Source organism: Mycoplasma enhydrae (genome assembly GCF_025779955.1).
GTDB classification, from domain to species: Bacteria; Bacillota_I; Bacilli_A; order Mycoplasmatales; family Metamycoplasmataceae; genus Metamycoplasma; species Metamycoplasma enhydrae.
Window position 1 is genome coordinate 57,672 of the sequence record NZ_JAOXHI010000002.1, and the last position, 53,044, is coordinate 110,715.

A 53,044-nucleotide genomic window follows, 5' to 3' on the forward strand; every position below is an offset into this window, starting at 1 on the left:
GTGTGCAAATAGTGTTTTGTGGTTTATTAAGCAAAATATAAAATTTCGAAGTTTTATTACTGATTACTTTATTATCAATTCTAATTTCATCATCTAAGCTAACTCTTTGGCCTATAGAAGCTAGAGCACCATTAACTAACACTCTCGATTCTATAATAAGTTTTTCAGCCTCTCTTCTTGAACAATAACCATAATCTGAAATTATTTTTTGAACTTTTAGTTTTTCTTCCATAATTCTAAATTCCTAATAACTAAATTTTATAGATAATTTAGCGTTTTTTAGTTTTATTTTATACAAAAAAAATGCTACTGAACTAAAACTTTTAAAAAACTAATATTTATATATAAATATTGTCCTCAAATTAGTACCATTAAAATTCATTTCTCTTATTTTTTATATTAAATAAGAATTGGGAGGAAAAATGAATGAACAAAAAATAATGATTTTAAAAAACATGTGCTTGCAAAGAAAAAAAGATTTTATTGCCAAATACTGTTTAATTGATAGACTTAAGAACTGTAAATTTTTATTTAAGGAAAACAATAAACATAAATCAAAATTAGATTACTTTATTGATTCTCTTGATGAGGATTATAGAAAAATTTTTTATGAAAACTTTATTCACAAAGAACCTAACCCATATTGATATCTAGATAATTGATCTAAAAATTCATATTACAAGAAACTAAATTATTTAGTTAACCTATTTATTGATTATGTACATTTCACTTAATCAAAATTACAATGAAAACAAGAAATCTGAAGTTATTAAAAATTGAGGAGAAGAGTTTATAATAACTTCAAAAAGAAAAAATTATTTAGACAATTGACTCACCGTTAATGAAGTAACCAATTTAAAAATTCGCCGCATTATTAAGGATGATAATTTTATTATCACATTCGAACACATTAATAATCTTAGTGAAATTCAAAGAATTAAAATTGATGCTTTTTTAAATAATGCTAGCATTGAACTAAAACCAGCTTTTAATGAAAAAACTGGAAAAATAGAACTCACTTATAATAATGCTAACGCTAGCAAAAAAATGGATTTTGAAGATATAAATAATATGAATTTTGAAATACATTACTTGGTTAATGGTCGATGATATCAAACAAAAAGATTTACTTATTGAATTAAAGCCAATAAAAAGCCTAATGAAATTGTAACCAATGAAAAAGCTGTCGTTAGATTTTTAAATGAAATCGAAATAAATACATTGCCAGATCGCATTAATAGTCATGTTGTATATCATGACATCAACACTAAATATGTAAACATTGAATTTAGTCCTAAAAAATTGATTCAGGGTAAACATAATGATGAAATTTTTGATATCAAAATTTATAAAACAAATACCAGTGATAATTCAATAGAAGAACTAAATAATTCAGATATATATGATTTCAAAGTTGCACCATTAGTTTTGATTGATAATGAAAAAGCTAAATATGAAACAAAACTACACGTTAAGGATTTTGGCAAAATGACAGTAATGATTGATTCATATTCTCGTTATGATAAATACACAAATTCAGTCATTATTCAAAACAATAGCTCAAAAGCAAGGCAAGGGATATTAATACCACTTAATTTAAAGGGTGATTTTGGCTATACATTAAGCTTTGATATTGGTAAAAATCTTAAAAACTTTAAATTAGTATATATTCAAAACATCATAAAGCCATTTTTTGGTCTTAATGAAGGACTAATAAAAATGAACACTAAATCCATTAAGGGATGATTGACAGATGAAAAATGACACACAATTAAATATAAAAATTTCTCAAACATTATAAAATCGGCCAATAGTTTAGAAGAAATAGAAAGAATGGGTAATAAATAATGAAGGAAAGAACTAAAAAAATACTCATATGATCAAGTGTTGGTGTAATTTTATCAGCTTCAATTGCAGCTACTTCAGCTTTTGCAATTATGCAACAAAAAGCCAATAAAAAAACACTTGATAAGAAATCAAATGAATCTAAAGATATCAATAAATCTCAAAATGAAAAAAATGAATTAGAAGAAAATGACAAAGATACTAATAATAACGAAGAAGAAAATAATGAATTAAACGCTAAAGATGTAGATTGAAAAAAAATATTTCCACAAATACAAAGTAGTGATTATTATGATAAACTAAATTACCGCAATGGACAAGCATGAATCGATGAAGATATGATTGTTTATATAATTAAAGATGTTCTTAACAGAATGCTTGTTAGTGACGGTGTTGTAAAATATGCTTATAAACAATTAGATGACCAAAATTTATTAATTACATTCAAATGAAATAATCAAAAAGAAAAAAGTGTAGTGACTTATAAGATTAATACAAATAAGTTATAATATATTCTATGAATTCAAAAGATATATTATTTAAAGAAATTAAAAAATACACCAAAAATAATTTTGATTTAAACACAAATATCAAGGAACTAGGAATTGATAGTTTAGACTTGGTAATTTTAATTTCTGATCTAGAAACAAAGCTAAAAATAGAAATTAGCGATGAAGAATTAATTAAACTAAAAACTCTAGATGATATCGTTAAGATAATTGACCAAAAACAAAATAATGAAAAAAAATAAGGTAAAATACTTAACGTATCATTGTACGGGTATAGTTCAATGGTAGAACAACGGGCTTCAACCCCGTGTGTTGTGAGTTCGAGTCTTGCTACCCGTGCCATATCATTTTGATCATAAAGAACAGTATTTCTGTTCTTTATTTTTATTGCAATAATTAAGCAAAATAAAAAACTTAGGCTAGCTAAGTTTGGTATTTGTAAAATAAATGGTGCCGTCAACTGGAATTGAACCAGCGACCCCTTCCTTACCATGGAAGTGCTCTGCCCCTGAGCTATGACGGCATGTTTAATATTATATTAAAAATTACATTATTTTTTATATTTTTTTGGGAATTAAAATATACTTATATACATGGAAAAAACAATGCGAGAATCACTAATTTCGATATCAAAACAATATCAGGAATTAGAAAAGAAATTAAATGACCCAGAAATATATAATGATATAAAACAATATACAAAAATTTCTAAAGAAAAATCTTCGCTTGAAGATATTTACAGTGCTTTTAAGCAGTATTTAGAAATCGAAGAATTACATTTACTTTCGAAAGATATATTAGCAAATGAAAAAGATCATGAATTAATTGAATTAGCTAAAAATGACCTTGATAATCAAATTCAAAAAATGAATGATTGGGAAGAAAAAATCAAAGAACTATTATTACCAGTTGATGAAAACGACAAACGTGATGTTATTGTAGAAATTAGAGGGGCAGCTGGTGGCGATGAAGCTAATATATTTTCTGGAGATCTTTTTAAGATGTATCAAAAATATTGTGAAAACAAAGATTTCAAAATTAAAGTAATTGATTACACTTATGGGTCTGCTGGTGGTTATAGTCAAATTGTTTTTAGTATCAAAGGCGAAAAAGTTTTTTCAAAAATGAAATTTGAACGTGGAGTTCATAGAGTACAACGTGTACCACAAACAGAAACACAAGGTCGTGTTCATACTTCAACTGCTACTGTTACTGTTTTACCTGAAGTTGATGATGATGTTAATATTGTAATAAAACCAGAAGATATCGAAGTTGATGTATTTAGATCTTCAGGTGCCGGTGGGCAATCCGTAAATACCACTGATTCAGCAGTTAGAATAACTCACAAACCAACAGGAATTGTTGTTACTTCTCAAGATGAGAGAAGTCAAATCCAAAATCGTGAAACTGCTCTTAAAGTTTTAAAAAGTAGATTATATGAAATTGAAATTCAAAAAAGAGAGGAAGAAGAAAGCGGACTTAGAAAAATGGCCGGCACTGGAGATAGAAGCGAAAAAATTAGAACTTATAACTACCCTCAGGATCGTGTTACCGATCATCGTATAGGTTTTTCTACTTCACTTAAAATAATTATGGAAGGTGAACTTGATAAAATTACCGAAGCTTTAATCGCTGATGAAAAAGCTAAAAAAATTCAAGAGGCAGGTTTATAATGATTGAAAAAGAGGTATTGCTACAAGAAAAAAGAAGGTATGGGCAGCCTCTTTTTATTTCTAAAAAAGAACTGAAATTATTAAAAAAAGATTATCCTGTGCAAAAAATAATTGGCTATCAGACAATGCAAAATGTCCATATTGACATTAGATATAATGTGCTAATACCAAGATATGAAACTGAAGAATTAATTATTGAATCTTATAACTACATAAACAAATATTCTAATGTTTTGGATTTATGCTGTGGAAGTGGTTTTATAGGTCTTGCAATAGCTAAAAACATTGGATGTAGTGTAACATTATCAGATATATCAAAACAAGCTATCAAGCAAACAAAATTAAATATAAAAATAAATAATTTGAATAATTGTAAAACAATTAGAAGTAATTTATTTACTAATCTTAATGAAAGATATGATCTAATAATTTCCAATCCTCCTTATTTAAATAAAAACCACAAATTTGCAAAATCATTAAAATGGGAACCTAAGAAAGCATTGTATGCCAAAGATAACGGTTTATTTTTCTATAAAAAAATAACAGAGCTGGCAAGTGATTTTCTAAATGAAAATGGCTACTTGATTTTTGAGATCAATGAGTATTCAAAGGACTGATTAATTAACAATTTTCCTAATGTAATAATTAAAAAAGATATTAACAAAAAAAATCGAATAGCTATATTAAAATACAATGATTTAAAAAAATAGCACTCTAATTAAAAATGTGCTAAAATTGATATATTATGGCAAACAAAAAAGATTATTATGAAATTTTAGGTGTATCTAAAAACGCTACAGAAAAAGAAATTAAGTCAGCATATCGAAAACTTGCAATGCAGTATCATCCTGATAGAAATAGCGCAGCAGATGCTGAAGAAAAATTTAAAGAAGTATCGGAAGCATACGAAATTTTATCAGACAGTGATAAAAGGGCTAAATATGATAGATTTGGACACAATGCATTTGATCCAAATTCATATTCTTTTGGCGATTCTGAAGATATATTCAAGAGTTTTTTTGAAAGCTTTAGTACTGGATTTGGTTCAGGCGATATTTTTGGTGATATTTTTGGTTCAGGTTTTGGTGGTTCTTCTAATGAATACCAATATGGAGAAGACTTACAAACAGCCATATATCTAGATTTTAATCAAGCAATTTTTGGCACAGAAACTACATTAAATTTAGACAAATATAAAAGTTGTGATTTTTGTAAGGGTACTGGTGCAGAATCTAAAAACGATTTTGCAACATGTTATGACTGTAATGGTTCTGGACAAATTAAACAAAGAATTGCCATATTCTCAACAATAAAACCTTGCCCTGCATGTAGAGGTGAAGGAAAAATAATTAAAAAATCTTGTCACAAATGTCATGGTAAAAAAACTATTAAGTTGAAAGTTTTACAAACAATTAAAATTATGCCTGGAGTTGAAAATGGAGACACCATGAAACTTAAAGGCTTTGGTAATCCTTCACCTGTAACTGGTAAAAATAATGGTGACTTATATATTGTTATATATGTCAAAGAAAGTAAAGCTTATAAAAAATTAAATAATAATGACTTATATATAAAAATGCCTTTATCAATTAAAAGCATAATGCTTGAAGAAACTATTGAAATTCCTACTCCATATGGATACAAAAGTTTTAAATTGGATAATGACTTAAACCTAACTGAACCCATAATACTTAAAGGTTGTGGTTATCCATATAAAAACTCATCACAAAAAGGAAATCTTGTAGTTCAATTAGATGTATATATACCAAAATTAAACAAAGAAGAAAATAAACAACTGCAAAAAATAATGGCAGATAAAGACGATAAAAAGCGTGAAAATTGATTAAAGCAATTTTAGCGTTTTTTTTAATTAATATCGTTTTGTGTTATTATTTATTAACATATTAAAACATACATAAAATTTCCATTTCTATAAGGAGCAAACTATGTCTGAAAATAGAATAATGATCGTGGAATCACCAAATAAAGTTAATACAATTCAAAAAATAGTTGGAGAAGATATTAAAGTTATTGCCAGTGTAGGACATATTCTAAAATTATCAACAACAGGTAAAAATAATTTAGGAATTGATTTTGAAAATTGAGAGCCTAAAATGATTCCTGATCCTCTTAAAAAAACAGTAATTGATGATCTTAAAAAAACAATTAAAGATGCTAGTGAAGTATTAATTGCAACTGACCCCGACCGCGAGGGAGAAGCTATAGCTGAAAACTTAATAACAACCTTAAAAATAGAAGATAAATATAAAAGAATTAAATATAATGAAATAACTAATGAAGCAATTAATTTTGCTATTGATAATCCTTTGGAAATAGATGAAAACTTAGTCAAAGCCCAAAAAACTCGAAGAATGTTAGATAGGATTATTGGCTTTAGACTTTCACAATTAATGAAACAAAAGGTAAAAAATGCTCCTACTAATCCTTCAGCTGGTAGAGTTCAGTCTATTGCTCTTAAATTAGTGTGTGATCGTGAAAAGGAAATTGAGGAATTTAATCCAGTTTTATATTCAAAAATTTTTGCTGATTTAGGTAATGAATTAAAAGCATCTTTATATTTAAAAGATCATAAAGAATTTGAAGATAATACATGACTAAATCGTGAAGAAGCTATTAGTATTTATAATGAATTATTGAATGGTAAACAAGAATTAGAAATTAATGATATTTCCATAAGCCAAAGAAAAGAAAGTGCTTATGTACCATTTAAGCAATCTGTTCTTTATAAAGAAGCAAAATATGCTTCTAAAACAGTTCAATCATCTGCACAGAAATTGTTTGAAATTGGTTTAATTTCTTATCCTAGAACCGATTCAACTAGACTAAGTCAGTCATTTGTAGATAAAGCACAAAACTATATCAAAACCAAATATGGTAAAGAATATGTTGCTAAAGAAATTAAGGGTTTTGCGGGCTCTCAAGATGCTCACGAGGCAATTAGACCTACATCTATAGAACTAGAGCCTGAATTAGCTACAAAAGAATATAAATTAAATCAAATTGATTCATATATATATAAATTAATCTATGACAAAACTATAATGTCACTAATGACATGCCCATTAAAAGAAATTTATCGTTTTAATTTAATTAATAATAATCATAATTTTAGACTTTCTTTTAGCAAGGTAATCTTTGATGGTTATTACATTCATTTAGGCAAACAAGAAATAATAAATATTCCTTCATATAAAATTGGTGAAAAAATAAAAGTTTTAGAATTTTTAAAAGAAGACAAAGAAACTCAACCACCTTCAAGATATAACGAAGGTTCTTTAATAAAAAAATTGGATGACATAAAAGTTGGTAGACCTTCAACTTTTGCTTCAACAATTTCAGTAATTAAACAAAGATTATTTGTTGAATTAAAAGAAGGAACTTTGCATCCTACAGAATTTGGTAATGTTGTTCTTTATAAACTTTTAACTAGTTTTCCTAAAACTATAAATGAAGAATATACAGCTAAAATTGAAACAAAACTCGATTTAATTTCAGAAGGAAACGAAGATTATAAAAATGTAATGCAAAAATTTTGAGATAGTTTTAACGATCACTATGATTTCATTAAAAATACTATTGAAATAACAATTTTAAAAAACGATGAATTAGATGAACAATGTCCAGAATGTGGATCTAATCTAATTTACAGGTATACAAAAATTAAAAAGCAAAAATTCATTGGTTGTTCAGCTTTTCCAAAGTGTCATTATATTAGAAACATAGATAAACCTTATCGAAGATTTTTTAGAAAATCTAAAGCAAAATAAAGATTTAAAATAATAGTTTTTACATATCAAACTTTTAATTTTCAAAAGTCTTGAGTATGCATAAGCTATTTTTTTTCTTTAAAAATTCATTTTTAAAGTACAATTTCATACATGAAAGCTAAAAAAACTAATTTTAGAAAAAATTTTGGAATTGCGGCAACAGTTTTAATTCCTGTTTTTAGTATTGCATCTGTTGGTGGTGCTATTTATTACTTTACAAAAAATTCAAGACCAGTTCAAAAAGAATTTTGAAGTGTAGAAAAATTTGAACAAGCTGCTAAAGAAATTAAAATTAAAAATGAAGTTATAAGCTCAAAATTAACTGAAGATATCTATAAGGATTTTAAGAGTAGAAAATCTTTTTCAGAAGAAGCTCTTAAAAACTTTTATAAAAAATATCCAAATTTAAATAAATTATCAAAAGCGAAACAAGCAAAAATACTTAAAGATAAACCAAAGCTATTTGATACACACAAATATTTAGAGAATTATATTAATAGCAATTTAGATTTTAATAAAACAAAATTTTTAAATTTTAGATTTGTTGATATTGAAAAAGTTAAAGAAAACAATAAACAACTAAAAGTATATTTTGAAGTGTTTTTGAATTATGAATATGCTAATGGTGTTTTTGAATCAAACAAAATAAAATCAACATCTAATTCTAAATACTATTACCGTTCATCACAAAATGTGAATTTTTTGTCTGATGAATTAAATGATTTAATAGGTTCTGAATTTGATAAATCTTGACCTAAAAATGAAAAAAAAATAATTGATATTATTAAAAAATATAATAAGAAAAAAGGCGAAAAAGAAAATGTATTAAAAGAATGAAATGCTGAACTAAGTGAACTTCAAAAGAAGCCTAATCAAACTGAAGATGACAAGAACAAAATTGAGGATTTAACTAAAAAAATTGCACAAATAACAATTGATTTAAAAACGTTTTTTGAATCAGAAGAATTTCAAAAGGAAGTTTTTAAATGATTTGAAGAAGTTATTGATGAAACTAATGCTTATCCAGATACTTGACCAAAAGATAAATCCAAGATTGTTCCATTAATTGAAAAAAATGAATTTTATGTTACTTGGATTCCAACTAAAAATTTAAATGAACTAAAAATTAAATTTAAATTTGAAAACAAAAATGATAATAAACAAAGCAGCAATGGCAGAGTTAAAATTTTTAATTTGAATGAAGTGTAATAATGACAAATATTAATAAAGAATTAAAAAATAACTTAAAAACAGTTAGAAAAAATAGCATTCGTGAAATAGAGTTTTTGATTGATTTAGCCAAAAAATATAAATTGAATTCAATAGATGAACTGAAAGTGTATATTCAAAACAAAAAAGGTGGAAATCATTTTACTTCTAAGGAATTAAAAAAAATTATTAATAGAATTACAAATATTGAAAATTTGAAGACACCTAATAAAAAAAGTCTTGATTTAGATAAAGAATTTGAAGAAATTATTAAAAAGAATTGAGGAGATTGAAATGACTAATAATAAAAGAATTAATATAGCTATTGATGGTCCCTCTGGTGTAGGAAAAACAGTTATGGCAAATATGTTGGCTGATAAATTAGACTACAAATTTATTAGTAGTGGTGTCTTATATCGTGCGATTGCTTACAATGCTTTAGTTAATAATATAGATCTTAGTGATGAACAAGCAATTAATGAAGCTTGAGATATTAATGATTTATTGATAACTGAAAAAAATGATGTCATTTTAAAAAACGAAGATATTACTGTAAAAATTAGGGAAGATAAAATTTCTTTAGCAGCTTCTGCCATTGCTAAATTTTCATCAATTCGAGCTAAGGTTAACAAATATATTCAAAATCTTGGAGATACAAAAAAGGGTATTATTGTTGATGGTAGAGATGCTACTTATCGAATTTTACCTAAAGCTGAAGTTAAATTTTTTTTATGAGCTAGTCCTGAAATTAGGGCTCAAAGACGTGTGAGGCAAAACAATTTATTAGGTATTCAATCCAATTATGAAGAAATTCTAGAATCAATTAAAAAGAGAGACTACGATGATATGAACAGGGATGTTGATCCTTTAAAAGTAAGCGAAGGCAGCATTGAAATAGATACCTCTGATTTAAGTATTGAAGAAAACTTTAGAGTTATGTACAATGAAGTTATAAAGAGGTTATCATAAATGAAAAATGTTGTTGCTATTATTGGTAAACCTAATGTAGGTAAATCAACTTTATTTAATAAAATTATTGATAAAAGAAAATCAATTGTTTATGATACACCCGGTGTAACAAGAGATCGAATTTATGATACAGCTAAATGATCTGGTCACGAATTTAAAATTATTGATACAGGTGGAATAACACAGGAAAACGAAGATTTTAAGGAACAAATTAAAAAACAAGCTGAAATTGCAATAGCTGAGGCTGATATTATTGTTTTTATTGTTGATGGAAAAAATGCTTTAACAACTGAGGATTTTTTTGTTGCTAGTTTATTAAGAAAAACAAATAAAAAAATTATCTTAGCAATAAATAAATTAGAATCTAGTAATTATCAGGTTTATGACAGCCAAGTTTATAAACTTGGTTTTAATGATATTTTTCCAATAAGTGCTATTCATGGCGATGGAGTTGGAAATTTATTAGATGCAATTATTTCAAATTTAAATTTCAAAACTGAAGAGCAAAATAATAATTTTAAATTAACCATACTAGGTCCTGCTAATGCTGGTAAATCTACACTTCTAAATGCACTAACTAACGAAGAAAGATCAATTGTTTCAAACATCGCTGGTACTACAAGAGATTCAGTTTCAGCTTTTATCAAAATTAATGATGAAGAATTTGAAATAATCGATACAGCCGGAATTAAAAGAAAAAGCAAATTAGTTGATAGTATAGAGCATTATTCATTAATGCGAGCTAATAGTTCAATTGAAGAAGCTGATTTATGTTTATTAATGCTAGATGCTACACAAGAAGTTAGTCATTTTAGTCAAAATATAATTGGAATAGCATATGAATTAAAAAAACCTTTAATTATTATTGTTAATAAATGAGATTTAATTGAAAAAGACACCAACACTATGCATGAGTATAAAAAATCTCTAGCAAAGAAATTAAAATTTGTTGACTGAGCTCCAATTGTTTTTATATCAGCTAAAAACAAACAAAGAATTAATAAACTTAAAGATGAAATAATTCACATAAAAAACAATATGCAAAGAAAAATTAATACTAACCAACTTAATTCATTAATGATGAGTGCTCAAATGATAAAACCAGCTTCGCCCATAAAAGGTAAAAGACTTTCGATAACTTTTTCAAGACAAATTGAAGCTAAAATACCTACATTTTTGCTTTTTGTGAATGATGTTAATTGTGCACACTTTACATATTTAAGATACATTGAAAACCAAATCCGCCAAAATTATGATTTTTCAGGCACTCCTATTAATTTGGTACTAAAAAACAAAAATAAAAAAGGAGGCGAGTAATGAAAAATAAAATTGCAATATTGGGTAGCGGAGCAATGGGAACGGCTTGTGGTACCATTTTAAAAGAAAATGATCATGAAGTTATCATATATGGAATTGATAATGTAGAATTAGAAGATTTAAAAAATGGTTTTAATAAAAAATACTTTGGCAAAAGTAAAATAAGTAAATTTGATGTAACTAATGATTTAAATAAAGCCATAGAAAATGCAAATTTCATTGTAATTGCTATTCCTAGCCAATTCATTCCTGAAGTTTTTTTAGAGCTTGTTTCCAAAATTAAAAATGAAACAGTGATAATTAACGTCGCAAAAGGATTTTGACCCAATTCAAATGATTTTGTGCACGCAAAAATGGCAGAATATGCTAAAAGCAACAAATATATCGAAGGAATTGTATCACTTGTAGGTCCTTCTTTTGCTGTAGATATTATTAATAAGAATATAACCATAATTAATAGTGTTTGTGAAAATATTAATTTAGCTCTAAAAGTAAAAAAAATATTTGCAAACTCATGATTTGGAGTCATTTTAAACGATGATGTTATTGGGGCAGAAATTGGTTCCACCTATAAAAATGTATTAGCTATCGCTTCCGGCATGGCAGAAGCTTTAGGATATTCTACTAACACACAAGCTGCACTTTTAGCCATGGGACTAAAGGAAATGCAAAAATATGCACAATTTTTAGGAGCCAAGTCAAAAACTGTCTATGATTTATGCGGTCTTGGGGACTTAATACTTACAGGATTATCAGAAAAATCACGAAATTACACATTTGGAAAGAATTTCTTTAATAAAGAAAATGATTCTAAAAACATTACAGTTGAGGGTTTAAGGACTTTGGAGCATATTTATAACCAAATAAAAGACAACCAGAAAATTAAATTACCTTTAATTAATGGACTTTATAAAATAGTATATAATATGGAAAACCCCAAAAAAATAATAGAAGACTTAATAAAAAGCATATAATATTGCTACTTAAGCCTATAAAGGAGAATTTATGACAAAAAAAGAATTAATTAAGAAAACTGCTGAGGAAACAGGATTTCAACAAGCTATGGTTGAATCTATATTTGACCACATGGTAAATATAATTACTGAAGAAATTGCAAACTCTAGACAAGTTTCTATTTCAGGTTTTGGAGTTTTCTCTTCAAAATATGTTCCTAGCAAGGTTCAACAACACAATATTACAAAGGAAAATATTGAAGTTCCTGAAAAAATGGACCCACGTTTTAAATTTTCAGATGTTTTAAAGTCAAGGGTTGATGATTATTTTCACAAAACTAAAAAATAATATTTTCAATGATATTTAATATACCAGGGAATAATAAAATAAGCTTTTTAGCTCTAGATATGGCTTCTTCATAATGAAGAGCCTTTTTATTTGCAATTAATTTTTTAAAATCTTCATGCATTATCAAAATAAACTCACAAGGTATTTTATAAAAAATTATTCAAAAAGCAATTCCTTGATGCTTTTGAATTAGATCTAGATATTCAATTTGATGATTTTTAATATTTGCAAGTGGTAAAATGCTGTCTTCCGTGCTTTTGGCTTCAAATGCCAAGAATTTTCCATTATAAACTCCGTAATAATCAACTGAACTTTTGTTTTTTATATAAGCATTTTTAAGTTTTAGCTTTTTGTCTTTTAAATCAATTGATTCAAAAGTTATATCAAGATTTTTCTTATGAATTAGGCATATATTATTTGTCAAGTAATATTGATTAGTTTGGTTTATTATTGTTTCTAATAGCATTCCTCTATTTTTATGTAAACTACTCATATTTAAATTAAAACATAAAAAAGTAGAGATGATTTCCCTACTTTTTCACATATTTTTAGCTAGAAATTATATTCTTCAAAATTCTTAAAATTTTGTTCATCTTTAACAAGATATTTAACTAAATCAGCTACCATTAACATCGCCATAACATCGTTGTGGCAATATTCTTTTAAATCTTTTTGTTTGCTTTCTCATTCATTAGGACCAATTTTATCTAAGGCTCTAGTAGTTGCAATTGATAAAGCTGCAGAACCATTTTTAACATTTAAATCTGAATATGGTTTTATTTTGTGTTTCAAATGCTGTGAAAGATTATTTTGAGTTACATAATATTCTAGTTTTTTAATTGAATAATTGCCTCTTATATAACCAATATTTATTATTCTATCATTAATAATGGGTGGTTTGTTTTTAGCAGTTTTAAATAAATCGGCTAAATCAACTATTTTTTCTATAATGTAGTTAAGTTTTTGTTTATAATCATTAAATTCCTCATCACTCAATTGATTAATTTCGCAATAATATCCTAGACGTTTTTTTAGTTCTTCTAATCTTGATTTTTCATAAGCCTGATTATAAACAACATAATATTTGATTTCTTCATCATATAAGTCATTTATTATTTTCTTATATGTATTAATATTCATGTTTAATGGGTCATAAACATAATCTTTACTTTCATAAATTTCATTATTTAAGGTTTTTATTATAGATGTCTGTGCAATGGTTTGATTTCATGCTTTTAAATAATCAACAAGAGGAACGGGTAATGTAACACCTTCAAAATCAAATCATGCTATTTTAGCTTCCATATCATTTATAGCCTTATATACATTTTCTTTAAAAATCTTTTTATCTATAGCAACCCTGTTATTATTAAAAAATTCAACAGATTTGGTATATCAAGTGTTGTTTAAAGCATAGCCTTCATTTTGGAAATTTCCAGATAGCAGTCTAAAAAACTTCTTCGAACCAAAAGGATATTGAGGATATATTTTTTTAATCAAAATACTAAATCAACTTGGCGAAAAATTATCCTTAAAATCATCTTCGATTAACTGCCAATTTTCAACGATTTCTTCTTTTGAATCAATTAATTCTAAAAATTCTTTAAATGAGCATGTATAGCAACTATTACTGCTCTTATCAGCTGATTTTTTTTCAGATAAATTATAACCAGCACTTGAAAGTTCGTTTTTAACATGTTGAATTATTGTTTCATTTTTATTTTTTAGTTTCTTTCGTGTGTATTCATAATTCGGATTACCAATCAAAATTGCATTAATTTCAGATTCTGAATTTAAGTCTTTATATGAACTGGAAGTAACTCCAGCTTTGGATACTGAACAATATTCATTTAACTCAAATTTTAAAACTCCTTTTCTTACTTTTCGATCATCTAAATATTTTGGTCTCAAAATTGTAATTTTATTTATTTCAAGAAAATTTGAAATAATTTGATAATCATAATAGGACTTTAATAAATTCTTTCTCTTTGTTTTAATTGAATAATTTAAGTTACCAAAGATACCATTTTTTAAATCAAAATATGTTACTTTGGATACACAGGATTTATATTCAAAATGGGCATTTATAATAAGTTTGGCATTATTATTTATAGCCGCTTGTGTTTCTTTTATTTTGTTTTCAGTAGTCTGACTGTCTGAAATATATTTAATTTCCGAATCTTCAAAATTAAAATTTTCTTTATAAAAATCTTTTAAAAATTTAGTGGCCTGTTCAACAACTAAATTTAAACCACTATTAATTATTTCAACGTTCCCAAACATGTTAAATAAAAAATTAATATTCTTGAGTTCTGTTTCTTCATCGAATTTCTTTTGAAGAATTGCGTCCGCTGCAATTTCTTTCTTTAAAAAACCAAGTTTATCATATGGTGATAATTTCTTAATTTCTGTAGCTTGCTTTTCTTTTAAAACAGGAACAACATATTCATCGATAATAGAATCAATTTTATCTAGATTAAAATCTAATAAATCTAATGAATTAAACTTTGAATCATCATTATCCTCTTCTAAAGATTCAATCATATTTACTAATTGATTATGATCCTGTTTAATAAGTTCATCGCTTAATTCATTGAAAATAAATCATGGTCGAGTATTATTTGCAATTACAAAATCATTAAATGTATATTTAGTTTTATTCTTCTTCATATTCAGGTACAGCTTTTCCCATTTCTACTCATTCAAGATATAAATTTTGTCATTGCTCAAAATTTTTACACTTTAGATATTTAACTAAATCAACGTCAACATAATTATTTCAAATAGGGCTTTCACCACTTGTTGTATATTTTCTATATCATTCCTCACATTTTTTCATATCATCTTCCACTTGAGCTCTATTAACTTCATAATTTCAATTTTTAAGTATTCTTTGATTTATATCAAGCCATTCTGGCTTTGCGTAGTCTTCATCTTCTAAAAAGCAAGCGACTATTGTAAATCAATTAGCTCCAATTAAATATGAATATAATTGAGATTGTTTTAAATACTCAGGATTAATTTCGCCATTATTTCAAGCTTCTAGTTTCTTTTTATTCACTGTTTTAATTTCAATTATCAAGTTCTTGTCTTCAACATAACCGTCAGGTAACCCACCAAACAAGTGATTTTCTTTGAAAGCATCATAATTGTATTCTTTGGCATCATATCTTTTAATTTTAGATTTAAGTTTAGTTTCTATTTTTTCGATTATTTTAGGTTCTAGTATTTTTCCGGCATTTACATATTTTGGATCTAATATAGGCATAGCAAATCCAGATATTTTTGCAAATGCTCTAAATTGGCTATGAAATGGACTTAATTCTAAAACATCACCCAAATAAGTTCCTGATAATTTCTTAAAAGAACCAAAAGAACCAGGTTTTCTGGATAACAATTTTTTATGATAGTTTTCTTCTAATTTAACAACCTTTTTTTGTTCATCTACAAAATAATGTTGTCCATTAAATAGACTTCGAGGTGGTATTTTTATTTTTTTGTTTTCCATAGTTTTATATCTCCTTAAAATCTAATAATTTTTCATTTTTTGGTTGTTTCATTGTAAAGAATAGAAGCTCTTTTATAAAAATCAGGTGCTTTTTTATCTAATAATGATATTCTTTCAATTAAATCCACAATATCATCAGCCATTTTAGATTTATTTGATCGACTTCTGTTTTTTCATAAATTATAGTATTTTTTAAATATATCCGAATACTCATCTTTGGTTAAAGCAGGATAAAATCAAGAAAATATTTCACGCATTAATGCATATAAAATAAGCATTTCTGAATTATACATATCAGTTAAAATAATATATTTTTTCTTGCCATAATTAAAACTGATTGCTCTAGTGAATGACTTATTGACATATGGAATTTTTATAATCTCAGTTCCTGTTTTTGAAAGTATTTCTTGAACTTTTTCTAGTTTTTCATAGAATTCATAATTATTATTAAATAGAATAGCAAAAACTTTCATAATTAGCCCTTTTGTCATGTTTTTTTCGGGTTTAAAATTCTTGCCATTAAAATCACCATAGCACTCTTTTATAAATAATTCACAATATCTAATAAAAGGTAGCCGATATGGTTTAAAAATATTGCATTTGTGAAGGTACATGTGTTTTTGTATATCATCTAAGTATTTTTGTGGGTCTAATGTCCCAAAAAATCTTTTGATTAGATTCATTTTTTCTTCAATAGTGTATTCTTGCCTTAATTCAAAGTTAGTTATGGTATCAAAAAGTTGTGGGTTATTTTCTAAAACTTCTCAACCAAACATTTTAATTAAACTTTCTGATTCATTAAGATCATAATCATATAGTTTTTTATTTTTATAGAAGTATCACTTCTTTGTTAAATAGCCAATCTCTAAATTAAAATATTCTTCAAGAGATTGAATTAAATTTAAATTTATATCTTTTTTGTTGTCATTAATAATTTTTGACAAAATTTTCTTATTTATGCACAAGTCCTCAGCAACCTTAGTAGCATTAATATTTAGGGTTTTCAACATCGCTTTTAAAAATTGACCAAACGTCATACAGTTAGTGGTTTTTTGTTCAATATTTTTTAAGTTTTCTAAATTCATAAAATCCTCAAAATGTTTTCCTATATATAAAATTTTAATATAAATTTATATTACTATAAATTATCGCAAATTATTTTTTTTAATAAAACAAGCAAGAAAAAAATAGTAATTAAATAGGATTTTTCAATTTTTAACAAAAAAAATAAAAATACAATAGTAAATTTTGTGCTATAATTTGTGTGTTAAATTAAAATTTTATATTAAAAATTACAAAGAAAGGCTATCCAAATATGAAAAAAAATTTAAAATTTTTAAGTGTATTAGCACCTATTGGTGTTATAGCAACACCTTTAATTGCTATTTCATGTGACAACAAATCAGCTAAAATTAAGGAAATGAAGTCAGAAATAGCTAAAATTAAGAAAAATATTGAAGCTCTAAAGGCTGTAGATCCAATTAAACATGGCGAAATTGAAAAATTAATTACTAAAGCTGAAAAATTAACAAACAAAAATTCAGTTAAAGAAATTGAAGATGTAATTAAAGAAATTAAAGAAGAACAAGAAAAAATTTCTAAATCTTTAATTGAAGAAAAAGATGGTTTCAGCATAAATAAATTTGCAGCTGGGCAAGAAAAAATTAAAGCTTCAGAAGCAACTAAAGAAATCAAAAAAGCAACAGATTGAAAGGGTGTTGTAGCAGCTTTAAAAAAATACAATATTGAAATTAAAGAAGACAAAACTAAATTAGAAGGCTGATCCATTTCTCTAGACCCTGGTTCGCACGAACATGAACATGGTGGTGAAATTCATTTAATTATTTCAATTTCAAAAGCATCAGAAAAAAAACACGTTAGTTTTACAGTTAAAGGATTTGAAAAAGTTCCTCATAAAAAAGAAAAAGTTAACAATTGAGAATTTAGATTACACGGAAAAGGTCACGATGCTCCTAAAGCAACATTTATTGATGAGTTAGAAGCTGCGCAAAACAAATCATTCGATGATTTAAAAACTAAATTAGCAACTTATGTAGTGTTCAATCAAGTTGATGAAAAAGTTAGTGATATTGAATTTAAAATTAATAAAGCAAATTCAAAAATTGAACATGAAAAATTAATCCTAGAAATTCAAATCTACAAAAAAACTGAAAAAGACAAAGTTATTGAAACTAAATCTATTACAATTAAATTTGCACACCACCACCATTAGAATTTAAATAGGAGGCAATATATGAATAAGAGTTTATTAAACTTATTTAAAAATATTGCCTTTTATTTTTTTATATTTTTTGCAGCTCTAATCATTATATTTTTTGCCATTAACATTTTAGTGGAACCACAAATTAAAAAGAACTTAGCTGTATATAGTTCCATTCCTAAAAACTATGGTTCTAGACTAGGAATATTTTTTAAAAACTTATTTGCTTTTAATCCTGGCAAGATTTATTCATATGAATTATATTCAGCAGAATCTAATATCTTAATTTTATATTTCAAACAATTTAGATGAACAATTCTAACTAGTGCCTTGATTTTTAGTTTTAGTTTTGTAATTGGAAATGTTTTAGGAATTAGTTCTGCTTATAAATTCAATAAATCTTATGACATCACAATATCAGTTTTAGCTTCTTTCTTTGGAGCACTACCATTATTAATTATTGCTATTTTAGCTCTTAATAATTCGAGTTTATTTGGATATCCTTCTCAATTTATTAATAATAATAAATTAAGTTTGATTTCACTTTTAGTTCCGATTTTAATTTCATCATTTTCAACAATTGCAATATTTTTTTCAAAATCGAGAAAAGTGACATTTGAAAGTTTGAAATCTAATTATTATTTATTTGCTAAAACCCAGGGACAAACCAAAAGACAATTACTAAGAAAAATCATTATAAAAGATGTGATTGCTTCTGAATTAAACATGTTTTTTATGATTTACATATTATTATTTACTATATCTATTTTGATTGAAAGAATTTTTTCAATACCAGGGCAAAGTATTTTAATATCGTTTGCATTCAAAAAAGGTGAATTGGATATTATTATGTTTTATTTCACCTTTAACTTTATTTTCATTTCAATATTGTTAGTTATAAATAGTTTTATTATTAAAAAATTGAACCCAACAATTAAAAAACAAAGTCAGCTAATTCCTTTTTGAAGAATATCAAGGAGGAAATTAGATGTCAAATAATTTATACTCTTTTGCAAAAGTTAAGAATTCCAATAATAATTCTTATGTAGTTCATACCAATTCAATAAAACAATACTGAAAAAGATTTTTTTCAAGCAAAATAAATATTGTATGAATTAGCTTGTTTGCACTTTTAATTTTAGCTTTAATCATATCCGCTTTTTTTATTAAAAATAGTGCATTTGATTCAATTAACAAAAATACCACTTTGGTTAACAATCTACCTTCAATTTGAAAACAAACTATTATTAGAGATTTTAATCGAGGCGAAGAATTAGATTTTATTCGTAAAATAGAGCAATTAGAAAATTTAAGTGCTCTAAAAAATCATAGGGAACCTATTTTTAAAATTCTGTATGATTCTGCTAAACATTTAGGTGGCTCACAAACCATTCACACTGACATTGTAACTTTAGTTTACAATCCATATGATTTAATTAAAGCTATAAATTTATTAAATCTTGATAGCAAAATAGAAATTCCTAGTGGCTTGTATTTAGGTACAAATAACCAAGGTATTGATATTTTTTCAAGATCTATATCAGTAATATGAATTTCAATTATTGTAATTTTAATAGCAATTGTTATTAACATATTAATAGGTTTTAATTTAGCCATTATATATAACTTTTATTCAAAAAACGTTTTTGTAAGATTTATTGACAAACTTATTACATCAATTAGTGTTATTCCAGAGATAGTTTGAGTTTTCTTACTTTCAATATTTATTGGTACACAATGATATTCATTATTAATTACTTTATCAGCAGTTTGTTGAATTTCTTATTACAATTTTGCCAAAGACGAAATTAATATTCTACTAAAAAAAGAATATATCATTGCCACAATTGCAATTGGAACTTCAAAATATAGATTGGCATATTTTCATATTTTTAAACGTTTAATGCCTAATTTTTTAATTTTATTAGTTGAAAGATTTTCAATTAATATATTAATTGCTTCTTCTTTGGCTTTCTTAGATTTTATAAATGATACAAATAATCTTAATATAGGTTCTGTTTTAAAAGAAGCAATTGGTTTAGCACAAGAAAATCCTAGCTATTTAATTGTTGTTTCAAGTTACATAATTGCTTTTTGTTTAATTCTCAAACTATTATCTTCAAGCTTGGCTAACTGTTATAATCCGAAGACAAAATAATAGAACAGATAATTGCTCTGTTCTATTTTTAAAATTCCAAATTAACTTCTTTAATGCCTTGATCTTTAGCAATATTCTTTAAAAGTTTTCTAACTTTTTCTACTATTTTTTTAGCACGCTTATGAAATTCAATATTTACTAGATTATTTTTTTGGTCCAGTTCCATTTTTTCGAAAAGGTCAATTAAATCTTTAAAATCTTTTTCATAATTTAGTTGGTCTATATTATCATGAATATTATTTTTTAAAATTTTAAAGTCATCTTTTAGTTCTTGAATTAAAGTAAGGTTTTCAACATTATCTTTTAAATATAAATGTCAAAGACCCATTTCATATATTAAATTAATAATTGCATGTGAATGACTATGAGAGTTTTTATCACCTTCAATATTTATTTTTTCAATATCTTCTTTTTTAGTAATATTATTTTCATTAAAAACATGATCTCTTAAAAATTTTCATGATCCATTTAAAGCTTCTTGTGTTTGACCAAGATTAATATCAATTCCGCTTAATCTTTTATCAATTACTTCAATAAACTCTAAAAATCGTTGGTTTTCAAATACAATGTTCACATCCTTCAAAACTGTATCAACATCTTTAAAAATAATTTCAAATTTATCAAAAATTTTAGATAGTTTTGCTCTATTTGAAGATTTGTCGTCTAGTCATTTCTCATAAAATTCAATAACCTTTTTTTGATTTTCTTCAATTTCTTGACCGCGTAATGATTTAATTTTATTTTCGAAAGAATTTAATTTTCTTACTATTTTGTAATATTTTTTTCTATAAGCTCTATAAATTCCTTTAATATCAGAAAATAATGTTCCAATTTCTTCATTGTATATTGTTTTGATATCATTGGTAACTTGGTTCTTAAAGATTATTTCTTTGGCATCATTATCTCTTTTTTTTCTAATATCTAAAGAAATTTTTTCTGTATCGTTGGGATAATTACAAGAAATGCTAGCTATAGGTAAACAAATGGGAGCTATTATTGCAATACTTTTAAACAAACTTAGTTTTTTCATTAGCTAGTCCTTTCAAATTTAATTAAGCTAAAATCATTAACATCAATTGATTTATCATATCCTTTGAAGTTGTTTCAATATAAACTAACTTTTGCTACTTGTTTTTCACTAGACGATTTAAAATCGTAATCATTATCGCCAAAAGCTATAAATTTTAGTTCAAAATATAATCTTCCTAGTTTGTTTTTTTCTGGTTTTAGTTCTATATCTATTCTCTTAATTCCACTTAAGGTTTTTTTAGCCTTATTTTCCAGTGCATATGCCAACATATAGTTATTAATATATGAATTAAATACTTGAATTTGATAAGAATCGTTATTTAATAAATATGGTTCAAAATTTTGTCTACTGTTATTATTTCAATAATTAAATGAAATATTCATATGATTTGCAGCCCTTTTTAAAGCTTGCATAAAAGGTAAATCTAATGAATTATTTACAAAATCTTCAAGTGAGATTCCCTTTGGAATTCCTTTATTGTTTGGATGGAAAGAATAAATATCTTGGGGACTAACCTTAGATTCATCTATATTATTCATTATTAGTCCTTTTAGACGATGTCCATGATCATCAAAGTTTGAACTTAATCAAACATAATCTTTGGTAGACTTATCTTTTTTTGTTACTCTAACAATTGCTTTAAATATTTGGTTTGTATCAAAATAATCACTAAATTTGAAATCTATAATTTTATATTTCAAATCTTCATTTTTTCGATAATCTGGAATCTTAATTTTAAATATTTCATTTTTAAAAGTATTAAATAAATACATTAAGCCCTTTGTATTTCAATATTCAGGCGAAGTAGAACCCTTAATAAAATGGTTAATATTATCAATAACAGTTATATATTGTTTACCATCAATATATAACAAGGGGTTTTGAATATAATCTGTAAATAATGGCAATTTTTCATCTAAACCTTTTGTTCCAATGCCAAATTTTCCATTAATTGCATAATTTCTAAATCCATTAATGTAGTAATATGTGTTCTTTTTTGATTCGGATAGCAATTCTTTGCCTTCTCAATCCTTGATGCTTTTTATTTGAAATTTTATGTAATTAGTATCATTTGAAATTGATTTAACATTAGGATCTGCATTATTTCAATCTATTCCAATTTCTGATACACCTACATTAAAGCGATTTAAGTATAATTTCATTAAATTTATTCAAATTTGTCTTTGTTTTTTAAATTCTTCTGATAAGAATACTTTTGATTGAATATACTGAGGTTCAATTCAATCAAAAAATAAAGCTTGTTTGTTTGTATAAGCATTTTTGATATATCTTTTATTCATGATTGAATTGTTAGCATTTATATCATAATTAATTCTAAAAATTATTGTTTGAAGGTCTTCAAAATATGGATTATCATTTCTATTAAAATCCTTTTTATAAATTTCTGATAAAGTACTAAATCAATCATCATTGAAATCTCCAGCTTCATCAATATCTTCAAATTTATAATCGTTTAAAAAATTATTAATATCACTTTTTTCATTCGAATCAAAAATGTTAATATTATCGTTTTTAGAAATTTCTTGTTTTCAGTTGTTTCTCACTGGAAAATCAGGTTTATATTCTATCCATGTGTCTCGTTTTTTTAAAAACATTTTTCCATCTGAGGCTTTAACACCCTCAAATCTATGTTTTTTAGAATTTTCAAAGTAATAAAATATTTTTTCATCATTTTCAATTGAAGCTATTTGATTTAATGATAAACGATTTAAAAAAACTCTAGATATTTTACTAATATCTAAATAAACTTCTTTTTTTCTTATACAGCTTAAACTAACTACAGGCAAATTTATGACACTTGCCAAGCTAAGAGCACTAAAAAAAATTCTTTTTTTATTTATCATGATTAAATTTTATCATTTTTTTTATTATTATAGTTATAAAAATATTGTATAATATTGACACTATTTACTGATAGTTTAAGACAAAAATTAAAGTGAAATGATTTTAAAACTAAATTGAGATAAAGGAGGTGAACTAAAATGATTATTAATGGAAATCTGCCAGGCTTGACCAATGCTTCATTTGAATTATTATTATTTATTAATTTGATTATATATATATTAATATTAGTTGCTTTGCCTTTAGTTGTAATGGGTTTTTTAGCTTTAGTTAAACCCGAAAAAATTAAATCAAATGAAAAATCGTTAGTTTATTTATATGCATTTTCAACAGGAATGTTTTTAATGCTTGGTGCTTTTGGATTTTTGCGTGAAGGCTATGAAATGGCTCACAATTTTACACATAGTAAATACTTTAATCAAACAGAAATGATTAGAACTATAACAGTTATGGGTATTATGGGAGTTAGTTCATTAATTGGTTTTAGTATTGTAATTGGTGGAAGGTATTTATTTGTAAAAAAATCTAAAATAGATCCTCATAGTAAACATGAAGAACACAATCACTCTGATCACTTAATTTCTTTTAGAGACATTGATAACCCTAAAGCGGCTTGATTAGCTATATTGATGTTATTAAGCCATAGAATAATTGATGGTTTTTTTATAGGATATACAATATTCAAAATTGTAGCTAAGGGTAGTTCTTTTTCAAGTGCTACATTGTTATTAGTGACATTCACATTACATATTTTATTTGAAATAGTTATTGTTTATTTTAGACAAATTCAATATGGTGAAAAAATAGGTAAAGCAGTTTTATATAATTTTTTAACATTTTTAGCGATCATTCCTTTTATATTCTTAGGAGCGTACACTGGTACATTTTTGGGCAAGAGATTTGAATGAATTTTATCTGGAATTTTAGTAATGGGTGGAGTAATAGTCATTTTCACTTCAATATTTGAACTAGTTCCTGAATTTATTCATATTCGAAATAAAGATACAAAAGTTTTATATAAAACCTTAATTACATTTGCAGCTGCAATTATTTTAACAATCATGTTATTAGCATTACATAGACATACATAGGAGAATTAAATGCGCAAAAATTTATTATTATGAATGCCAACTACATTATTGCCTTTATGCTCAATATCTTGCATAAAGAATAATTTTAATAATAATAAATTTGTCTATATTGAAAAAAATAACTTTGCTAATGATTATGGTGATTTTGCATATTTAAATCATAACTTTACAAGTGACAATATAAGAGCAATTAATTTAGCTACATCAGCTAAGCTATTTAGACTAAAATCAGAACAACAACCTTTAATTGATTTTAGAGATAATATTGTTTTAGTCCCTTCTTCAATTTCATATAATTTTGAATTAGCTAATAAAATAGTTGTTAATTCAAAAACTAAAAATTATGAATTTAGTAATGATTCAATTGATAAAATTGATTTTAATCCTAAAGATGATGTTGAAATTCCAGGAGTTTTTAAACCAAAACGTGATAAGGGTAATGGTTTTAATAGTCCTTTTTTAAACATTCCTTCTTCAAATACAAATTCTATTAATCACAAAGTCTTTAAAACTTCATTATCAGAAGCTAAATCAATTGAAATTTATGTTCAAGACTTAAAAAATATTTGAGTTGACTACAATGGTAATTTAGTTAATAATCTGCCTTTAAATATTAGTTCTTTTAGGCTGGGATTATTAGCTCATTTACTAAAAAATCCAGCTTTTAGAAATGAACATATTAAAAAAAATAATTTGAAAACAACTAAAGTTGATAATCCAGTTTTTAAAGGCTTTGATTTATATAGCTTTTTAATTAATAATAAAATTAATGTAAATAAACTTCTTGATTTTAGTTCAAATAAACTAACTTTGGAAACAATAGACGGCTCTTTTGTAAATTTTGAAACCTTATTTAATAATTTATTTATTATTCAAAATTATTTTGATGCTTTGCCATATGAGTATATTATTAAAAAATATGGCAACCCACTAAAAAGCATAAAATGATTTTTTGAATATGGAAAAACATTTAAAGACAGACTTTTTAGTTCTTTTTATTACATATCAACTTCTAATTCAAATCAAATCACATTAAATATAAATAAATACTATAAAAAAGTTAATAAGAGTGCTTTGAGGCAAATAAAAATTGAATACAATCCTTTAAAAAACTCACAAAAAACACATTCTTCACAATCTATTAATGCTTTCAAACAAAATATTATTTCTAAAATAAATTATGAAGAATTATCAATTGATGATAAAAAATATATTTTAAAAAATAACCGAAGATTTAACATTTCATATGAAAAAAACTTTAATCGTTTTAGGCTAGCCAATAATATTGTCATTAATCATAAACCTAATATGAATAGTCCTTATATGAATAAATACTTCCTAGAACTATATTATGGTCTAAATAATCAAAAATATGAACTAAAAACTATTAACATGGCTTTTCAAAGCTTGTTTAATAATATCATTAACCAATATGCTTTGGTTCAAGACAATAAAGACATTTGATTATCACAAGCTCCGCAGAACTTGTATTTAAAGGCTAAAAATAAAGCGCTAAATTATGAAGAACTAAAAGATGCTTTTGTGCCAATTTCAGTTCCGATAATATTTAAAAAGAATTTAGATAAAATTAAAGATACTTTCCAGTTTAAAAATAAACAAAAAATATCAGACCCTGAAATTATTGATATTAATAAAAAAATGCAATCATTTCAATATAAAACGATAAAAGAAGAACTAAGCAAAATAATAGATGAATTCTATCAAAATAAAGCTGATAAAAAAAGCATTTATTTAAATTTACCAATCGTGGTTGAAAATGAAAATCAATTTGTTAATGATCGAATTGCAGTTTTAAAAAATAATTTAAATTCAATTCATAAAAAACTAAGAGTAGACATTACTATCGTTGATAATTTCGAAAAATATAATGAATATTTAAAATCTAATAAATCTATTTATAAGCATGATGAATTTAGATTATTTCAAGGTGATTCAGTTGAATATATTTTTTCAGTTTTAAAAAATGAAAATAATGGAATAGTAGATATTGCAAAAACACTTAAAAAACATGAAGCAGAGTTTTTAAAAAACCATACATATGAAAATTTGATTAATTTACAGACTTTCTTGGATAACAATAGCATTAGTCTTTTAAACATTAATGATGTAAAAGTAATTAAGGAATATTTAAATAATTTAAATATGGAACAACAAATTAGTTTAATTAATGAATTAAATAATTTATTAAGCTATACCTTGAATTTTAATAACCAAATTAACATTGATAGTTTTTATAAAGTTGTTTATCAAAGACACATTATTAAGCCATTAAGCCCTAATAATTTAAATTATTTTCAAGATATAAGAATAAGAGGTAAATAATATGAATAAAAAAAAGCAATTCTTAAATAAAGCACTAATTAGTGCTACAGCACTAGCATTTTTTAGCTTTCCAGTTATTTCTTTATCTTGCCAAAAATTTGATATAGATGAATATAATAAAACTAGTATTCCTCCTTTAACTTCTAGTCAAATTGAAGAAATTAAAAACTCATTTATATTTAAACTAAAACCAGAAGCTCAAGATAAAGAAATTACTAATATTTGAAGGCGCTGAATTAAAGAAACAGGAAATGAAACTTATAAGGTTCATAAATTAATTAATCATGGTGAATTTAAGAACTATTTTGAATTTAAAAAACATAATTTAGGTGGTTTTGGTTCATCACATGATTATGAATTTGAACTAAAAATTGACGAAGCCACAAATGTTATATACATAGAATGAAAAGTAATATGTGTAGATAGCAGCAATAGAGTAGATGGTTCTGGTGAAATATACTTAGAAAAATAAAATACCGAAACTTACAAAAGTAATATAATATAAATTATGAATGTACATAAAAAAAAGCTTTTTGTACTAGGGTCAATTATGGTTGGTTTTATACCTGCTATAACTTTGTCATGTACAAAAGAAAGTGACAATAATGATAATTGAAATACTGACAATTATCCTGATTACACTCCACCTAACAAGCCTTTAGATTCATCTCAATTAAAAGAAATAAAAAACTCATTTATTTTCAAGCTAACTGAGGCTGGAAAAAAATTAAGAGATGAAAAAGGAACACAAGGAATAGTTGATTTAATCAAAGAAATCAAAAAAGCTCATGATCCAAAAGAAAATGGTCTTGATAGAGGTAGTATACTTTTAAGTACTATATTTGAAAAATGTATTAATGATGAAAGATTTAAAGTACATTTTATATATAAAGGTCCTAGCGATAAAGATTATGCATACTTAAAAGGTCACAAAATCGACATTGAGCTTGAAACTCATAACAGCCAAACAAACCTTCCTGGATTGCTTTATGAAATAAAATGTCCTGATAGACCAAAATTTGGCGTAGAAGGTAGCGGGTTTATAACTCTAGAAGATATAGAAGCATAAATTTTCATAATAAATGATAGACAGAAATCACAACAGCAATTATAAGTGTTGTGATTTTTTATATTTAAGATAAAAGTAACTGAGTTTATCTTTGATTGAGGTTCACTAATAAATGATATGTTTGTCATGATTTTTTAAATATTTCATGAATTTTATAATAAAAATATCAAGCACATTTTGTGTTGTACTCGATATTTTGTTTAAGGGTCCAGATTTATTTAAACCTGATTTCAGTTTTGTTATTCTAAATATCAAATTGAGTTTATTTTATCAAAGTCTGCCTTTATATTTTTTTGTATTTTTTAGTCAATGTTTAAAGGGGGTTTCAAAATAATATACTTCAAATTTTGCTGACATTACTTGGTTTCTAACTTCTTCAATCATTCTTATATTAATATCAGTTTCAAAATTTTTGTTATCTATATTTTTAACATGATTTTCAAAGAAATTTTGGAATTCGTTAACTTCATTATTTATTAATTGTGTAAACGCATATTCTCATTGATATGTATAATCAAATAAATAATTAGAGTTTTGCTTATAGACTCTAGCCCATTTTTCACTAAGATTAATTCTCTTGTGATTATTAATGGTTCGACCATTATACAATCAATACATAATTCAATAATCATTAATACGTCTAAGTATTGTTTTTCAACGATTAATATCTACTTTAAATTCTTGTTTATGATTTTGATTTTCATAAATATAACCACTATCATCTTTACCAATTATTATTCTTTTTCTGCTAAAAATAAAACTAATTTCATTAGAATTTTTTCTAAAATTATAGAATTCATAATCTTCATAAAGAGATGTATTAATTTCTAAACTATTATCTTTTTTATTTACCGCTGTAAAAAGTTTATTGATTAATTCTTTAGAAATTCTACCCGCAGCAAAATCATCAATTCATTCAGATCTTGTGTAACCTGTTCATTTAACTGGATGAAAAGGTGTATATTTAATGTTTTCTTGTGATCTTTGTTTAAATCCTGAAATTTCTTGTTCAAAAGTTTTGTTATATTCTAAACCATCGACTGCTTTTATAATTCGATATTTTATTTTAATAATACCTGTTTTATCATTTGGAGAATGATCTACTATTTCAAAATTATAACCATGCGGTAGAGGTTGTTGCAATTTGGTTTCGGTAAATAGTTTATTTTTTCCATACTCAGAAGGTAAATTGTTTTGTTTTAATTCATTAGCGATTACCAATGAATTGTTAATTGTACTTGCTAGTTTTTGAATAAGTATATCTATTTCGCGATCTATTACTATTTCTTTGTGTAGTTTATCGAGTTCAACAGGATTAATCGCGGCCTTAAATCTATCAATAAATGGATTAAATATATTATTTTTATACTTAGATTCGTCAACTATTTTAATATCAAGTTTGGTTAGTTCTTCAACTGTTATTCGATTAATTTGTTGAAGTATTTCTTTTTGTTTATTAGCATATGGTTTCAAAGCATTTTCATATTCTGCTTTGGTCTTTAGTTTATAAAATGGCTTATCTATTAATATTTGATCTAATTTATTAATTAGTTCATAAATATGACTATTATTATCTATTTTAATCTGACCAACATTAAAGAAAAATTCATGATTTGTTGAAAACATACCTTCAAACACTTTTAAAACTGTTTTATAGTCTTTTTCTAAATCAAAATAACTTTGTATAGGTGAAGGAAGATTGAAAAATTTTTTATATTCAGCTGGAATATCTAATATGCCAATATTTCCTCAATTAGAAATTTTTTCAATTTCTTCTAAAAAGTAATTTGCTTTTTCAAAAAATGCTATTCAAGCCTTAGCGGTGTTATATTTAGGATTAACTTCGGCTTCAATATATTCTAATGATGATATATGAGCTCAAATTGAAGTTTTTAATTTATCAAATATATATTTTGGTTCTATTGGAGGTTCATTGAAACCATCTATGAAAAAAATATTGAAATGTGCAACTTCAAGATTAAATTTTTCGAAAAATTTTAAAGCGTCTGTAGCACCCAGTAAATTAATTAAAGGTGCTTTTGTTTTCTCGGTCAATTTATGAATATCATATTGTAAATTATGGTTCATTTTTTCAGCAAAATCTTTTAGTTTTTCGTATATTCTTTTACTTTCGTTTTTAGCTTCATTAATAATGTTTTTCATATCTTGTATAGTATGATTGTCTACATTAAGAGCTTGAATTCTGCCTTCATATCCGTTTCTTTCTTCGCGAAATATATAATATAAATTATCATTAACTGGCTCTGAATTTGGATTATTTAACATATCTAAATATTCTTGACGAGTGGTTTCAAATTTTAATTTAGAATCAATAGATTCTTTCATTATTTTAGTATCGTCAATTATTTGTCTTGATTCTGTTGTTCCTTGATTATATATGTAACTTGTTGCTTTATCCAACGACTTTTGAGCTTCTGCTATTACACTATCAAATTGAAGCATCAATGCTTCATATTTTGCTTTATTATTTGAATTTTTATCAGCAGCATAATTTGTTTTAGCTTCATTAAATGCTTGAAGTGCCTTGTTATATTGCCTTTGATAGTCAGCTTTATTTTGATTTAATTTCTCTAGAAGTTCACCAGCATTTGTATTAGCAGAACCGATTAATTCTCCTAATTGTTTAGCTAATTGTTGTGCTTCAGGGTTTTTATCATCTTTATTAGCATTATAAACTCGGCGAGCATTAGATATAATATTAACTAAAGCACCTAAGTTTTGGTCTAATGGATCTATTTTTTCTTTTTGAGCTTCAGTATCTGCTTGTGCATTAGTTATTGCATCAATATGATCTTGCAATAATTTTTTAAGACTTTCAACACGCTTATCTTCTTTATGTTGTTCTGATTGTAATTTGACTCTTAATTCAACTAATGTTTTATTAATATTTGTAATATCACCAGCAATTTTAGTATCTAAATCAGTGTAACCATCATTATTAGCATTAGTTTTAATGGTGTTGATTTCAGTTAGGGCACCTTCATATGCTCTAATTGCTTGATTAATTTTAGCAATTTCTGTACCTGCATTTTTAGCTAATGTTTCAGCGTTTTTATAATCATCGTCTTTAAAAGTTTTATATAAACTTTCATGTCTAGTTTTGATTGTTGCGGCTTTAGCTTTAGCAATTGTAATTGATGTTTCGGTATTTGAAATTGCATTAGTTAAATTATCTAATTCAGTTTTTAGATCAGTAATAGCTTTATTTTTATCAATATTGTGTTGTCTTAGAACATTTTTTGCACTTTCTAATTCAGTGTTGGTGGTTCTGACAGCTAAATTAATTTCATCATATTTAGTTTTACCGTCTAATTCTTGTTTTTTGGCTAATAAGTCTTGAGTAGCTTTTTGAAGTGCTGCTTTGACTGTGTTAATTCTGTCTTGTTCACTTTGTTCTGCTTCTTTTAGAGCGTCATCTGCTTCTTTTATAGACTTAGTTATGTCATTAATTAAGGTTTGTGCTTCTGTTTCTTTAGCTGAATAGTGTTTTGTGCTTGCACTATTTTTAATTTTTTCAGCATTTTCCTTAATTTCTTTTAGTTTTTCAATTACTTTTTTAAGATCAGTAATATTTTTTGCAGTAATTGCAGCAGTAACATTTGGTTTTAAATCATCAAATGCTTTTTGTTCTTTAGCTAAAGCTTCTGTTATTTCTTTTTTATCTTTAGTATTCTCTGTATTTAGAGTATTGTAAATACCACTAACTTGATTGGTTAGCGTTTTTAGTTGTTTTAGAACAACATCAAGTTTTGGATGCTTGGTGTTTTCTGCTTTGTTTTCAGTATTATGTTTTTGAATAGCATTGGTGTTTAAAATATTTAAATCAGGTAAAATACTATCCAATGAATCAATATTACCTTTAGCGCCATTAGCTTCATCGCGTTTTGCTTTAAGGTTTTTAATAACTTCTTTTAAGTTTTTTTCTAAAGCGTCAACTCTAGCATCTTCACCTTTAGCTTTATCTAAAGCTTCTTGTGTTTCAGTAATTTTATCATCAATTTCTTTTTCTAAGTCTTCGGCTTTAGTTTCATATTCTTTATATTTATTAGTGATAGCTAAAGTTTTAGCTTCAGCTGCTTTTTGTTTTGCTGCTCTAAGTTTTTCTAAAGCGGCTGCTAATTTGGTTGAATCTTCACCAGCATTTTTAACATCTTCAAATGCTTCATTTTTGGCAGTTTCAGCTTCAGTATATTTATTTTCTGTAGCTTGTTTTTTAGTATCTCTATCATTTGTTTTAGTTGTTTTAAGAGTGTTTGCTTGATCTAAAGTGTTTTTTAGTGCTTCTAATTTTTCAGGGACTGAAACTTTGTTTTTATATTCATCTTTATTATATTTATCATAAACAGCTTTAGCCTTAGCAATTTCAGCTTCAAATTTTGGCAGTTCTGTAGTTAGTTCATCAACTCCACCTTTTGAATTTAAATTGCTAATAGCATCTCTTAATGCTGTAGTTGCACCATCAATTTCTTTTGCTATAGTATCATCTAATTTATTATTGATTTCAGCTAATTTATCAGCTATTTCTTTGGCTTTATCTTCAGCTTTTTTAGCTGAATCAGCATCACCTTTTTCGTCAGCTTTTTGTTTTGCTTCTTCTAAGGCTTCTTTGGCTTTTTCTAAATCTTCTTTAGCTTCGTCTAGTTTAGTTTTATCAGTACCGGCTTCATCTGCTTTTTTAATAGCGTCTTCTGCTTTCTTTAAAGCATCATCTAATTTATCTTTAACTTCTTTTTCATTATCTGCTTGTTTTTGTTTTAAGTCAGCTATAAATGCATCTATACCATTTAGTTCATTCTTTAAATCATCTAAAGCTGTCTTAAGTTCGCCAACAGCTTGGTTAATAGGTATATTATGTTCATCATATTTACCTTGAGAAGTAGTTTTTTGGGCTTCTAAAGCAACAATAGCTTTTTTAAGCTCATCAATATTATTAATATTATCAGTTGCATGTTTTTTAGCATTAGCTAAATCGTTTTTAGCTTTTTCTAATTCGGTTTTAACTGTACTAATTCTATTAGTTTCAGCATTTAGCTTTTGGTCAACTTCTTCTTTTTTAGATTTAACATTTTTTAATAAATCTTTAGCTTTATCAGTTTGAGCTTTGTATTTTTTAGGTTCAATCTCTTTAACTAAACCATCTAATTTAGTTTCTAAGTTACCTAATTCTGTTAATGAAGATTGTAAGTCGGTTGCTTTATTATCAGCAATAGCTGTGTCAGCCTTTTGAATAGCTTCTTGAGCTTTTTGTTCTAGGTCTTTAACTTTGTTTTCAATTTCTTCTTTAGCTTGTTTAATTTGTTGTTTTTGAGCTGTAACTAAATTATTAGCATCATCATAAGCAGATTTGAAAGCATCATATTCAGTTTTAGCGTTTTTAGTTTTATCGTCTTCTGGAATGTTAACTAGATTTTGAATTTCAATTAGTTTAGATTCTAAAGCATCTAGTGCTATTTGTCTATTATCTAAACCTTCGGCTTTAATTAAGGCTTCAGTTAATTGTTTTAAAGCATCTTTAGCGGCATTTAAGTTTTGTTTTAGTTGAGTAATTCTTTGTCTTTCTTGTTCTGCAGCTGTTTCTAGTGCTGATTTTTGATTTCTAGCTTCTGTTAGTTTAGCTGTAATATTAGTTTTTAATGCACCAGCTTCAGCTTTAGGACCATCAAAGCTAATGTCATCAAGTTTTTGTAGTAATTTTTCAATATCTGTTTTATTTTTTTCTAAAGTCGCTATTGATTTTTCTACTTCTGCTAAATTGTCTTTGTTAGTGTCATAATGATTTGAGTTTTCTTCAAAAGATTTTTGAATATCTTTTAATTGTTGTTTAGCATCATTTCTTTCTTGATCAATTTGATTTTTGCGAGCTAAAATCTCTGCTTGTTTTTGTTCAGCAGTTTTGATTTTATTTTCTAGTTCTTTAAATTCAGCTTTAAAATTATCTTTTTTAGGCTCTAGTTCATCTTTAGTATTATTAGCTGCTTCTAAAGCAGTTTTTATTTTATTTAATGCATCAGTTGCTTTAGCTAAATTATGTTCATTTGCTGGCTTTAGAGCTTCATTTACTTCGCTTATGGCATCATCTAAATCTTTAATAGCATCAGTTATCTTTTGTTTGTTACTTGCTTGGTCTTCAGATTCTTTAGCTTTTACTTTATTATCTAGAGCTTGTTTGGTTTGTTCAGCATCTTGTAGTTTTTGTTTTAAATCTTTAGCTTCATCTTCTAAATTGTTATCTTTTGCTTTTTGAATAGCTTCTTTAGCTTTTTCAATTGCTTTATTCAAAGGATCTTGAGCTGCTTTAAGCTTATCTAAATCTCCACCTTTTAAGGCTTCTTTAGCAGCTTCATTAGCTTTATCTAGTTCTGTAGTAGCATTAAGGATTTCAGTTTTAATTTCTTGTTCTTTATTTTCAATTTTTTCAATTGCTTCAGCTGCTTTATTTAAAGCTTCTTTAGCAGCTTCAATTTTATCTTTTAAGGTTTTATTATCATCATTAAGTTTAGGTTCATCTTTATTTTTATTATATAGTTCTTGAGCATTTTTTATTTCTTGTTCAAGAGCATTTTTAGCATTAACTATATCTGATTTATTAGAAGAATTTAAAACACCTTCAACATCTTGAGTTTTTTGTTCTAGGTCTTCAATTTGTTTTTTAATTTTGGCTTTTTCAGCGGCAATTTGTTGTTCTTTTAGTTCAACTGCTGCTTTTCTATTTTCAATTAGAGTGGTTTTAGCAATAATTTCAGCAATTTTGTCTGTAATTTTTTTAGTGCTTGCAGCATCGCCTGCTTTTTCTGTTTCTTTTTTAGCGTCTTCTAATTTTGTTTTAGCGCCTGCTAATTTTCCAAGAACTTCAGTTAATTTTGCTTTATCTTCACTATTTTTATTATTTTCAGCTTCTTCTAAAGCATTATCTGCTTGTTGAATTGCTTCTTGAACGATTCGGTCTAGTGCATCTTTGGCATCTTTTAGTGCCTGTAATCTAGTTTTAGATTCAGTTTGCTCTTTTATAGCTGCTTTTAGAGCTTCTTTGAATGTATCAAATTCCGTTTTAAATGAATCTTTAGATCTATCGCTTGAAAGAGTAGTTTCTAGCTCTTTTGAAGTTGTAATTAAAGCGCCTAAAGCTGCTAGTTTAGATTCTAATGTTGGAATATCAGAAGCATCTTTAGTTTCTTTTGCTAGTTTATTAAGGCTAGCAGTTTTCGAACTTAAATCATCTTTAATAGCTTTAATTCTATCTTGTTCTTCTTGTAGCTTTTGGCTTATAGCTTCTAAAACTTTTTTAGCTTCTTTTACTTCTAATTTTAATTTTAGTTTTAGGTCATCTAATTTAGCTTTAGCTAGTTTTTTATCTAATTCGACAGCTTTAGCTAAGACTTCATCTAACTTAGCTTTAGCTAAAGTTAGCTCGCTTAAAGAATTAGCTTTATTAGCTAATATAATTACTTCTTTGATTTCTTTAATTAAGGCTTCGACTTCTGTAGCTAATTGTTGTGCTTCTAGTTCTTTGACTTGTTTTTTGCCATCTAATTTATTTTTTTGCACTTCTAATTTAGCTAGAGATTCATCAATAGATTTTTTAATGTTATCCAAATTAAGTTCATTTGCACGTTTTGAATTTTCTATTCCAGGCGCAGCTAGACTTTCAATTTCTTCAAGAGCTTTTTTAAGTTCATCTAAAGAATTGGCAGCATTTGTTTCTGTAATTAAAGTGTCTACTTGTTGTTTAAATCTGTCAGCAAATTCTTTTAAGGCTTCTTTTTCTTGTTCAAGTGTTTGAGCTTTAAGTTTATCTTCTAGTTTTTTAATAGTTTCATTTGCTTTATCGATAGCTTGTTTTAGTTCATTAGCTTCACTAAAAGCACCAAAATCTTTTAATTTTGGTTCTAATTTTTGTGATATATCTACTAATGATTTAAGTTCTTTAATTAGACTTTCGAATTCTGCTTTGGTGTTAGCTGTAGAAGCTTTTTCAACTGCCTTATTAATTTTTTCAATTAAAGCTTTGGCTTCTTTTTTGATTTTTTCTAGATCTTTAATTTTATCTTTTTGCTTTTCTTTAGCAGCTGCTAAAGCATCTTTAGCTTCTTTAACAGTTCCTTTAAGTAAATCTTTATCTTTTTGAAGTTCAACTTTTTTAGTATCACTTTTTAAAGTTTTGATACTTTTATCTAAAATCAGATCTAGCTCTTCACCAATTGCAATGTGTTTTTCTAGTTTTTTAATTTGATCTTCTAAATCTTCTAAACTTAAATTCTTATTGACGTTAGTAATACCAGTTTTTAGAGCTTTAACCAACTTTTGGATATAATCTCTAAGTTTTTTGTATTGTTCATCAACATTAGCATCTCAAGTACTAACTTCGCCACGTTCTCGATCTTTAATGTCAACAATAACATCTGGTTTGTCTTTATTATAGATGCTTGGTTTGGATTTTTTGCCATACTTAGCATATATAATACCAGCTACAGCTGCCGAAACAACTAGCACACTGGCTGTTGCTCCTACAATAATAGCTGTTTTCTTTTTCTTAATTGAGTTATTCATAAAACCTCTTTTTATTTGTATTTAAAATAATGCCTAATTATACCCAATTTCATATATATATATATATATATTGGTGTTTTTAGAGGTTTTTTAGTGATTTTGGGGCACTTTCGGGGAATTTTATTCCAAAAACTCTGAATTCTAAACAAACGCATTAAATATATTTATATTTAAAATTTTGGCCTTAAATAGCCAAAAAAAGTAATAAAAATACGTTACCTTATGTAACGTTTATGCTGTTTATCTAACGTAATTATATAATTTTTGAAATCATATATATTAGTGCTGTTTCAGCTCTTAAAATTGTTTTAGCTGATTATATTATTGCAACATGGATCCTTTATATACATTATTTAATAACATTATGTAATTTTTATTTAAAAGAAACTTTTGGATATTTTGCCAATATTTTTTTTGTTGTTTCACAAATCTTACCCTTCAGTTCACTGTGTTTTATTTTGTTATGATTTTCATGAACTTCAATAGCATCATCTAAACCCGAATATCTTGATTTAATATTTGATTTTAAACTCTCATATGTACTTGTATAAATTTGATCAATTTCATCCTCGCTTGAATCTACAAAAAAGCAATGTGTAACTTCATGTAGGATCGATCTAAAAATGAAGGCTTCACACTCATAAATATCAGAAACAAATATTAATCTTCTAGCACCTTTTTGAAAAGCAATTCCTTCAATATTACTATTTTCAATAAAAGGCATTGTAATTAAAATCATTCCTTTGGTTAAAAGAAAGTTTTTTATTTCTAATATTTTTTGTTTGAAATTTAAAGAATCTTGGCAAATGATTTTAATTATTTTTTTTAACACTAAATTAAAACTTGTTTTTCTAAAAATTCCCAAACTCTTATCGTTAATTAAATTAGGGATAGAAAGTTCACAAAACCTAATTCACACTTTACTATTAGGATTTTTGTATACACTTTCATCAGCTATAGCATTATTTTTTAAATAATCATCATAATACCTTAAGTCTGCAACGCCATAAAACCTATTCATCATCATTAGTTTTTTATTTATTGGCATTTCGGCACTTAATTTAATATTGCTTATTAAAGGTAAATGAGGATTTTTAATTAAAAATTCTTCTCCATAATTTTTAAGCAAACTTGAAATATTTTTAGTATCAGCTTTTTCTTTATTTGAATAAATTGAATAAACTTCAGATAATGTACCTAATTCTAAATTGAATACATTTTCAAGACCTTCAATAATAGCCAAACTAAGATTTACATTAGTTGGGCTATTTATAATAATATAAACATACTGTGTGCTAATTCCTAAACGTTGTGCTAACTCTTTTTGAGACATTGAATATTTACTTAAATAATATTCAATTTCTTTACCAAAATTTGAACCATGTAATTCAATGTGTTTTAAATCACATATATGTTTTTCTTGCATATCTAAAAACTAATATCCTCATTAACTACACCGTTTGGTAGTAATTCTTCAATACTTAGTTCTAAACTGTCTTTAGAATCTGTAGTATGAAGAATTACTTTAGCATTAGGTTTTAAGAATTGATACATCACTTGTCTACAAGCACCACAAGGATATAAATACTTATTTAAATTACTAATTATGTGTATTTCCTTAAAAGCGCCCACCTTAGCGCCATATGCAACTGAACCAAATAAAGCTGACCTTTCAGCACAAAGCCCACTAGGGTATGCAGCATTTTCACAGTTTACACCATAATATTCTTTGTTATTTTCATCTATTGCTGCCGCTGCAACTTTAACCTTAGAAAAAGGTGAATATGCTAAATCTAATTTTTGTTTTAACGTTTCTTTTTTCATATTTAATATTTTACCATACCTTTGATTTAACACTTTTTTTAAAATACTAATTTAAAAAAATGTAATAAATTGCTGTCAAGTAATTTTGCTTAACATTTAAATTTTTTGTGGTAAAATAATCTCATTATTAAAAATACATAAATAAAATAATATTAAGAATTTTAAGAAAGGAAATTTATGGTTAAACTTAGACTTAAAAGAACCGGTAAAAAATTCCATGCAATTTACAAAGTTGTAGCTTCTGATGCAAGAGCTCCTCGTGATGGTAAATTTATCGATGAACTTGGTCACTATGACCCACACACCAAAAAATTAGTATTAAATGAAGAACTAACTACAAAATATTTAGATAACGGAGCTAAACCAACTGATACCGTTAGAACTTTACTAAAAAGAAACGATTTCTACAAAAATTACATATCTAACAAAAAATAAACAATTATGAAAATAAACATACTCACATTATTTCCGGCTTACTTTGAAGCATTTCAATCTCAAAGTATAATTGCAAAAGCAATTAGACTAGGGCACTTAGAAATTAACATTATTGACTTTAGAAAATTTTCTAAAGAAAAAAGAAATAAAGTTGATGACACTGTATATGGTGGTGGTGATGGGATGCTTTTACAAGTTGAACCAATTGATTTAGCTTTGGAAAGTGTTCCAAATAGCTACAAAATTCTTCTTAGCCCACAAGGTCAAACTTTCAGTCAAACAAAAGCACATGAATTAACCAAACATAAAGAAATAACCTTAGTTTGTGGTCATTATGAAGGTTTTGATGAACGTGTATTAAACTTTGTTGATGAAGAATTATCAATTGGTGATTATATTCTTACTGGTGGTGAAATCCCAGCTATGGTAATATCAGAAGCTGTGGCAAGATTAGTGCCAGGTGTACTAAGAAAAGCAAGTCATGTAAATGAAAGTTTTGAAAATGATGGACTACTGGATTATCCACAATATACAAAACCTGCGGTTTATAAAGGACTTGAAGTACCAGAAGTACTACTATCTGGTAATCATGAACTAATAAAAAAATGACGTGAGGAAAATGCTTATTTAAAAACCTTAAAAAATCGAAAAGATATCATTGAAAGGAAAAAGAATGAGAAGTAAATTATTAGAATTTGTAGAAAAAGATCAAATTAGAACAGACCTTCCTGATATAAGAGAAGGTTACAATGTTAGAGTTCACGTTAGAATTAAAGAAGGCGATAAAGAAAGAATTCAAGTTTTTGAAGGTTTAGTTATTGCTTCTTATGGCGAAGGTATCAATAAATCAATAACAGTTAGAAAAGATTCATATGGTGTAGGTGTTGAACGTGTATTTAAAGTTAACTCTCCTTTAATTTCAAACATTGAAGTTAAAAGAAAAAATAAAGTTAGAAGAGCTAAACTTTATTACATGAGAGGTCTAAAAGGAAAAAGTGCTAGATTGAAAGAAATTAAAGGAAAATAATTTTCAACTAGATGATACAAAAAAGTGCAATTCCGCACTTTTTTTAGTCATTTTTTTGCACTACAAAGAAATCACAATCTTCAGAATATTCTAATACTCAATCAAATTCTTTAAATTCTTTATTACGGTTGATTTTTTCAATTATTGTAAAATTTGTTTCTTTAAGTTTAGATTTAATATCTTCATCTAAATAAAAATGTTGAAAAGCACTTGCATCTGAATATTTCTTAATTTCCAAAGTTTTTTGGTCTCAGGAATTATTTTTTGACAATTTTTGTTTTCAATATGTCTCATACTCAGGTTTAGAAAACATATTATGAATACTAAAGATAAATAAGCCTTTTGGTTTTAAATATTTGTTGATATTTTTTAGAGCTTTTTGAACTCCAGATTCTTCAATTATATTTTCTAAACCATTAAACATAAAAAGAATAACATCAAATTTATTAACTAAATCAATTTTGTATTCTGTTATATCCAATAATGAACAATCAATGTTCTTAGTTTGTGGAAACATATCGAGCATATCTTTTGAATAATCAACAGCTAAAATTTTTAATGAAGGCAAAATATTCATTAAATTTAGAGCCACTCTTCCCGTGCCTGTACCTATTTCCATAATACTTTGATTTGGTTTAATATATTTTTTAAGAATTCCTATTTCTGATTTTCAAAGACCTAATTCATTAGTTTTTTCATATTTTGTTGCCTCTTTTTTATAAAACCTTTTGTTTTCAATATCTAATTTTTTCATTTATTAACTTCCCTCATTGTTCTAATCATTTGGCTATTATATAAACTATTTTACCATTCTAAAATGACTAAGAATTTGAAATTCTTAATTTAGCTTCAATTTCAAAGTGTATTTGTTATAAAGCTAAAAAAATCTGTGATAATTATTTAAGCAATTAATTTAGAAAGCTTATTAAATAATTAGAAATTAGGAGTAATAATCAATGAATACTTTTAGACAAAATAGTTGAAAATATACTTCTTCTTTGACACTATCATTAATAGGTTCAGAAGCTTTTAAATTAGGGTCTTCTATTTTTATATATAAATTTACTGGAAATTTGTGACTTGTTTCTTTATTATATTTATTAATACAAGTGCCTTCTATAATTGTTTATATTTTTAGTACTAAAATTGTAAAAAAGATTAAAAATGACAGACTGATTTTATTACTTTCGGATATTTTAAGTATAGTCTTACTTGTCCCCAGTTTAATAATTTTCTTTTTTACGCAAAATAAAACCATTTTATCAATAGTTTTAATTGTGATTAGCACTTTATTAGGTTTTGTTCATTCATTTAGATTTGTGTTTTTAAAAAATGTGGTTTATTATATAACTAGCAATAACGAACAAATGAAAACTGTAAATATAGCGACTTCATTTGCGACTTCATTGGGTTTTTAATATCAACAATACTATCATTCTTTGTATTTAAACACATTGATTTTTATTGATTGGTTGTTATCAATATGGCAACATATTTAATTTCAGGAGTACTATACTTGGCTCTAAAAACTAGTAAAGAGCCTACTAACTTTCAAAAGGATGAAAACAATAATAAAACTATTGTCAAGGGCACTAAATTAAAATCTTGAATTTTTATTCTTTCTGGTTCATTAATGATAGGAATATTTTTATATCCTAGAACAGCAGGATTATCTCATTTCTTTTCAAGTATAAAAGATTTTGAAGTTCAAACATGAGGATTTTACTTATCAATAATATTTACAAGTTTTTCATTATTAGGGGTTATTTTATCTTTTTTAACTAAGAATTTAATCAAAAATAAAGGGGTTTTCTTAGTTTTCATTGTAAGTGCAATCGCGATAATTAATTTTGGTTGATTAATATTTAGCAATAGTAATTCGATTAGCAGATTTAGTAGTTATGCAATTGTAATATCAATTCAACAATTATTGTTTTCTTTATTTTTACCTATTTTTTATACAATGTCTTTTGAGTTATTTGGCAAATCTAAATTTCATAAACAAAATGGAATTTCTTTAGCTTTTAGAATTATCATTTCATCATTATTGATTGTACTATTTACACTTGTAACTAACAAACTAAGTTACAAATACACATTTATAATGTATGCAATTGTAATTTTGATTTCAAGTGCTGGAATTGTTTTTTCAGTATTTGATTGAAAACAAATAAGAATTCGTCGTTTCTATAACAATAAAGTTATTACTAAAGATTATATAGATATAGCAAATCAAGGTCTTTGAAAATCTGAACAAGCTGCAATTGATAAAATAATAAAAGATGATCTAGAATTTAAAAATATTCTTGACATCGGTTGTGGAACAGGAAGAACATCTTATGTTTTGGGACACTTATTTCCTAATGCTCAAATAAATGCTTTGGACATTTCAGAAAAGATGTTAAGTCATACTAAAAATACAAGCAATGTAACTTTTGAATTGGCTAATATTATTGAATATGAAACATCACAAAAATATGATTTAATCTTTTTTAGTTTTAACGGTTTTACTAACATTACAAAAAAGAAACATATTTTAAAATTTTTTAATCAAATTAAAAACTTATTGCGTGGCACTGCCAGTAGATTTCTTTTTACAATACATGATATGTTATCTAATGATGAATATAAAGATTTTTGACTTAACAAAATAAAAATTCATGAATGCGATATTTTTTCAAATAAAAAAGTATTAACTAGTAAACAATATGGAATTAAGATAAAAAACAGATTCTATTCACATGAAGATATGATTAAAATATTTCAAGATTTAGGCTTTAAACTAAATTATCATTTCAAAAGAAATGACACCCTAGAAGAAGCTTGAGTAACAAATATTTCTAAACCTTGTGTATTTTATGATATTTCGAAAATAAACTAAATTTTAGCATAAAAAATCAGGCTTTCAGCCTGAATGATAAATTGAAAATTCAAGTGTAACACATTATTGTAAATGTAAATGTGGTAGCTTGAATTTTTTATATTTAAAATAATAAAAGGTCCCTCAAAATATGAACATATCCTCCATTTGTAGTAGCCTACTAATAGCAATCAATGTCAAGAATTGGTAATTCCCTTGATAACCGTCCAATTGAATATTGATTTTCAATTTTAAAAGAAGAATGTTTAAGAAAGCACCAGCTAAATGACCTAAAATTTGATCAAATAAAAGAGTTAATAGATGGCTTTATAAATTACTATAATAATATTAGAATGCAAATTAAACTAAAAAACCTCTCTCCGTGTCATTACACAAGAAAGGTCTAGTTGATTTATCCACTAATAAGGGATATGTTTAATTTATGCTATTTTTTATTTTTATTTTTTTAAAAGAAAATGCTGTTTGAAAATTTTAAATTTTATAATTTGTCTTGCTAATTGAAATTAATATTATGAAAACAATAAATCAATTTCTTTGATATACAAATAAAAATTACTTTTGAATTTACATATCTACACTTCTTACATTTTAACTATATTACTTTTTAAATAAAAAATATGTTATATAATTATTATAAAAGTAACTTATGATAAAAAATAGGAAAATTTTTGAAGCGAAAAAAATTTATAAAAATATTGGAAAACATTCTATTATTAAGAATGCCAATTTTATAGTGTTCGAAAATAGAATTCATGTTTTTATTGGTGAAAATGGAGCCGGCAAATCAACATTAATGAACATTTGTTCAGGTAATGATTTAAATTTTGAAGGCGATTTATTATTTAATGATAAAGATTTTGACAGTATTAATGTGCCAAAATCTTTTTTATTTTTTAATACCAATTTAAAATTCCCTCATTATTTAAATGCGTTTGAGTATGTTAAGGAATATATTTATCTATTTAACGATAAGAAAGTAAACAAAAATTTAATTTTGGATAAATTCAAAGAATATGGTTTAGAAAATAAAATTAATAATAATCCTAATTCATTTTCAAGTGGGGAACAAAAAAAATTAATTTTATTATTTTCTGAATTAGCCTGTCCTACTTTATTGTTTTTAGATGAACCAGATTCTAATCTTGATCCTACAGCTAGAAAGATGCTATATAAGAAATTGAATAATTTTGGTGAATTAGGAATTACTGTTTTTATTTCCACTCATTTAATTGATGAAGTAAAAAAATACACTAAAGATGCAACCTTTATTAAAAGAGGGGAAATTGTTTGAACAGGAGAAATATCTAATAGTCAAGATTTAATAACTTTATATAATAAACATATTATTGGATAACTCGGGAGGGAAAGGAATGAAAATTTTATTAAAAAAACACTTTAACTATTTTATAAAAAATAAATTTTATTTAATAATATTATCCTTGTCTTTTCTTCTTGTGGGGGCGATTATTCCAATTGTTGTTTTACCTAAATTATACGAATCATTTAATTGAATAAATTTTTTTTTAGTTTTTATAATTAATATATTTTATGCAATTATTTTTGTTCAATTGTTTTTTATTAATTCTAAAAAAAATCAGTATGAAAACCTAATGAACTCTACATTTTCTAATAAAAGACTAATCTTTAATTCAAAATTATTATTTATTGCTATTGTTTTTCTAATAATTAATTTCATTTGATCAATATTATTTGTCAGCTTGTATTTTATAAAAATATCAAGCGTTTCTTATTTATTTGGGTTTTTTGTCTCTTTTGTTTTTGCTAACTTTTTCACTTTTTATTTAATTTTCATTATTCTTGTTTTCTTAATTTCTTTTTCGCGTAAAATTTTGGTAAGAAATACAACTTATTTATTAGCAGCTACTTTTATGGTAACATTACCCTTTATTACAAGAACATTTTTATACAAAACACATCAAAATGTAAATAGTAATAATTATTATAAAATTTTAGAATTGCAAAAAGAAAATAATGTTTCAAAAAATAAGTACTATATATCAACTGTTGAAGATAATAATGTTGAATTAAGCAAAAACTTGAATAAAAATTATGTTGATATACTAAATGGTTTCTATTTACTTCCAAACATTTTTGTAAATAGAAATTTAAGCAATTTTGGTTTGGAAGATTATTTAAAATATAATTATAATAAAAAGTACAATAACTTTATTTTTCACTCAAATTGAGAAGAAACTTTATGAAAAAAAGAGAATAATTATTTTATTTATGAATTGGCTGGATTAGAAACAATTAAATTAAATAATATTGAGATTATTAATTTATTTAAAAATGAAATATTTAATAAACTACCAAAAATCAATATAAATAGTATTTTTATAAAATTAAATAAGCCAGTATGAAATATAAAAGAATTTTCAGAAAAAGAAATTAAAGCAATTCAAATTTTCTTAGGTAAAAAAAATAAAAATATTCAATACCTTAGACGAGACTTTGAATTAATAATAAAGAATAATAATCAGCTTAGAAATAATTTAATCAACGAATTTGGCGATGATTTTTATAAAATGGTTAATTTATTATTTTTTGATAGGCCTATATTTATGGAACAAAATATAAAAAATAAAAATTCTTTATTATTTATTCAAAATGCAATTCCTGAAAATAATACTATAAATATGGAAGAAAAAATTACTTATAAAGATGAAGAATTTATTAAAAATCAAATGGTAATCTTTTTAAACAATAATGAAATTTCAATTTTGAATAATGATTTGGAAAGATTTAAAATACAAATAGACAGATTTAATAATGTTTTTTCTAACATTAATAACCAGAATGAATGAATTAATTATGTCTCAGAAAATTCTTATAAATTTAGAAATATTTTAAAACTTTTAGAAGATTTACAGTCTTTAAGTTTGAATGATAATACTATATATAGTTTAAATTTATCACCTAATTCCAATATAGCTAAAAACTATAAATATAGTTTAAATTTCAAAACCGAATATATCAATAAAAATGATTTTAGTTTTGCTGTAGTTGGTTTCACAGTTTTATTTTCTTTAATAATATATTTAATAAATAAAAGCAAGAGCAAGGAGATATAGTATATGAATAAAAAAACAAAAAAAATATTATTTAACACAATTCCATTTTCTATATTGGCAACAACTTTGATTAGTGTTCCCATAATTCAATTATCTGGACTTTTTAAGGAAGAAGCCGAATCTAAGAAGTATTATTTACAAAATATTTCTTTTAATTCTAAAAGAGAATGAGAATCTGCAATTAGGGCTATGACTAGTGTAAAGGAACTATCAAAAAATCAGATAACTTATTATTCGAGAAATAATAATAAATCTTTTAATGATTTGCATGAATTAAAACAATATTTAGCAAAAAACATAGTTACTCAAGAAGGGACTTTTTACGAAAATCTAGACTATTTTACAGATAAAGACAATTTAAATCAAGATGGTTCCTTATCTGAAAAACAGTTATCAAAAATTAATTTTAGTAATAATGATCATGAAAAATTATTTTTTATGGGTAAAGATGGCTATGCTTATGATAATGAAAATGATGCCAAAGATTCTTATTCAAGCATTAATTCTTTCTTTAAATTTAAAGGTAAATACTATGATTCTAGAGAAAAGATTATTGAGGAAATAACAAATAAAGTTGTTGAAATCGAAGGATTAAAAAAAGAGAATAAAACAGAATCAGAGCAAGAATTTAAAATTAGAAAGTTATTAGACTATTTGAAAATAGAATCGCCTAAAAATGTATTTAGAGCACCTAATGGAAAAATTGTAAGTTTAAAAAATGATTTTTCAAATCTAAATTCTTATGAGAACGAAAAATTAATTAGTTTTATAAAAAATAATCACAAAACCTATGTTAAAAATAAACAAACGAACGAAATCTATACAGAAGAATATTTTGTTGACAATATTCTACAGAAATCTCATGATTATAGCTCACCAATTATCAATATAAAACCTAATACTGGAAAGAAAAAATTTTTAGTGGACATTCATAAAGATGACCCAGCTAATTTGTATGGAGAATATGTTCTTGAAAGTTCTAGCAATGATATTTTAAAATTCACAGAAAAGGATCGATGAATAGAACACAAGAGAATCGATAATAAGCAAATAATAAATCAATCAGTAACTAGAAAAATAGTTAATAATTTTATTTCAAACTTATTAAAGGCTAATAATTCATATGAAATTTATAATTATTTCGATAAAAATCCAAAAGCTGATAAAAATTTTATTTCACAAAATTATGCTGATAGGTTATCTGCTCTTAATTATTTTAAATTTAGAGACGATTCTCAAAAATTGATTTATATGTTAAAAAAGGTGCAAATAAGCGAAAAAGAGAATTTATACCAAAAATTGCAAAATATTTCAAATTTTATGATTGATGGAAAAAATGGTGATTTATTTAGTGGAATTGTTATTTCTTATCTTTCGGGCCTTGCATATTTGGCTAAATATAAAGCTCCTATAAAAACTATAGTATCCTTTAAAAAATATTTTTATAAATTATTTAATGAAATTAATGAATCTATAAAACAGGTATTAGGACCAGAATTTTATGTTAACAATCAGGGGAAAGAAATCAATTTAATTGATATTTATAATATTAAAAATGTGGATTTTGATTTTAATACTAGCTACAATTTTTTTGTTGACACTATTGCTAATAGTAGAAAGGCTATCAATGCAATATCAGTAATAACTTTTGCAATTAATAATGTAAATACAACTAATTCACTAATTTCCTTTAATGATTCAATGTTATTTTGAAAAACAGAGAATCTAAAAGAATTAGAAAAATATAAGAAAATATATGAAGAATACTCCTTAGTATCCAAGAAAGATTCATCATATATATTTAATTCTAAAGACAATAGATACATTGAAAACAAAACAGCTGTAATACATGGCAAATATAAAATAAGTTTATTTAATTTTATTGCTAATAATGCTAATAATTTTAATAAAATAATAAAGAAAACAACAAGAGATTTGATTCAAAAACTCAAAACATTATTAAATGAAAAAAATTATAATAAACAAAATGAAGAGCTTAAAAAGTTTTTTGTAAAACATAAAAAAGAACTAAACTACATTGCAAAACAAAACTTTTCTATGAATTTAGATGAAGAATGAAAACAAGATACTGGAACATGAATTTCTACTAATAGATACTCTTTGGAGTTTTTAAATAATATTTATAAACAATATAAAAAATGGTCTGCAAAAAAAGCATATACCAATAAATTCAGCATCAGAACCAGAGCAATTTATGTAATAAATAAGACAAATACAGTTTTTTCAATAAAAGCAGAACAAAAAGAAGCAAAGAAAATATATGAAAAACCAATCCAAGTTAAAGAATTGGCTTCTATTTTTTCCGAAACATTTAATGTTTTTCAAAATCATGCTTCTCAATATAAGGATTTTTCTATTGATTTTGATATTCAAGGCTTAACTAGTTTTATGGTTAAAAGTATAATGGGTTTCTTGTCTATTTTAGGCCCAATATTTCAGATTTTTGCAGTTTTTGCTGAAATGTTTATAGACATTATTTTTCAAATTATAGGTAAAACAATTCCAAGCGATTATGTTTTTTCTGATACCGGAAGTAGCAATATATATATTTGAGATGGCGGACTTACTCATTCTCGTTTTTGAAATTCACACCAAACAAAAACTAGATCAATTAAGGATTGTAAGCCAATGGAACCAATTGAAATAATGCCCGAATTTGTTAATAGTTCATTATATTTTAATGAAAAAGAATATTCATCTTTAGAAAAAGATAATCTAAAAAAAGATTTAATTGATTTTTCTTTAAATAATATTTACAATAATAATGATGAATACATATTTAAAAGAGTTTATTCTTTTGAAAAAAATGAAAAAGAAAAGCAAATAGATTTTTATCAAGATAGTTTGGAAAAACTAGTAAATGAGTTAATTAAAAACAAAAAAATAGATAAATATTGGTCTTTAGGAGGGTACTTAAGATTTTTAGAAAATGATAATTTAAAATGAATAGGTACTTTCAAAGAATTAAAAAAGGAATATATAAAATTTATTAGAGATGATTTACGACCTATTTTAGTATTGCAAATACCTAAACTAAATGGGGACATTCCTGAAGACCAGACAGCAATTTTAGAAAATAGACAATATGGAAATATACTATATGATTATAAAAAAATTCAAAAAGACTTAAATTCAAATAAAGATTTAGAAAAAAATTATTTAATTTTCGATTGTAATTTGAAAAATTCAAAAGGTGAATTTTATTATTGAAATTCTCTTAATGATTTAGAAAAAAAATTAGAAACATTTAGGTCAAAGTTTAATGTACATTCAAAAGTATCCTCTGAAGAGCAATATTTAAAATTGTATAATTATAAGGATTTAAAAAAATCTTATAAATATAATGTTTATACAATTACAAACAAATTAGGTGAAATGAAGTCATTTATATCTTTCGATGATGCTATTAAATTTTTAAAGAATGATTCATATTTAGGCATTTATAAAGAAACTATCAAAATCAATATAGGCAAAAAATATTTATTTAATGGTAGAGAATTTGATTCTTGAGATGAATTAATTAAATACTGTGAAACTCTAGGAAAAGAAGCAATTAAAAACAAAAAGGAGAGAACAAATGCTTAAAAAATTATTATTGAACGCTTTTTCATTAACTGCTCCAGTAGCAACAGTCTTTTCTCCAACAATAGTTGCTTCTAGAGAAACAAAAAATGAAGAAAAACAATTTAATTTAGAAATAAATGGTCAAAAAAAATATTTAATTCAAAAAAAGAAGCTTTTAATTATTTAAAAGAAAATGGTCAAGTTAATGCTAAACGTTATATTGGAAAAAAGCAGTTTAAAAACGATGATTCAATTATTAGTATGGATAAATCATATGTAAATTTATATGATTCTTCTAAAATAAAACCAGCTTATAAAAACATTTATAATAATTATGTACCTGATAAACAATCTGCTATTTCAACGTATTTAGATGAAAGTGATATCATTAAAAGATATTTGGACTTATATGGTAATGAGTATAAAAATGAACCCGAAGCGAAAAAAAGCATTTTAGATAATTATGACAGAAATACAATAAATAATTTATTTTATGAATATAAAGATAAGCAAAATGAACTTCATTATTTTAATCCTTTTGTAGAATCAGATCAACAAGATTTTTTAAATTTACTAATAAAAGAGGGTCAATTTAAACAAGGTTATATTTTAAAAAATAATGATGGCGAGGATGTTTTATCATTTAATGCACATAAAAGAAAATTATTAAATTCAGTAATTGACAAAATTATTGAATTACATGAAAATAAACTTTTAGATATAAATAATAAAATTCCTTTATATAAAATTAAAATTTATTTTAAAAAAAATTATCAGTATGAAGGAGAAAATATACCAGATTCTAGATATTGAGTAAATTTTATAAAATATAATACTTTTAGTTCAGAAAAACCATGAATTCAAAATGGAAATTCAATAGAAAAAACAGTTAATTTAAATTGATTAAAAAAATACCTTTTAAATGAAGAACTTTTTACTAATTTTAATAAATTTAATGATTTATTTGATAAAAAAGTGAAATACGAAACTTTTGTAATGAAAACTGAATATTTTGGAGAAAAACTTTCGCTTAAAAATGGAAATAATTTTTTGGACTTTTCTAATTTTTCGTTTGAGTCTTGCAACGATTTTAGATACAATACAATTTTTCCATCATTTTGGTTAAATTGGTACATTCCATCAGGATTTTTTAGAAAAAGAAGTTGAATAAAAACAAATTTTACTTTTAATATATCTATAGAACCTAATGAAAAAAGTTTTAATGATGAAATTTTTACTTTATCTAGAAAAAATTTTGACAAACTCTTTCTTAAGGCAATAAAAGAAGGCGATTTTGAAGACGATATTTTCAAGGGCGTTCTATTAAACATGAGTGATTCTATTTACAGTTTAACTTATAATTATTTGCAATCAAATAAACAAATTAAGGCGCCAAAATCAAACATTGAAATTGATTTTAATGATATTAAATTTACAACAAAAAAAAGAAGGGAAAGCCCAATATCTAGTAATTTTTCAAATTTTGAAAAATCTTTAAATTATATGACAAAATCTGAAGATTTTATTGATATGAGTTTAAAACCAAATCCTTTAGAATCAAATAATATAATTAAACCAGTGCAAGTTGTTTATTATGAAAATAATCCAATTTGATATATAAATAGTGATGATTTAAATGATAAAACAAAATATATAAATATCTCTAATAACTTAATAAATAATATGTATAGAGATAAAAACTACATAATTATAAATTTGAAAGATAATAAAGATTTTTATGAAGAATTTATAAAAATGAATAAAGATAATGATTCTTTAACTCTTGATAATTTTAATAATCTACATTCTACAAAAGAAAAAATTCTGTATGCTTTTAAAACTTGAATAAAATGATCAAAAGATAAAGCAAAAGGAGGACAAAAAGATATTAATTTTGTTTTTAATAAAGATAATAATAACAATGAAACTTTTTTATTAAAAACACTTAAAGAGAACAAATTTTTAAACATTGATATTAAAAATATTCCTTTAAAATTATTTAAGACTTTTGCATCTCACATTGATAATAACTATAATTTGAATCGCCCCTACATTGAAGAAATAGTATTTAACGAATTGGAATATAAAAAATTTAAAGAGAAACTTTTAAAAAATGGAATAGTGCCTAGAATAAAATATAAAATTCAAAAATTAGAAAGCGCACTTAAAGCAAATAATATTGAAATTAATAATAAACTATTAGAGTTCAACGATCCAGAAATACTATTGCAAAATTATAATTTACTTTTGGGAAAACTCATATTACCTTCTAAGGAAAAAATATATTATGTTGATGAGAAAAATAATAGTTTATTATATGATCTTAATTTGTTTGATTTATGAGAAATTAATTTAAGTGGAAATAAATACTACTTTGAAAATTTAACTGATTTAAACAAATATATATATAAATATATTGAAATTCATAAGGAGAATATAAACTAATATGAAAAGAAAAATGATTAAAATTTTAGCTGGTTCTTTAAGTTTAGCTGCTATTGGTTTGCCGCTGATTTCAGCTTCTTGTATAAATACAAAAAAGAAAGAATTAACAGAAGAAGATCTAAAAATTTTAGAATATAAAAAAAGATATATTGATAAAAATAATTTAATATTTGATGATTTTGAAGATTTTACTGTTAATAAAGATTATATTTATGTTAATAGAATTCCTGCTATTGAAGTTTTTCCAGAAGTTTATAAAGATTTTACTGTTTGATATGAAGACTTTATGAAAAAACTTGAAATATTTAAAAAAATGTTAGAAAAATATCTTCCCAAAGAACTAAATACATTAGAAATAACAAATATACCTTTTTCTAAGGAGGTTAAAATTAACTTAAATCCCAGAAATTATAAAGATGGAGAATGATGTTATTCTTTTTGAGATAAAACGTCATACAATTCTTTTTGAAAAGTTAATAATCAATTTGTAAGCTTTTTAGAAAAAATTTCAACAATACCTAATTTAAATATTGATATATCTGTTTCTGGCGTTGATCTTGAAGAATTTAAATTTAAAAAAGATATAGAGTATGGAATGGGATATTTTTCCAAATTTATTTTTACTAGTGATTATTGAAAAAAATCAATTAAATTGAAGGATGCTATTAACTATTGAGAATATCCCCTTCCTTTAAACTATATTGAATTTGATAATTTTTTAAATCTATTTAACTTCAGAAAAAAACCTAAATTACTTAAAAATATGAAAGATGATGGTTATAATGAAAATAGTCATTATATATTGTTAAAAAATGGCAAAGAAGTTGATAATAGTTTCAACGTTTGATACAAAACTTTTAAAAAAGAGTACCATTCTTCACATGTGATTTTACCAGAACAAATTTTTATTTTTGAAAAAAATAATATTGAATTGAAGAGTTTATTTAAGACAAATAAATTTGACAATAAAGATTTGTTTTATCAAAATGATATTGAAATAAAAACCTTTTTGCACAATAATTTATATTCTCATTTCAAATTTCAAACAGGAAAAAATTCACAAATTGAAGAAATAAAAAATCCTTGAAAAAAATAGTAAAAATTTGCTTACTATTTGCCAAATTGAAAATTCAAGCACAATATTGTAAATATAAATGTGGGTAGCTAAACATGTCCCCTATTAGTGGACAAATCAATTAAACCTTTCTCATGTAATGACACGGAGAGAGGTTTTTTAGTTTAATTTGTATTCTAATATTATTATAGTAATTTATAAAGTCAGTAATTAGCTC

General features: G+C 24.9%; 45 protein-coding genes and 2 tRNA genes (1 of these 47 running past the window's edge). 34 read left to right on the forward strand and 13 right to left on the reverse strand.

Annotated features, from left to right (window positions below):
* On the reverse strand, positions 1-232 hold the 5' portion of the coding sequence (locus OF364_RS00890) for a pseudouridine synthase (protein ID WP_205851305.1). The gene continues 488 nt to the left of window position 1, outside the view; only the first 232 of its 720 coding nucleotides appear in the window; the start codon lies at positions 230-232; its stop codon lies beyond the left edge, outside the window.
* Between the two features lie 190 nt (positions 233-422).
* Here OF364_RS00890 and OF364_RS00895 point away from each other — a divergent pair, with 190 nt between their 5' ends.
* From OF364_RS00895 to OF364_RS00915, 5 genes are all read left to right on the forward strand, one after another.
* Positions 423-734, forward strand: coding sequence for a hypothetical protein (locus OF364_RS00895; protein ID WP_263773951.1), 312 nt, complete (start codon positions 423-425; stop codon positions 732-734).
* A complete protein-coding gene (locus tag OF364_RS00900; protein ID WP_263773952.1) occupies positions 718-1,848 on the forward strand; it encodes an MHO_1580 family protein in 1,131 nt (376 codons plus the stop codon). Before OF364_RS00895 ends, OF364_RS00900 begins: the two co-directional genes overlap by 17 nt.
* Positions 1,848-2,354, forward strand: coding sequence for an MHO_1590 family protein (locus OF364_RS00905; RefSeq protein ID WP_263773953.1), 507 nt, complete (start codon positions 1,848-1,850; stop codon positions 2,352-2,354). Before OF364_RS00900 ends, OF364_RS00905 begins: the two co-directional genes overlap by 1 nt.
* A gap of 8 nt (positions 2,355-2,362) precedes the next feature.
* Positions 2,363-2,596 (forward strand): acyl carrier protein, encoded by a 234-nt coding sequence (locus OF364_RS00910; RefSeq protein ID WP_205851309.1) that lies wholly within the window; start codon positions 2,363-2,365, stop codon positions 2,594-2,596.
* A gap of 25 nt (positions 2,597-2,621) precedes the next feature.
* A tRNA-Trp gene (locus tag OF364_RS00915) sits at positions 2,622-2,696 on the forward strand.
* A 106-nt stretch (positions 2,697-2,802) separates the two neighbouring features.
* Here OF364_RS00915 and OF364_RS00920 read toward each other — a convergent pair.
* A tRNA-Thr gene (locus OF364_RS00920) sits at positions 2,803-2,877 on the reverse strand.
* A gap of 70 nt (positions 2,878-2,947) precedes the next feature.
* Between OF364_RS00920 and prfA the strand changes: the two genes are divergently transcribed.
* The 10 genes from prfA to OF364_RS00975 all read left to right on the forward strand — a co-directional run bounded on the left by prfA (position 2,948) and on the right by OF364_RS00975 (position 12,612).
* Positions 2,948-4,027: a peptide chain release factor 1 gene (gene prfA, locus OF364_RS00925; RefSeq protein WP_263773954.1), complete on the forward strand. Its 1,080-nt coding sequence runs from the start codon at positions 2,948-2,950 to the stop codon at positions 4,025-4,027.
* On the forward strand, positions 4,027-4,737 hold the full coding sequence (locus OF364_RS00930) for a peptide chain release factor N(5)-glutamine methyltransferase (protein ID WP_263773955.1): 711 nt from the start codon (positions 4,027-4,029) through the stop codon (positions 4,735-4,737). Before prfA ends, OF364_RS00930 begins: the two co-directional genes overlap by 1 nt.
* A gap of 35 nt (positions 4,738-4,772) precedes the next feature.
* Positions 4,773-5,885, forward strand: a complete 1,113-nt coding sequence (locus tag OF364_RS00940; protein ID WP_318529864.1) for a DnaJ domain-containing protein — start codon at positions 4,773-4,775, stop codon at positions 5,883-5,885.
* 88 nt (positions 5,886-5,973) lie between these two features.
* Positions 5,974-7,815 carry a type I DNA topoisomerase gene (gene topA / locus OF364_RS00945; protein ID WP_263773956.1) on the forward strand — a complete coding sequence of 614 codons (1,842 nt, stop codon included), beginning with the start codon at positions 5,974-5,976 and terminating at the stop codon, positions 7,813-7,815.
* A gap of 111 nt (positions 7,816-7,926) precedes the next feature.
* A complete protein-coding gene (locus OF364_RS00950) occupies positions 7,927-9,024 on the forward strand; it encodes a hypothetical protein (RefSeq protein WP_263773957.1) in 1,098 nt (365 codons plus the stop codon).
* Between the two features lie 2 nt (positions 9,025-9,026).
* Positions 9,027-9,326, forward strand: a complete 300-nt coding sequence (locus OF364_RS00955) for a hypothetical protein (RefSeq protein ID WP_263773958.1) — start codon at positions 9,027-9,029, stop codon at positions 9,324-9,326.
* The gene (gene cmk / locus OF364_RS00960; RefSeq protein WP_263773959.1) at positions 9,319-9,993 is read left to right on the forward strand and encodes a (d)CMP kinase; all 675 of its coding nucleotides are present in this window, start codon (positions 9,319-9,321) and stop codon (positions 9,991-9,993) included. Before OF364_RS00955 ends, cmk begins: the two co-directional genes overlap by 8 nt.
* A complete protein-coding gene (gene der / locus OF364_RS00965; RefSeq protein ID WP_263773960.1) occupies positions 9,994-11,310 on the forward strand; it encodes a ribosome biogenesis GTPase Der in 1,317 nt (438 codons plus the stop codon).
* On the forward strand, positions 11,310-12,284 hold the full coding sequence (locus OF364_RS00970; RefSeq protein ID WP_263773961.1) for an NAD(P)H-dependent glycerol-3-phosphate dehydrogenase: 975 nt from the start codon (positions 11,310-11,312) through the stop codon (positions 12,282-12,284). Before der ends, OF364_RS00970 begins: the two co-directional genes overlap by 1 nt.
* Positions 12,285-12,315: 31 nt before the next feature.
* The gene (locus OF364_RS00975) at positions 12,316-12,612 is read left to right on the forward strand and encodes an HU family DNA-binding protein (RefSeq protein WP_205851319.1); all 297 of its coding nucleotides are present in this window, start codon (positions 12,316-12,318) and stop codon (positions 12,610-12,612) included.
* On the opposite strand, the gene recU is transcribed toward OF364_RS00975, so the two are convergent.
* Genes recU through OF364_RS00995 form a run of 4 tightly spaced genes read right to left on the reverse strand, consistent with a single transcriptional unit; the run spans position 12,602 to position 17,205 of the window.
* Positions 12,602-13,156, reverse strand: coding sequence for a Holliday junction resolvase RecU (gene recU / locus OF364_RS00980; protein ID WP_318529865.1), 555 nt, complete (start codon positions 13,154-13,156; stop codon positions 12,602-12,604). The two genes, OF364_RS00975 and recU, sit on opposite strands and share 11 nt — an antisense overlap.
* Before the next feature lie 8 nt (positions 13,157-13,164).
* On the reverse strand, positions 13,165-15,282 hold the full coding sequence (locus tag OF364_RS00985; protein ID WP_263773962.1) for a DUF2779 domain-containing protein: 2,118 nt from the start codon (positions 15,280-15,282) through the stop codon (positions 13,165-13,167).
* Positions 15,269-16,120, reverse strand: coding sequence for an MAGa7180 family putative nuclease (locus tag OF364_RS00990; protein WP_205851322.1), 852 nt, complete (start codon positions 16,118-16,120; stop codon positions 15,269-15,271). The genes OF364_RS00985 and OF364_RS00990 overlap by 14 nt, the downstream gene beginning before the upstream one ends.
* Before the next feature lie 14 nt (positions 16,121-16,134).
* The gene (locus tag OF364_RS00995; RefSeq protein WP_205851323.1) at positions 16,135-17,205 is read right to left on the reverse strand and encodes a helix-turn-helix domain-containing protein; all 1,071 of its coding nucleotides are present in this window, start codon (positions 17,203-17,205) and stop codon (positions 16,135-16,137) included.
* A 230-nt stretch (positions 17,206-17,435) separates the two neighbouring features.
* Here OF364_RS00995 and OF364_RS01000 point away from each other — a divergent pair, with 230 nt between their 5' ends.
* The 3 genes from OF364_RS01000 to OF364_RS01010 are packed head-to-tail and all read left to right on the forward strand — an operon-like array spanning position 17,436 to position 20,499.
* On the forward strand, positions 17,436-18,353 hold the full coding sequence (locus OF364_RS01000) for a coiled-coil domain-containing protein (protein WP_205851324.1): 918 nt from the start codon (positions 17,436-17,438) through the stop codon (positions 18,351-18,353).
* Positions 18,354-18,374: 21 nt separating this feature from the next.
* Complete coding sequence (locus OF364_RS01005) at positions 18,375-19,340, forward strand: ABC transporter permease subunit (RefSeq protein WP_205851325.1); 966 nt, start codon at positions 18,375-18,377, stop codon at positions 19,338-19,340.
* A complete protein-coding gene (locus OF364_RS01010; protein ID WP_263773963.1) occupies positions 19,330-20,499 on the forward strand; it encodes an ABC transporter permease subunit in 1,170 nt (389 codons plus the stop codon). Before OF364_RS01005 ends, OF364_RS01010 begins: the two co-directional genes overlap by 11 nt.
* Positions 20,500-20,527: 28 nt before the next feature.
* Here OF364_RS01010 and OF364_RS01015 read toward each other — a convergent pair whose 3' ends face one another.
* Both OF364_RS01015 and OF364_RS01020 read right to left on the reverse strand, forming a co-directional pair.
* On the reverse strand, positions 20,528-21,529 hold the full coding sequence (locus tag OF364_RS01015) for an HxHSH motif-containing lipoprotein (RefSeq protein ID WP_263773964.1): 1,002 nt from the start codon (positions 21,527-21,529) through the stop codon (positions 20,528-20,530).
* Positions 21,529-23,394 carry an MAG3240 family lipoprotein gene (locus OF364_RS01020; protein WP_263773965.1) on the reverse strand — a complete coding sequence of 622 codons (1,866 nt, stop codon included), beginning with the start codon at positions 23,392-23,394 and terminating at the stop codon, positions 21,529-21,531. Before OF364_RS01020 ends, OF364_RS01015 begins: the two co-directional genes overlap by 1 nt.
* Positions 23,395-23,532: 138 nt before the next feature.
* Between OF364_RS01020 and OF364_RS01025 the strand changes: the two genes are divergently transcribed.
* From OF364_RS01025 to OF364_RS01040, 4 genes are read left to right on the forward strand one after another with little or no spacing between them, the layout of a single operon-like run.
* Positions 23,533-24,483: a ZIP family metal transporter gene (locus OF364_RS01025; RefSeq protein ID WP_263773966.1), complete on the forward strand. Its 951-nt coding sequence runs from the start codon at positions 23,533-23,535 to the stop codon at positions 24,481-24,483.
* Positions 24,484-24,492: 9 nt separating this feature from the next.
* Positions 24,493-26,826, forward strand: coding sequence for an OppA family ABC transporter substrate-binding lipoprotein (locus tag OF364_RS01030; RefSeq protein ID WP_263773967.1), 2,334 nt, complete (start codon positions 24,493-24,495; stop codon positions 26,824-26,826).
* A gap of 1 nt (position 26,827) precedes the next feature.
* On the forward strand, positions 26,828-27,298 hold the full coding sequence (locus tag OF364_RS01035) for a hypothetical protein (protein WP_263773968.1): 471 nt from the start codon (positions 26,828-26,830) through the stop codon (positions 27,296-27,298).
* A gap of 36 nt (positions 27,299-27,334) precedes the next feature.
* Positions 27,335-27,895, forward strand: a complete 561-nt coding sequence (locus tag OF364_RS01040) for a hypothetical protein (protein WP_263773969.1) — start codon at positions 27,335-27,337, stop codon at positions 27,893-27,895.
* Positions 27,896-28,162: 267 nt separating this feature from the next.
* Here OF364_RS01040 and OF364_RS01045 read toward each other — a convergent pair whose 3' ends face one another.
* From OF364_RS01045 to cdd, 3 genes are all read right to left on the reverse strand, one after another.
* The gene (locus tag OF364_RS01045) at positions 28,163-36,463 is read right to left on the reverse strand and encodes a hypothetical protein (RefSeq protein ID WP_263773970.1); all 8,301 of its coding nucleotides are present in this window, start codon (positions 36,461-36,463) and stop codon (positions 28,163-28,165) included.
* 373 nt (positions 36,464-36,836) lie between these two features.
* Complete coding sequence (locus OF364_RS01050) at positions 36,837-37,889, reverse strand: helix-turn-helix domain-containing protein (protein WP_263773971.1); 1,053 nt, start codon at positions 37,887-37,889, stop codon at positions 36,837-36,839.
* Positions 37,890-37,891: 2 nt separating this feature from the next.
* Complete coding sequence (cdd, locus tag OF364_RS01055; RefSeq protein WP_205851528.1) at positions 37,892-38,287, reverse strand: cytidine deaminase; 396 nt, start codon at positions 38,285-38,287, stop codon at positions 37,892-37,894.
* Between the two features lie 177 nt (positions 38,288-38,464).
* Between cdd and rpsP the strand changes: the two genes are divergently transcribed.
* From rpsP to rplS, 3 genes are read left to right on the forward strand one after another with little or no spacing between them, the layout of a single operon-like run.
* Complete coding sequence (gene rpsP / locus OF364_RS01060; RefSeq protein ID WP_205851529.1) at positions 38,465-38,722, forward strand: 30S ribosomal protein S16; 258 nt, start codon at positions 38,465-38,467, stop codon at positions 38,720-38,722.
* A 6-nt stretch (positions 38,723-38,728) separates the two neighbouring features.
* A complete protein-coding gene (gene trmD, locus OF364_RS01065) occupies positions 38,729-39,406 on the forward strand; it encodes a tRNA (guanosine(37)-N1)-methyltransferase TrmD (protein ID WP_263773972.1) in 678 nt (225 codons plus the stop codon).
* Entirely contained in the window at positions 39,396-39,749 is a 354-nt protein-coding gene (gene rplS / locus OF364_RS01070; protein ID WP_205851531.1) for a 50S ribosomal protein L19, read from the forward strand. The genes trmD and rplS overlap by 11 nt, the downstream gene beginning before the upstream one ends.
* A gap of 43 nt (positions 39,750-39,792) precedes the next feature.
* Here rplS and OF364_RS01075 read toward each other — a convergent pair whose 3' ends face one another.
* Positions 39,793-40,503, reverse strand: a complete 711-nt coding sequence (locus OF364_RS01075) for a class I SAM-dependent methyltransferase (RefSeq protein WP_263773973.1) — start codon at positions 40,501-40,503, stop codon at positions 39,793-39,795.
* Positions 40,504-40,705: 202 nt separating this feature from the next.
* Between OF364_RS01075 and OF364_RS01080 the strand changes: the two genes are divergently transcribed.
* The 9 genes from OF364_RS01080 to OF364_RS01120 all read left to right on the forward strand — a co-directional run bounded on the left by OF364_RS01080 (position 40,706) and on the right by OF364_RS01120 (position 52,848).
* On the forward strand, positions 40,706-41,167 hold the full coding sequence (locus tag OF364_RS01080) for a hypothetical protein (protein ID WP_263773974.1): 462 nt from the start codon (positions 40,706-40,708) through the stop codon (positions 41,165-41,167).
* A gap of 65 nt (positions 41,168-41,232) precedes the next feature.
* Complete coding sequence (locus OF364_RS01085; RefSeq protein ID WP_263773975.1) at positions 41,233-42,630, forward strand: MFS transporter; 1,398 nt, start codon at positions 41,233-41,235, stop codon at positions 42,628-42,630.
* Positions 42,631-42,803: 173 nt separating this feature from the next.
* Positions 42,804-43,016 (forward strand): IS3 family transposase, encoded by a 213-nt coding sequence (locus OF364_RS01090; RefSeq protein ID WP_205851486.1) that lies wholly within the window; start codon positions 42,804-42,806, stop codon positions 43,014-43,016.
* Positions 43,017-43,276: 260 nt separating this feature from the next.
* Positions 43,277-43,984 carry an ATP-binding cassette domain-containing protein gene (locus tag OF364_RS01095; protein WP_205851485.1) on the forward strand — a complete coding sequence of 236 codons (708 nt, stop codon included), beginning with the start codon at positions 43,277-43,279 and terminating at the stop codon, positions 43,982-43,984.
* Between the two features lie 496 nt (positions 43,985-44,480).
* The gene (locus OF364_RS01100) at positions 44,481-45,722 is read left to right on the forward strand and encodes a ligand-binding sensor domain-containing protein (protein WP_263773976.1); all 1,242 of its coding nucleotides are present in this window, start codon (positions 44,481-44,483) and stop codon (positions 45,720-45,722) included.
* Between the two features lie 3 nt (positions 45,723-45,725).
* Positions 45,726-49,328, forward strand: a complete 3,603-nt coding sequence (locus OF364_RS01105; RefSeq protein ID WP_205851483.1) for a hypothetical protein — start codon at positions 45,726-45,728, stop codon at positions 49,326-49,328.
* A complete protein-coding gene (locus OF364_RS01110; protein WP_263773977.1) occupies positions 49,321-49,494 on the forward strand; it encodes a hypothetical protein in 174 nt (57 codons plus the stop codon). Before OF364_RS01105 ends, OF364_RS01110 begins: the two co-directional genes overlap by 8 nt.
* A gap of 74 nt (positions 49,495-49,568) precedes the next feature.
* A complete protein-coding gene (locus tag OF364_RS01115; protein WP_263773978.1) occupies positions 49,569-51,752 on the forward strand; it encodes a hypothetical protein in 2,184 nt (727 codons plus the stop codon).
* A 1-nt stretch (position 51,753) separates the two neighbouring features.
* Positions 51,754-52,848 (forward strand): hypothetical protein, encoded by a 1,095-nt coding sequence (locus OF364_RS01120; RefSeq protein WP_205851481.1) that lies wholly within the window; start codon positions 51,754-51,756, stop codon positions 52,846-52,848.
* Positions 52,849-52,948: 100 nt separating this feature from the next.
* Here the strand turns inward: OF364_RS01120 and OF364_RS03060 are convergent, their stop codons facing one another.
* A complete protein-coding gene (locus OF364_RS03060; protein ID WP_373422513.1) occupies positions 52,949-53,038 on the reverse strand; it encodes an IS3 family transposase in 90 nt (29 codons plus the stop codon).
* Positions 53,039-53,044: the final 6 nt, after the last annotated feature.